The 54,293-nt window shown below is 71.4% G+C and carries 57 protein-coding genes; 23 read left to right on the forward strand and 34 right to left on the reverse strand.

Annotated features, from left to right (window positions below; genetic code table 11):
* Positions 1-103: 103 nt before the first annotated feature.
* The 5 genes from ACIBLA_RS34365 to ACIBLA_RS34385 form a co-directional block, all read right to left on the reverse strand.
* On the reverse strand, positions 104-385 hold the full coding sequence (locus ACIBLA_RS34365; protein WP_399200873.1) for a siderophore-interacting protein: 282 nt from the start codon (positions 383-385) through the stop codon (positions 104-106).
* Positions 337-531, reverse strand: coding sequence for an SIP domain-containing protein (locus tag ACIBLA_RS34370; protein WP_363244488.1), 195 nt, complete (start codon positions 529-531; stop codon positions 337-339). The genes ACIBLA_RS34365 and ACIBLA_RS34370 overlap by 49 nt, the downstream gene beginning before the upstream one ends.
* Before the next feature lie 108 nt (positions 532-639).
* Positions 640-1,500 carry an ABC transporter substrate-binding protein gene (locus ACIBLA_RS34375; protein ID WP_399200874.1) on the reverse strand — a complete coding sequence of 287 codons (861 nt, stop codon included), beginning with the start codon at positions 1,498-1,500 and terminating at the stop codon, positions 640-642.
* Positions 1,501-1,586: 86 nt separating this feature from the next.
* Complete coding sequence (locus tag ACIBLA_RS34380; RefSeq protein ID WP_399200875.1) at positions 1,587-2,276, reverse strand: response regulator; 690 nt, start codon at positions 2,274-2,276, stop codon at positions 1,587-1,589.
* 5 nt (positions 2,277-2,281) lie between these two features.
* Positions 2,282-3,262, reverse strand: a complete 981-nt coding sequence (locus ACIBLA_RS34385; protein ID WP_399200876.1) for a HAMP domain-containing sensor histidine kinase — start codon at positions 3,260-3,262, stop codon at positions 2,282-2,284.
* Between the two features lie 184 nt (positions 3,263-3,446).
* Here ACIBLA_RS34385 and ACIBLA_RS34390 point away from each other — a divergent pair, with 184 nt between their 5' ends.
* The 3 genes from ACIBLA_RS34390 to ACIBLA_RS34400 all read left to right on the forward strand — a co-directional run bounded on the left by ACIBLA_RS34390 (position 3,447) and on the right by ACIBLA_RS34400 (position 5,853).
* Positions 3,447-3,737 carry a DUF3040 domain-containing protein gene (locus ACIBLA_RS34390; RefSeq protein WP_363244492.1) on the forward strand — a complete coding sequence of 97 codons (291 nt, stop codon included), beginning with the start codon at positions 3,447-3,449 and terminating at the stop codon, positions 3,735-3,737.
* A gap of 322 nt (positions 3,738-4,059) precedes the next feature.
* Positions 4,060-4,545 carry a cation:proton antiporter regulatory subunit gene (locus ACIBLA_RS34395; protein ID WP_399200877.1) on the forward strand — a complete coding sequence of 162 codons (486 nt, stop codon included), beginning with the start codon at positions 4,060-4,062 and terminating at the stop codon, positions 4,543-4,545.
* Between the two features lie 6 nt (positions 4,546-4,551).
* Positions 4,552-5,853 carry a cation:proton antiporter gene (locus ACIBLA_RS34400; RefSeq protein WP_363244493.1) on the forward strand — a complete coding sequence of 434 codons (1,302 nt, stop codon included), beginning with the start codon at positions 4,552-4,554 and terminating at the stop codon, positions 5,851-5,853.
* Between the two features lie 120 nt (positions 5,854-5,973).
* Here ACIBLA_RS34400 and ACIBLA_RS34405 read toward each other — a convergent pair whose 3' ends face one another.
* Complete coding sequence (locus ACIBLA_RS34405) at positions 5,974-6,549, reverse strand: TerD family protein (RefSeq protein ID WP_355182559.1); 576 nt, start codon at positions 6,547-6,549, stop codon at positions 5,974-5,976.
* Positions 6,550-6,698: 149 nt separating this feature from the next.
* Between ACIBLA_RS34405 and ACIBLA_RS34410 the strand changes: the two genes are divergently transcribed.
* Both ACIBLA_RS34410 and ACIBLA_RS34415 read left to right on the forward strand, forming a co-directional pair.
* Positions 6,699-7,109 carry a BlaI/MecI/CopY family transcriptional regulator gene (locus ACIBLA_RS34410; RefSeq protein ID WP_363244494.1) on the forward strand — a complete coding sequence of 137 codons (411 nt, stop codon included), beginning with the start codon at positions 6,699-6,701 and terminating at the stop codon, positions 7,107-7,109.
* A 4-nt stretch (positions 7,110-7,113) separates the two neighbouring features.
* On the forward strand, positions 7,114-8,055 hold the full coding sequence (locus tag ACIBLA_RS34415; protein WP_399200878.1) for a M56 family metallopeptidase: 942 nt from the start codon (positions 7,114-7,116) through the stop codon (positions 8,053-8,055).
* A gap of 126 nt (positions 8,056-8,181) precedes the next feature.
* Here the strand turns inward: ACIBLA_RS34415 and ACIBLA_RS34420 are convergent, their stop codons facing one another.
* The 8 genes from ACIBLA_RS34420 to ACIBLA_RS34455 form a co-directional block, all read right to left on the reverse strand.
* Complete coding sequence (locus tag ACIBLA_RS34420; protein ID WP_363244496.1) at positions 8,182-8,637, reverse strand: tellurite resistance TerB family protein; 456 nt, start codon at positions 8,635-8,637, stop codon at positions 8,182-8,184.
* Between the two features lie 100 nt (positions 8,638-8,737).
* Positions 8,738-10,222, reverse strand: a complete 1,485-nt coding sequence (locus ACIBLA_RS34425; protein ID WP_363244497.1) for an FAD-dependent oxidoreductase — start codon at positions 10,220-10,222, stop codon at positions 8,738-8,740.
* Positions 10,223-10,334: 112 nt separating this feature from the next.
* Positions 10,335-10,901, reverse strand: coding sequence for a PadR family transcriptional regulator (locus tag ACIBLA_RS34430; protein ID WP_399200879.1), 567 nt, complete (start codon positions 10,899-10,901; stop codon positions 10,335-10,337).
* Positions 10,902-10,948: 47 nt separating this feature from the next.
* A complete protein-coding gene (locus ACIBLA_RS34435; RefSeq protein ID WP_399200880.1) occupies positions 10,949-12,976 on the reverse strand; it encodes an FAD-dependent oxidoreductase in 2,028 nt (675 codons plus the stop codon).
* A gap of 103 nt (positions 12,977-13,079) precedes the next feature.
* Complete coding sequence (locus ACIBLA_RS34440; protein WP_363244500.1) at positions 13,080-13,490, reverse strand: PTS fructose transporter subunit IIA; 411 nt, start codon at positions 13,488-13,490, stop codon at positions 13,080-13,082.
* A complete protein-coding gene (gene dhaL / locus ACIBLA_RS34445; protein WP_363244529.1) occupies positions 13,487-14,101 on the reverse strand; it encodes a dihydroxyacetone kinase subunit DhaL in 615 nt (204 codons plus the stop codon). Before dhaL ends, ACIBLA_RS34440 begins: the two co-directional genes overlap by 4 nt.
* Before the next feature lie 96 nt (positions 14,102-14,197).
* Entirely contained in the window at positions 14,198-15,190 is a 993-nt protein-coding gene (dhaK, locus tag ACIBLA_RS34450; RefSeq protein ID WP_399200881.1) for a dihydroxyacetone kinase subunit DhaK, read from the reverse strand.
* A gap of 161 nt (positions 15,191-15,351) precedes the next feature.
* The gene (locus ACIBLA_RS34455; protein WP_363244502.1) at positions 15,352-16,170 is read right to left on the reverse strand and encodes an SAM-dependent methyltransferase; all 819 of its coding nucleotides are present in this window, start codon (positions 16,168-16,170) and stop codon (positions 15,352-15,354) included.
* Positions 16,171-16,531: 361 nt separating this feature from the next.
* Here ACIBLA_RS34455 and ACIBLA_RS34460 point away from each other — a divergent pair, with 361 nt between their 5' ends.
* Positions 16,532-17,122 carry a sigma factor-like helix-turn-helix DNA-binding protein gene (locus ACIBLA_RS34460; protein WP_363244503.1) on the forward strand — a complete coding sequence of 197 codons (591 nt, stop codon included), beginning with the start codon at positions 16,532-16,534 and terminating at the stop codon, positions 17,120-17,122.
* Between the two features lie 2 nt (positions 17,123-17,124).
* Positions 17,125-17,829, forward strand: coding sequence for a hypothetical protein (locus ACIBLA_RS34465; protein WP_363244504.1), 705 nt, complete (start codon positions 17,125-17,127; stop codon positions 17,827-17,829).
* Between the two features lie 7 nt (positions 17,830-17,836).
* Here the strand turns inward: ACIBLA_RS34465 and ACIBLA_RS34470 are convergent, their stop codons facing one another.
* From ACIBLA_RS34470 to ACIBLA_RS34485, 4 genes are read right to left on the reverse strand one after another with little or no spacing between them, the layout of a single operon-like run.
* Positions 17,837-18,955, reverse strand: coding sequence for an ABC transporter substrate-binding protein (locus tag ACIBLA_RS34470; protein WP_399200882.1), 1,119 nt, complete (start codon positions 18,953-18,955; stop codon positions 17,837-17,839).
* Positions 18,952-20,679 carry an iron ABC transporter permease gene (locus ACIBLA_RS34475; RefSeq protein WP_363244506.1) on the reverse strand — a complete coding sequence of 576 codons (1,728 nt, stop codon included), beginning with the start codon at positions 20,677-20,679 and terminating at the stop codon, positions 18,952-18,954. Before ACIBLA_RS34475 ends, ACIBLA_RS34470 begins: the two co-directional genes overlap by 4 nt.
* Positions 20,676-21,842 carry an ABC transporter ATP-binding protein gene (locus ACIBLA_RS34480; RefSeq protein ID WP_399200883.1) on the reverse strand — a complete coding sequence of 389 codons (1,167 nt, stop codon included), beginning with the start codon at positions 21,840-21,842 and terminating at the stop codon, positions 20,676-20,678. Before ACIBLA_RS34480 ends, ACIBLA_RS34475 begins: the two co-directional genes overlap by 4 nt.
* A 38-nt stretch (positions 21,843-21,880) precedes the next feature.
* On the reverse strand, positions 21,881-23,059 hold the full coding sequence (locus tag ACIBLA_RS34485) for a PrpF domain-containing protein (protein ID WP_399200884.1): 1,179 nt from the start codon (positions 23,057-23,059) through the stop codon (positions 21,881-21,883).
* Positions 23,060-23,185: 126 nt separating this feature from the next.
* On the opposite strand from ACIBLA_RS34485, the gene ACIBLA_RS34490 reads away from it, so the two are divergent.
* Positions 23,186-24,106, forward strand: coding sequence for a LysR substrate-binding domain-containing protein (locus ACIBLA_RS34490; protein WP_363244509.1), 921 nt, complete (start codon positions 23,186-23,188; stop codon positions 24,104-24,106).
* 22 nt (positions 24,107-24,128) lie between these two features.
* Here the strand turns inward: ACIBLA_RS34490 and ACIBLA_RS34495 are convergent, their stop codons facing one another.
* Positions 24,129-24,689 carry a DUF664 domain-containing protein gene (locus ACIBLA_RS34495; RefSeq protein ID WP_363244510.1) on the reverse strand — a complete coding sequence of 187 codons (561 nt, stop codon included), beginning with the start codon at positions 24,687-24,689 and terminating at the stop codon, positions 24,129-24,131.
* A 186-nt stretch (positions 24,690-24,875) separates the two neighbouring features.
* On the opposite strand from ACIBLA_RS34495, the gene ACIBLA_RS34500 reads away from it, so the two are divergent.
* The 4 genes from ACIBLA_RS34500 to ACIBLA_RS34515 all read left to right on the forward strand — a co-directional run bounded on the left by ACIBLA_RS34500 (position 24,876) and on the right by ACIBLA_RS34515 (position 26,973).
* Positions 24,876-25,244 carry a sortase-dependent protein gene (locus tag ACIBLA_RS34500; protein ID WP_363244511.1) on the forward strand — a complete coding sequence of 123 codons (369 nt, stop codon included), beginning with the start codon at positions 24,876-24,878 and terminating at the stop codon, positions 25,242-25,244.
* A complete protein-coding gene (locus ACIBLA_RS34505; RefSeq protein WP_363244512.1) occupies positions 25,241-25,849 on the forward strand; it encodes a class F sortase in 609 nt (202 codons plus the stop codon). Before ACIBLA_RS34500 ends, ACIBLA_RS34505 begins: the two co-directional genes overlap by 4 nt.
* Before the next feature lie 139 nt (positions 25,850-25,988).
* Positions 25,989-26,480: an RNA polymerase sigma factor gene (locus tag ACIBLA_RS34510; RefSeq protein ID WP_363244513.1), complete on the forward strand. Its 492-nt coding sequence runs from the start codon at positions 25,989-25,991 to the stop codon at positions 26,478-26,480.
* On the forward strand, positions 26,464-26,973 hold the full coding sequence (locus ACIBLA_RS34515; RefSeq protein WP_399200885.1) for a hypothetical protein: 510 nt from the start codon (positions 26,464-26,466) through the stop codon (positions 26,971-26,973). Before ACIBLA_RS34510 ends, ACIBLA_RS34515 begins: the two co-directional genes overlap by 17 nt.
* Positions 26,974-26,993: 20 nt before the next feature.
* On the opposite strand, the gene aztD is transcribed toward ACIBLA_RS34515, so the two are convergent.
* The 4 genes from aztD to aztB are packed head-to-tail and all read right to left on the reverse strand — an operon-like array spanning position 26,994 to position 31,277.
* Positions 26,994-28,190 carry a zinc metallochaperone AztD gene (aztD, locus tag ACIBLA_RS34520; RefSeq protein ID WP_399200886.1) on the reverse strand — a complete coding sequence of 399 codons (1,197 nt, stop codon included), beginning with the start codon at positions 28,188-28,190 and terminating at the stop codon, positions 26,994-26,996.
* Positions 28,191-28,228: 38 nt separating this feature from the next.
* Positions 28,229-29,170 (reverse strand): zinc ABC transporter substrate-binding protein AztC, encoded by a 942-nt coding sequence (gene aztC / locus ACIBLA_RS34525; protein ID WP_399200887.1) that lies wholly within the window; start codon positions 29,168-29,170, stop codon positions 28,229-28,231.
* Positions 29,167-30,390: a hypothetical protein gene (locus ACIBLA_RS34530; protein WP_399200888.1), complete on the reverse strand. Its 1,224-nt coding sequence runs from the start codon at positions 30,388-30,390 to the stop codon at positions 29,167-29,169. The genes aztC and ACIBLA_RS34530 overlap by 4 nt, the downstream gene beginning before the upstream one ends.
* Positions 30,387-31,277, reverse strand: a complete 891-nt coding sequence (gene aztB / locus ACIBLA_RS34535) for a zinc ABC transporter permease AztB (RefSeq protein ID WP_399200889.1) — start codon at positions 31,275-31,277, stop codon at positions 30,387-30,389. Before aztB ends, ACIBLA_RS34530 begins: the two co-directional genes overlap by 4 nt.
* A 63-nt stretch (positions 31,278-31,340) precedes the next feature.
* Between aztB and aztA the strand changes: the two genes are divergently transcribed.
* Complete coding sequence (gene aztA, locus ACIBLA_RS34540) at positions 31,341-32,042, forward strand: zinc ABC transporter ATP-binding protein AztA (protein ID WP_363244519.1); 702 nt, start codon at positions 31,341-31,343, stop codon at positions 32,040-32,042.
* Positions 32,043-32,073: 31 nt separating this feature from the next.
* Here the strand turns inward: aztA and ACIBLA_RS34545 are convergent, their stop codons facing one another.
* A complete protein-coding gene (locus ACIBLA_RS34545; RefSeq protein ID WP_399200890.1) occupies positions 32,074-33,213 on the reverse strand; it encodes an acetate/propionate family kinase in 1,140 nt (379 codons plus the stop codon).
* A gap of 53 nt (positions 33,214-33,266) precedes the next feature.
* A complete protein-coding gene (locus tag ACIBLA_RS34550; protein WP_363244521.1) occupies positions 33,267-33,695 on the reverse strand; it encodes a DUF2267 domain-containing protein in 429 nt (142 codons plus the stop codon).
* A 291-nt stretch (positions 33,696-33,986) separates the two neighbouring features.
* Between ACIBLA_RS34550 and ACIBLA_RS34555 the strand changes: the two genes are divergently transcribed.
* A complete protein-coding gene (locus ACIBLA_RS34555; protein WP_363244522.1) occupies positions 33,987-34,613 on the forward strand; it encodes an NAD(P)-binding domain-containing protein in 627 nt (208 codons plus the stop codon).
* On the opposite strand, the gene ACIBLA_RS34560 is transcribed toward ACIBLA_RS34555, so the two are convergent.
* Positions 34,559-35,809 (reverse strand): MFS transporter, encoded by a 1,251-nt coding sequence (locus tag ACIBLA_RS34560; RefSeq protein ID WP_363244523.1) that lies wholly within the window; start codon positions 35,807-35,809, stop codon positions 34,559-34,561. The two genes, ACIBLA_RS34555 and ACIBLA_RS34560, sit on opposite strands and share 55 nt — an antisense overlap.
* A gap of 56 nt (positions 35,810-35,865) precedes the next feature.
* Here ACIBLA_RS34560 and ACIBLA_RS34565 point away from each other — a divergent pair, with 56 nt between their 5' ends.
* Both ACIBLA_RS34565 and msrA read left to right on the forward strand, forming a co-directional pair.
* A complete protein-coding gene (locus ACIBLA_RS34565) occupies positions 35,866-36,843 on the forward strand; it encodes a helix-turn-helix domain-containing protein (RefSeq protein WP_399200891.1) in 978 nt (325 codons plus the stop codon).
* Positions 36,844-36,890: 47 nt separating this feature from the next.
* On the forward strand, positions 36,891-37,409 hold the full coding sequence (gene msrA, locus ACIBLA_RS34570) for a peptide-methionine (S)-S-oxide reductase MsrA (protein WP_363244525.1): 519 nt from the start codon (positions 36,891-36,893) through the stop codon (positions 37,407-37,409).
* 103 nt (positions 37,410-37,512) lie between these two features.
* On the opposite strand, the gene ACIBLA_RS34575 is transcribed toward msrA, so the two are convergent.
* The 3 genes from ACIBLA_RS34575 to ACIBLA_RS34585 form a co-directional block, all read right to left on the reverse strand.
* A complete protein-coding gene (locus ACIBLA_RS34575) occupies positions 37,513-37,977 on the reverse strand; it encodes a VOC family protein (protein ID WP_363246758.1) in 465 nt (154 codons plus the stop codon).
* Between the two features lie 72 nt (positions 37,978-38,049).
* Positions 38,050-39,057: a non-homologous end-joining DNA ligase gene (gene ligD / locus ACIBLA_RS34580; protein ID WP_399200892.1), complete on the reverse strand. Its 1,008-nt coding sequence runs from the start codon at positions 39,055-39,057 to the stop codon at positions 38,050-38,052.
* Between the two features lie 168 nt (positions 39,058-39,225).
* Positions 39,226-40,584 (reverse strand): BTAD domain-containing putative transcriptional regulator, encoded by a 1,359-nt coding sequence (locus tag ACIBLA_RS34585; protein WP_399200893.1) that lies wholly within the window; start codon positions 40,582-40,584, stop codon positions 39,226-39,228.
* Between the two features lie 118 nt (positions 40,585-40,702).
* Here ACIBLA_RS34585 and ACIBLA_RS34590 point away from each other — a divergent pair, with 118 nt between their 5' ends.
* A complete protein-coding gene (locus tag ACIBLA_RS34590; RefSeq protein ID WP_363246755.1) occupies positions 40,703-41,224 on the forward strand; it encodes a hypothetical protein in 522 nt (173 codons plus the stop codon).
* Between the two features lie 63 nt (positions 41,225-41,287).
* On the opposite strand, the gene ACIBLA_RS34595 is transcribed toward ACIBLA_RS34590, so the two are convergent.
* A complete protein-coding gene (locus ACIBLA_RS34595) occupies positions 41,288-42,142 on the reverse strand; it encodes a hypothetical protein (RefSeq protein WP_399200894.1) in 855 nt (284 codons plus the stop codon).
* A 146-nt stretch (positions 42,143-42,288) separates the two neighbouring features.
* On the opposite strand from ACIBLA_RS34595, the gene ACIBLA_RS34600 reads away from it, so the two are divergent.
* Together ACIBLA_RS34600 and ACIBLA_RS34605 are read left to right on the forward strand one after the other, a co-directional pair.
* The gene (locus tag ACIBLA_RS34600; protein WP_399200895.1) at positions 42,289-43,131 is read left to right on the forward strand and encodes a helix-turn-helix transcriptional regulator; all 843 of its coding nucleotides are present in this window, start codon (positions 42,289-42,291) and stop codon (positions 43,129-43,131) included.
* Positions 43,132-43,399: 268 nt separating this feature from the next.
* Entirely contained in the window at positions 43,400-44,296 is an 897-nt protein-coding gene (locus ACIBLA_RS34605; protein ID WP_399200896.1) for a hypothetical protein, read from the forward strand.
* 8 nt (positions 44,297-44,304) lie between these two features.
* Here the strand turns inward: ACIBLA_RS34605 and ACIBLA_RS34610 are convergent, their stop codons facing one another.
* The 3 genes from ACIBLA_RS34610 to ACIBLA_RS34620 all read right to left on the reverse strand — a co-directional run bounded on the left by ACIBLA_RS34610 (position 44,305) and on the right by ACIBLA_RS34620 (position 49,230).
* Positions 44,305-46,092, reverse strand: coding sequence for an ABC transporter ATP-binding protein (locus ACIBLA_RS34610; protein WP_363246751.1), 1,788 nt, complete (start codon positions 46,090-46,092; stop codon positions 44,305-44,307).
* Between the two features lie 106 nt (positions 46,093-46,198).
* A complete protein-coding gene (locus ACIBLA_RS34615; protein ID WP_363246750.1) occupies positions 46,199-47,047 on the reverse strand; it encodes an SMP-30/gluconolactonase/LRE family protein in 849 nt (282 codons plus the stop codon).
* The gene (locus ACIBLA_RS34620; RefSeq protein ID WP_363246749.1) at positions 47,044-49,230 is read right to left on the reverse strand and encodes a DUF6351 family protein; all 2,187 of its coding nucleotides are present in this window, start codon (positions 49,228-49,230) and stop codon (positions 47,044-47,046) included. Before ACIBLA_RS34620 ends, ACIBLA_RS34615 begins: the two co-directional genes overlap by 4 nt.
* Positions 49,231-49,420: 190 nt before the next feature.
* Between ACIBLA_RS34620 and ACIBLA_RS34625 the strand changes: the two genes are divergently transcribed.
* The 3 genes from ACIBLA_RS34625 (at position 49,421) to ACIBLA_RS34635 (ending at position 53,264) form a co-directional block, all read left to right on the forward strand.
* Positions 49,421-52,096 (forward strand): SpoIIE family protein phosphatase, encoded by a 2,676-nt coding sequence (locus ACIBLA_RS34625; protein ID WP_363246748.1) that lies wholly within the window; start codon positions 49,421-49,423, stop codon positions 52,094-52,096.
* Positions 52,097-52,278: 182 nt separating this feature from the next.
* Positions 52,279-52,596, forward strand: a complete 318-nt coding sequence (locus ACIBLA_RS34630; protein WP_363246747.1) for a hypothetical protein — start codon at positions 52,279-52,281, stop codon at positions 52,594-52,596.
* A complete protein-coding gene (locus tag ACIBLA_RS34635) occupies positions 52,593-53,264 on the forward strand; it encodes an endonuclease (protein WP_363246746.1) in 672 nt (223 codons plus the stop codon). Before ACIBLA_RS34630 ends, ACIBLA_RS34635 begins: the two co-directional genes overlap by 4 nt.
* A gap of 31 nt (positions 53,265-53,295) precedes the next feature.
* Here the strand turns inward: ACIBLA_RS34635 and ACIBLA_RS34640 are convergent, their stop codons facing one another.
* Positions 53,296-53,613: a hypothetical protein gene (locus tag ACIBLA_RS34640; protein WP_363246745.1), complete on the reverse strand. Its 318-nt coding sequence runs from the start codon at positions 53,611-53,613 to the stop codon at positions 53,296-53,298.
* Positions 53,614-53,848: 235 nt separating this feature from the next.
* Here ACIBLA_RS34640 and ACIBLA_RS34645 point away from each other — a divergent pair, with 235 nt between their 5' ends.
* Positions 53,849-54,157: an SCO5918 family protein gene (locus ACIBLA_RS34645; RefSeq protein ID WP_363246744.1), complete on the forward strand. Its 309-nt coding sequence runs from the start codon at positions 53,849-53,851 to the stop codon at positions 54,155-54,157.
* Positions 54,158-54,293: the final 136 nt, after the last annotated feature.

The raw sequence follows: 54,293 nt of genomic DNA on the forward strand, positions 1-54,293 counted from the left end.
CAGCCATCTGGCACAACCGCCGCACCAGAACACCGATCACCCGGTCACTGACCGCCTACGACCACTGACCAGCACATCGGACTTACTCATCTAGTTACCCCACTCAGAACGGCGAACCCCGGTCGGCCAACCGCTCCCGTGCCTCCGCCAGGTCCGACTCCGTCGGCGCGTCGTCCTGGGTCAGGGTGCGACGCCAGTAGCCGGTGAAGTGGACCGAGCGCCTGTCGAGGCCCCGTTCACCGACCAGATGCCGGCGCAGCGCCCGTACCGTACTCGCCTCGCCGCCGAGCCGGGCGAACACCGAGCCCGCCGGGAACGCCGCCCCGCGCACGGCCGTCACCAGCGGGCTGTCACCAGTCGACGCGGCACGGTGCAGCCAGTGCACACCGTCACCTCGCCCGCCGACTCGAAGCGCTGCTCCTCGGCGCCGTCCCACACCTCCACGTACGCCACCGCGTGTGCCCCCTCGGGCAGCGCCTCGGTGATCGTGCCGATCGCCGGCAGCGCCGACCCGTCCCCGGCCAGCAGCATCCAGTCTCCGCGAAGTACGCGGACGGGCCGAACATGCCCAGCACATCACCGATCCGTGCCGAACGCGCCCAGCGGGTCGCGGGGCCCTCGCCTTCGCCTGGAACGCCCCTACAGCGCCGCCGCCACCGCGTCCACGAAGCGCGCGTGCCCCCGATGGCTGCGCGGCGCCTCCGGATTCCATGCCACCGTGCGCGTCCGCTCCCGCAGCGCGCGCCAGTGGCCGTCGTTCCGCAGTACGTCGGGCGTCGCCGCGTTCGCCCGGATGTCGCCGAGCACGACGTCCGGATCGAACGCGAGCGCCTCTGCCCAGTCGGTCGTACGCCAGTTGGCACCCGCCCCCTGACCGGGATCCAGCAGATCGACACCGAGCGTCGACAGCGCCCGCAGGTCCGGCCATGTGCCGGGCCGTGCGAGATGTACGGTGCCGGGCCCGGCGGCCGACAGGGCGAGCACGCGCGCCGCCGCGGGCCGCGCGGTGAGCGTACGGAGCCGGTCCTCCGCCCACCGAAGGTCCTGCGCGTCCGGCTCGTGCGGCGCGCCGAGCGAGCGGGCGAGCGCCGTGAACCGGTCCCTGATCCCGTCCAGCGGCCGGTCCCTGCCCACGTCGACGACGACCACGGGCACCCGCTCCTCCAGATGCTTGGCGGTCTCCGGATCGATCCCGTAGATCTGCCCGCCGCCGTAGCTGACGGCGACCACCAGGTCCGGTCCGGCGGTGAGGACGGCGTCCGGATCGACCGAACTGCCCGCGCCGAAGAAGCGGGTGGAGCCGAGCGGCAGCCCGCCCGCCTTCGCGGGGTCGGGGCTCTCCCCGTCGTGGTGGGACCCGAAGATGCCCAGGGGGTGCAGGCCGTGGTCCCACAGGGTCGCGCCCGCCTGTATGTAGGCGACCACCCGCTCCGGGCGGTGGGGCGCGACGGTGAGTTGGCCGCGATCGTCGGTGAACTCCCAGCCGCTGCGCGGGGACATGGCGTCGCCTCGTTCCGCTCTCGTGGTGCGGTGCCTGAGTGTGACCCTGCCCGGCGGGTGACGCCGGAACTCCCACCGTACGCCGGTCAGGGCTCGATGAGACCGGCCCTGATGGCGTACCGGGTGAGCTCCACGCGGTCCTTGAGTCCCAACTTCTGCAGCAGATTGGCCCGATGGCGCTCGACCGTCTTGGCACTGATGACCAGCAGGTCGGCGATCTCCTTCGACGAGTGGCCCTCGGCGACGAGTTTGAGGATCTCCTCCTCACGTGCGGTCACGGCGTTCTCCGGGATGCCCTCGCCCCTGCGTACCCGCTCCAGGTAGTTACGGATGAGCGCGGTGACGGCGCCGGGGTAGAGGAACGGCTCGTCGCGCATCGCCGCCCGGCACGCCTCCAACAGGTCCCGGTCCGCGACCGACTTGAGCACGTAGCCGCTCGCGCCGGACTTCAACGCCTCGAAGAAGTACTGCTCGTTGTCGTACATCGTCAGGATCAGGATGCGCATCTCCGGCCGCAGCCTGGAGAGTTCGCGGGCCGCCTGGAGGCCGGTCAGTCTCGGCATCGCGATATCGAGGATGGCCAGATCGGGGCGGTGTTCGCGGGCCATCTCGATGGCCTCGGCGCCGTCGCCGGCCTCCGCGACGACGGTCAGGTCGGGCTCGCCGTCGAGGATGAGCCGCACCCCGCGCCGTACGAGGGCGTGGTCGTCGGCGAGCAGGATGCGGGTCCGCATGGGTGCGGCGGAGGGGCCGTCTCCGGAGTGCCGTTCGGTCATGGCGGTCAGTGGCTCCCGTTCGTGAGACGCGCGGCCGGTGCGATGTGCGTGGCGGGGACGTGCAGCTGTACCTCCGTACCGCCGCCCGGCGCGTCGCCCACCGACACGTCGGCGCCGATCAACAGCGCACGCTCGCGCATGCCCCGGATACCCGCGCCCTCCTGGGCCGTACCGATTCCGCCTCCGTCGTCCCTGACCAGCAGTTCGACTCCGAGCGCACTGTGGTGCAGTGCCACGCCGACCTGCTCGGCCCGTGCGTGCCGGACGATGTTGGTGAGCCCTTCCTGGGCGACCCGGTAGAGCACCAGCTCGACCTCCGGGTCCAGCGCGGGCAGATCGACGTCGAAGCTGCGCGTGACGTTGAGTCCGGTATGGGTCGTGGTCTCGTTCGTCAGGGCTTTCAGCGCGCTGATCAGCCCCAGCTCCTCCAGCACGCCGGGGCGCAGCCGGCGGGCGATCCCGCGGATCTCGTCCAGGCTGTCCCTGGTGGTCTCCCGCACCTGGAGCAGTTCGTCCCGCAGCGGCTCCGGCGCCCCGTCGGCGACTCGCCCCAGATCGAGCAGCACGGCCGTCAGGGTCTGGCCGATCTCGTCGTGCAACTCCTGGGCGATCCTGCGCCGTTCGGCCTCCTGCGCGGAGAGCGCCAGCGCGCTGCTCGCCGCGCGCTCCGCCTCCAGCCGGTCCAGCATCGTGTTGAACGTCCTGATCAGTTCGGCGATCTCGCCGTGTCCCGACACGGCCGGCCGGGGGCCGGGACGCAGCAGATCCGTGGTGGTCATGGCGCGGGTGAGCCGTTGCAGCGGTCCGAGTCCGATCCGCAGCAGCCCGGCGTTCGCGATCAGCATGGCGGCCAGACCGGCGGCCATGATCATCGCCTCGGTCAGCAGGACCGGCGCGGAGACCGTGACGGGGCCGAGCAGCAGCAGCGCGGTCGCCGCGAACAGCACGGCGGCGTTGAGCAGGAAGATGCGCCAGAACAGGGACACGGAGTACGGCCTCCTCGGGGTGGTCCTCCCACTATCGCCCGTACGCGTCACGAGTCCCGGCCACCACCCGGCGATCTGCATGTCCCACACCCCCGGATATGGGTGCCGGCACCGATGGTGGGGGTGGGGTGCGCCGGGTGATCGTGGACAGAGGCATCCGGTGGATACGGGGGGAGGAGGTTCCATGCACGCCCCCGACGAAGACCGGCTGCTCGACGACCTCGCAGACCGGCTGCGGCACGACGATCCCCGCTTCGCCGCCGCCTTCGCGCTGGGCCGCCCCTGCCGCCCCCGCGAGTACCGGCGCGGCGCCGCGTGGCTGACGCTCGCCGTCGGCCTCGGGCTGCTCGGGATGGGGGTCGCGCTGGGACACGGGCTCCTTCTGGCGGGCGGGCTCGTGGTGTCCGGTGCGGCCGGACACCTCTTCGACCCGGACCGGGAGCACATACGGCGCGGCACTCCGCCGCCCTCCTGACGGGCCGAGGCCCCCGGCACGCCCCGGCACACCAGTCAATACCCCCACTTATGCGGGCAATCGACCCATTTTGTTTTACGTTAAAATAGCCAATGAGTTGCCGCCGCTCGGTTGAGTGCTGGGCCGCTCATTGCCGATCAGTGGTCGAGGTGGAGGGGCGGCTCATGCGCGAGCGCACCCGTAACCCCTTAGCGCCCGTCCGCCCCCGGCCGGCCGCCGGCGACTGACGCGCCCCTGCCACGCCGGATGGTGGAGAATTCCCCCGGCCAGGGGCCCCGCGGCCCACACACCGCCAACGCATGCCCGCATGGAGCGCCTTCCTATGGAGCACACCGCTCACGTCAGCAAGACCGCCCTGCCCGGAGTCGGTACCCGCTACGACCTGAACACCGACTCGGGCCGCCATATCTCGGTCGTGGTGCACCAGGACGGGCGCCGCATCGTCGCCTTCCACGACCCCGAGGACGACGACAACTGCAAGGACTCCACCCCGCTGGCCCCGTACGAGGCGACGGCACTCTCCAAGCTGCTGATGCCCGACCCGGTCGGGCATCTCCACCAGCACCTGGAGATCGACCTCGTCACGGAGCACATCCCGATCACCAAACGCTCCCCCTTCGCAGGACGCACGCTCGGCTCCACCCAGGCCCGCACCCGCACCGGCGCGTCCATCGTCGCCGTCCTGCGCCGCACCGACGCCGTCCCCTCGCCCACGCCGGACTTCCGCTTCGCACTGGGGGACACGCTCGTCGTCGTGGGCACCAGGGAAGGCGTGGACGCCGTCGCCGAACTGATCACCGGAGGATAATCGCCCGTGCACGACACGACCGCGCTGCTCATCGAACTCGGGGCCGTCATCCTCGGCCTGGGCCTGCTCGGCCGGCTCGCCGGGAGGGTGGGTTTCTCACCCATCCCGCTCTACCTGCTGGCGGGGCTCGCCTTCGGCCACGGCGGCCTCATCCCCATGGCGGCCAGCGAGGAATTCATCGCCACGGGCGCCGAGATCGGTGTCATCCTGCTCCTGCTCCTCCTCGGGCTGGAGTACAGCGCCTCCGATCTCGTCACCAACCTCAAGACCCAGTACCCCTCCGGCATCGTCGACTTCGTACTGAACGCGACTCCCGGCGCCGTCGCCGCGCTCCTGCTCGGCTGGGGTCCGGTCGCCGCCGTCGCGCTCGCGGGCGTCACCTGGATCTCGTCGTCCGGCGTGATCGCCAAGGTGCTCGGCGACCTCGGCAGGCTCGGCAACCGCGAAACCCCCGTGATCCTCGGTGTCCTGGTCATCGAAGACCTCGCCATGGCCGTCTATCTGCCGCTGCTCACCGCGCTGTTGGCCGGACTGAGCCTCGCGGGCGGCAGCCTCACGCTGCTCATCTCCCTCGGCAGTGTGGGTGTCGTGCTGTACGTCGCGCTGCGCCACGGCCGGCTGATCAGCCGCGCGGTCTCCTCCGACAACCCGGAGATGCTGCTGCTGGTCGTCCTCGGACTCACGGTGCTCGTCGCGGGCGTCGCCCAGGAGCTTCAAGTCTCCGCCGCCGTCGGCGCGTTCCTCGTCGGTATCGCGCTCTCCGGGGAAGTGGCCGAAGGCGCCCACAACCTGCTCGCGCCGCTGCGGGACCTCTTCGCCGCCGTCTTCTTCGTGTTCTTCGGTCTGAACACCGATCCGGCCGCCATCCCGCCGGTGCTCGTGCCCGCCCTGATCCTGGCCGTCGTCACCGCGCTGACGAAGATCGCCACGGGCTGGTACGCGGCACGCAGAGCGGGAGTCAAGACGGCGGGCCGCTGGCGGACGGGCGGCACCCTCGTCGCGCGCGGGGAGTTCTCCATCGTCATCGCGGGGCTGGCCGTCGGGGTGGAGCCCCGGATCGGCCCGCTGGCCACCGCGTACGTGCTGATCCTGGTCATCCTCGGGCCGCTGGCGGCCCGTTGGACGGAACCGCTGGCGCGGCGCTTCACCCGGAAGCCGCCGCCGCAGGCGCCGCCGGTCGCGGAGAAGTCCCTCACCGAGAAGTCTCCCGCCGAGCAGGCCGTCAGGGACGCGTCCGTCACCGAGGCGCCTGTCACCGAGGCGCCCGCCGCCACGGGGCCGACCGACACGGCCCATTCGCACGGCTGAGGCCGGTCGGGGCCGGTGAGCCGTTACGAGGCCCGCCCGAGGTCCTGGCACGCCGAAGGGGCGTGGAGCGCGCGCCCCGCGCCCCACGCCCCTTCGGGTGTGCCGATGCCGTACGAGTCGTCAGACCCCGACACCGAAGTCGGCGGCGATACCGGAGAGGCCGGAGGCGTAACCCTGGCCCACCGCGCGGAACTTCCACTCCGCGCCGTTGCGGTACAGCTCGCCGAAGACCATCGCCGTCTCGGTCGCCGCGTCCTCGCTGAGGTCGTAGCGCGCCAGTTCGGCACCGCCGTCCTGGTTCACCACGCGGATGAACGCGTTGCGGACCTGGCCGAAGCTGTGGCCGCGGCTCTCGGCGTCGTGGATCGACACCGGGAAGACGATCTTGGTGATCTCGGCCGGTACCGCCGCCAGGTTCACCTTGACGACCTCGTCGTCACCCTCGCCCTCACCGGTCAGGTTGTCACCGGTGTGCTCCACCGAACCGTCGGGGCTCCTGAGGTTGTTGTAGAACACGAAGTTCTGGTCCGTGCCGACCTTTCCGGCCTCGTTGACCAGCAGGGCACTGGCGTCCAGGTCGTAGTCGGTACCGGTCGTCGTGCGGACGTCCCACCCGAGACCGACCAGGACGGCTGTCAGCCCCGGCGCCTCCTTGGTGAGCGAGACATTGCCGCCTTTGGACAGGGAAACTCCCACGCTGCTCCTCCTGAGTTGAGCTGGTGACCGTAACAAAAATCTACAACACTGTAGAAGTGTGTGCGGAGCGGCGGAGCTGCCACGCCGGAGCCACGCCGGACCTGCGCCGGATGGACCCAGGGCGCACGCCGGAAGCGGAGGGAGACGGTGTGAGGGAACAGGTCGGTGGAGACAGCGGCCCGGACGGGCGCCCGCGTCGGCGCGGCCAGGGCGAGCTGGAGGCCCAGGTGCTCACCGTACTGCGGCAGGCGCCGGGACCGGTGAACGCGGGCTGGGTGCTCGACCAACTCGGCGGGGACCTGGCGTACACCACGGTCATGACCATCCTGACCAGGCTGCACGCCAAACGGGCCGTCACCCGTGAGCGGGTGGGCCGGTTCTTCGAATGGTGCGCGACCTCCGACGAGGCGGGGCTCGCGGCCCTGCGGATGCGCCGTGTGCTGGACGGCGAGTCGGACCGCGAGGCGGTCCTGGCCCGGTTCGTCACCGCCCTCTCACCGGACGACGAACAGTTGCTGCGCGACCTGCTCGGTCTTCCCGAGGACGGGACGGAGGACTGACCGGATGGGAGTGTTCGTCCTGCTGCCGCTGCTGCTGCCCCTGACCGCGCTGCCCATCGCGCGTCTCGCCGAGCGGCATCTCCATCCGCGCGTCGCCACGCGGCTGTTGTCGGCGCTGGCCGCGGTCCTCGCCGTGTGCAGCACGGTGTGCCTGGAACTGCTGGTGTTCGTCGGTACGGTCCAACTGCCCGGTCATCCGCTGCCCGACGCCTGGGTCGACCGGGAGGAGGCCCCTACCACGGCGCCGTACGAGGAAGCCGTGGGCAAGGGCGCCGTCGTCGCGCTGCTCGCCGTGGCCGTGTCGTGGTCGACCGCCCTCCGCAGGCACCGGCGTGTCCGCCGTCAGGCGGAGCACGCGCTGGCGGGGGTGCCGGACGGCGAACTCGCCGTGCTGCCGGACGAGGCCGCCTACGCGTACGCGCTGCCGGGCGTACGGGGGCGGATCGTCGTCTCCACGGCCATGCTCGCGGGTCTGGACGCCGGCGAACGCGCGGCGCTCGTCGCCCATGAACGGGCACATCTCGCCGGGCACCACCACCGCTATCTGCTCGCGGTCCGCTTCGCCGCGCGGGCCAACCCGCTGCTGATGCCGCTGCGGTCGGCCGTCGCCTACACGACGGAGCGCTGGGCGGACGAGGAGGCGGCACGCGTGACGGGGGAGCGGCGGGTGGTGGCGCGGGCCATCGGCAAGGCGGCCCTCGTCTCGCGTGGCACACCGACCCCGACACTGGCGGGCTTCGCCGCGCCGGGACCGGTGCCGGGACCGGTGCCGCGCCGGGTCGCCGCGCTGCTTCAACCCGCGCCGTCGGCGGCCAGTTGGCCGCCGGTGCGTACCGCGGTGGGTCTGGCGGCCTGGGCGGCGGCGGCCGGGACGCTCGGATCGGCGCTCTCCTCGGCGAACGCGACGGTCACGCTGTTCCTCGTCCTGAAGGCGGGCCCGCTGTGACGTCGCCGGACAGGACCTGGCTCACAGAGGCGGACCGTCCGGCGACGAGGAACAGCGCGCGGCGAGGGCGTGTTTTGAAAGTCCCGCCTGGCCGACGGGCGGACGGCGCTACTTTCGCAACACGCCCTAGACGTCGAACTCCTGCGGCGGGAGGTCGAGCGCGAAGCACGCCTCGCGTACGACAGCACGCTCCTGGGCGTCGAAGTTGCCGTCGGCGCCGCCGATGACGATGCCGATCTGGATGACGGCACGCGCCTCGGCCGGCTTCTTCTTCGCCTTGGCGACTTCCTGGAGCACATTGACCTTGCCGAGCGCCATGTCGGCGAGGAGCTGGTTCAGATAGTCGTCGAAGCGCTTCTGCAGATCGGCCGGCGGGAAGTTCCGCAGCACATCGTTGCTCGTGATCAGCTGCGTGACGCGCTGACGCTCGGCCGGGTCGATGGAGCCGTCGGCCGCCGCGACCAGGGCGCACATCGCCATGCTGGCGTCGCGGAACGAGCCGCTCTTGAGGTCGTTCTTCTTCGCCTCCAGCTGGGTCTGCATCGTCTGGGCGGATTCCTTGATGCGATCCCACAGGGCCATGAGTGCTCCGTATGTCTCGGGGTGTGCCTCGGGCTGCCCGTGCCGGGGAAGGAGTGGCACGGGACAGGTCTGCTTCTACAGTTATGTAGAAGTCACCAGTCTACGAGGCGCCGTCCCGCTCCGAGGTACCCCCGCCGAACTCCCGCCACATCGGCGGTTCGCCGGGGGTGCGCGGCAACGGCCCGAACAGCACCGCGCGTGCGACACGCGGCGCGAACAGCGCGCCCAGCGGCGCGGTGAGGTGCAGTACGGAACGGAACGACGCGCCGACGACCGGATCGCCACCCGCCCGCTGCTGAACCCGCGCCAGATACCAGGCCGCGGGCCGGTCGGCCGCGCGGGCCCGCGCCGCGTCGCCGACGACGCCCGGCATCCCCCTGTCCGCGCCGGCCGAGATGTCCCAGGCCTGCCGCGAGGCGGCGAGGATCGCCCGCTGCACGCGCAGGGTGGTGGGCGTACGGCGCCGGTCCGTCAACGCCTCGCGCAGCGCGACGGCGTTGAGCGCGGCGACGGTCATGCCCTGCGCGTACACGGGATTGAAGGCGCACAGCGAGTCGCCGACGGCGAGGAAGCCGGCCGGGCGACGGCCCGGACGGTCGTACCTGCGGCGGATGTTCGCCGTGTTGCGGAACGCGCGCACGGGCGAGTCGGGCTCGGCCCGCTTCAGCCAGTCGTACAGGAACGGATGGGGGAGCCCCGCGGCGAAGTCGGCGAACTCCTCGCCGTTCGACGGGGGTTCGCTCCCACGCAGTCCGGAGAAGGTGACGAGGTAGCGGCCGTCCTCCATCGGCACCGCGACGCCGCCCCGCACATGGGTGGGGTCGGGGACGGCGTAGTAGCCGATCGTGTCGGTGATGCCGTCGACCTCGCCGGGACGGTAGACGCGGGTGGCGTACGCCAGTCCGCTGTCGAGTGTTTCCTCCGCGGCGGGCTCGGCGCCGACGGCCGCGAGCCAGTCGGGAGCCCGCGAACCCCGGCCGGCGGCGTCCACGACCAGGTCGGCGGTCAGCGCGCGGGTGACGACACCGCCGCGCGCCCGGACGGCGGTCTCCGCCTCCGTTCCCCCCGCCGCCTTGGCGCCGGCTCCGCGCTCCCGGAGCAGTACACCGGTCGTGCGGACCGCGTCACCGAGCAGGCCCACCACCTCCGTACCCTGCACCGTCCGGATCCGTGGATCCGCCAGGACCCTTCGGCGTACGAGCCATTCGAGGAGCGGGCGGGAGCCGGTGAGGAGATGGGCGGTGGAAGGGGTACGGCGGTACCACGTGCCCGCCTGCCACTGGATCAGGTCGGCCGGCATCCCGACGCGTGGCGCGCCGTGTTCCCGCAGCTCGGCGACGATGCCGGGGAGCAGGGTGTCCAGTGCCAACTGACCGCCGCCGAGCAGCACATGGATATGACCGCTCTGCGGGACACCCGACCGGGGCCGTGCCCCGTCGGGGAACCGGTCGCGCTCGACGATCGTCACCCGGTCGGCGTGCGCGGCGAGTACATGGGCCGCGAGGAGGCCGGCGATGCCGCCGCCGATCACCACCGCGTGGCGCGCCGGCCGGCCCGTGTCCCGGTGGGGAGGGGTTCGCTCCATGGCCATCTCTCCGGTTCCGTACGGAAGTTGATCGCGGGACCCCAGTATGTCGGAGCCGGGCGCACGCCGCCGGACGGTGCTCGGGAAGGACACCGGCCGGCCGTGCCCCGGTCTACGCGCCGTCAGGCCGGGCCGGTGCGGCGCTCGTCTCGTGAAGCGCCTCGGTGAGCCACTCGACCCATCTGCGCTCCAGATCGATACCGGCACGCAGCACCAGATGCCGCAGCCGGTCCGCCTCGCTCGCCTCCCTGGCTTTCCCCTCCGGCGCGAAGTCCCGCGTCTCGATGTCCGTGTACGCGGCCAACTGCCGTTCATGGAGGGCGAGATGGCGGCGCAGCTCGTCGGGGAGCCCGTCGGTGCCGACGACCGCCGCCGCCCGCATCCTGAGCAGCAGGGGGTCCCGTACGGGCTTGGGATCCTCGCGGCCCGACACCCAGCCGGCCAGCTCCTCGCGGCCGGCCGGCAGTACCTCGTACTCCTTCTTCCGCCCGCGGGCCGGCTGCTCCGACGCCAGCGCGCGGATGTAACCCGACCGCTCCAGCCTGCCCAGCTCCCGGTAGATCTGCTGATGTGTCGCCGACCAGAAGTAGCCGATGGAGCGGTCGAAGCGGCGGGTGAGTTCCAGGCCCGACGAGGGTCTTTCGAGGAGGGCGGTGAGAATGGCGTGGGGGAGGGACATGACCGCATCCTAAAAGTTCGGCCGGTTCGGACCGTTCGGACCGGCGCTCAGATCGTGGCCGCCAGCCGCGTCCCCTGGTCGATGGCGCGCTTCGCGTCGAGTTCCGCGGCGACGTCCGCGCCGCCGATGAGATGCGCGGAGGCGCCGGCCGCGCGGAGCGCGTCGTACAGCTCACGCCGTGGCTCCTGCCCCGCGCACAGGACGACGGTGTCCACCGGCAGGACGGTGGGCGTGCCGTCGACCGTCAGATGCAGCCCCTCGTCGTCGATACGGTCGTAGACGGCGCCCGCGATCGTGGTGACTCCCCGGTGCCGCAGTTCGGTGCGGTGGATCCACCCGGTCGTCCTGCCGAGCCCTGCGCCGACCTTCCCCGTCTTCCGCTGGATCAGATGAACGGTCCTCGGCGGCTTCGTCCGTACGGGTTCCCGCAGCCCGCCGGGGGAGCGGTAGCCGGTGTCGACTCCCCACTGCCGGAAGTAGACGTCCGCGTCCAGACTCGCCTCGTCGCCGCTGTCGGTGAGGAATTCCGCGACGTCGAAACCGATACCGCCCGCGCCGATGATCGCGACGCGCTCCCCGACAGCGGCGCCGCCGCGCAGTACGTCGAGATAGCTGACCACGCGGGTGTGGTCGATGCCGGGGATCGCGGGCGTACGTGGTGTGACGCCGGTCGCCACGACGATCTCGTCGAATCCGGCCTCACCGCCAGTCAACTCCTCCACCGTGGCGGGGGTGTTGAGTCGTACGTCGACCCCGAGCCGCGCGAGTCGCCCGCCGAAGTACCGCAGTGTCTCGTTGAACTCCTCCTTGCCGGGGATCCTTTTGGCCACGTTGAGCTGTCCGCCGATCTCGTCCGCCGCGTCGAACAGCGTGACCCGGTGCCCGCGTTCGGCGGCGGACACGGCGCACGCGAGACCGGCGGGGCCGGCCCCGACGACGGCGACCCGTTTGGCACGCCGGGTGGGGGTCAGGATCAGCTCCGTCTCGTGGCAGGCCCTTGGATTGACGAGACAGGAGGTGATCTTTCCGCTGAACGTGTGGTCCAGACAGGCCTGGTTGCAGCCGACGCAGGTGTTGATCGTGTCGGCATGCCCGTCGCGTGACTTCACGACGAAGTCGGCATCGGCCAGGAAGGGGCGGGCCATGGACACCATGTCGGCGCGCCCGTCGGCCAGCAACTGCTCGGCCACCTCAGGGGTGTTGACACGGTTGCTGGTGATCAGCGGTACGGAGACCGACCCCATCAGTGCCTTCGTCACCCAGGTGTACGCGCCGCGCGGCACGGACGCGGCGATCGTCGGGATCCGGGCCTCGTGCCAGCCGATCCCGGTGTTGATCAGCGTCGCGCCCGCCGCCTCGATCTCCTTGGCCAGCGTGACGACTTCGGCGAGCGAGGAGCCACCGGGCACCAGGTCGAGCATCGACAGCCGGTAGATGAGGATGAAGTCGGGGCCCACGCGCTCCCGGATACGGCGGACGATCTCCAGCGGGAAGCGGACGCGGTTCTCGTAGCCGCCGCCCCACCGGTCCTCGCGCCGATTGGTCCGCGCGGCGATGAACTCGTTGATGAGATAGCCCTCGGAGCCCATGACCTCGACGCCGTCGTACCCGGCCAGCCGCGCCAGCTCCGCCGCCCGTACGAAGTCCTCGACCGTCTCCTCCACCTCGTCGTCGGTGAGGGCGTGCGGCACGTGCGGGCTGATGGGGGCCTGGAGCGCGCTCGGCGCCACCAGGTCCGGATGGTAGGCGTACCGCCCGAAGTGCAGGATCTGCATCGCGATCCGGCCGCCCTCGGCGTGCACCGCCGAGGTCACCTGCCGGTGCGGCTCGGCCTCCGCCTCGGTCGTGAGCCGGGCGCCGCCCTCGTACGGCAGCCCCCGGTCGTTGGGCGCGATGCCGCCGGTCACGATCAGGCCGACGCCGCCGCGCGCACGGGCGGCGTAGAAGGCGGCCATGCGGGCGAAGCCGTTCTCGGCCTCTTCCAGGCCGACATGCATCGAGCCCATCAGCACCCGGTTGGGCAGGGTGACGAAGCCCAGATCGAGCGGGCTGAAGAGGCGGGGGTACGGGCTCATGGGGGGCTCCTCGCGCGATGGTTACGCACCAGTAGTAGCCCGCGGGCCACACCTTGTGCAACCAGTTGCACAGAGTGTGGCCCGTCTCTCGCCCTCGGCGGCGTCAGACCTTGCGGTAGCTGTACGCCTCCACGGCCGCCGCCTCCACAGCGTCCAGGTCCCCGCCCGCCGACGCCGTGACCACGGCCGCGACCGCGCCCTCCACGAAGGGCGCGTCCACCAGCCGTGCGCCGTCCGGCAGTTCGTCGCCCTCGGCCAGCAGCGACTTGACGGTCAGCACGGCACTGCCGAGATCCACCAGCAGCGCGACGCCCGCACCCCGGTCCACCTCGGCGGCGGCCCCGGCGATCAGCTCGGAACTCGTACCGAGCCCGCCGTCCGGAGTGCCGCCGGCGGCGGCCACCGGAGCGGTCGCGCCACCGCCCGCCAGCCCGGCGGCCAGTTCGGCGACGGACTCCGCGACGGCCCGGCTGTGCGACACGAGCACGATGCCCACCGGCTTCTCGTTACTCATCCGCCCGTCCCCCGCGCCCCCGGCGTCGCCGCGAGGGCCGCGATCAGCAGCGCCGAGGACGTGGCGCCCGGGTCCTGATGTCCCTTGCTGCGCTCACCGAGATAACTGGCCCGGCCCTTGCGGGCCTGGAGCGGCACGGTCGCCACCGCGCCCTCGTCGGCCGCGGTCGCCGCGGCGGCGAACGACGTGCCGAGCGCCGCCACTGCGGGCTCCAGCGCGTCGATCATCGTCTTGTCCCCGGCCTTCGCACCGCCCAGCTGCGCCACGGCGGCGACCCCGGCACCCAGGGCCTCGGCCAGCTGAGCGTGCGTCACCTCGGCGGAGTCGCCCAGCGCCTTTCCCGTACGCCGCAGCAGCGTCCCGTACAGCGGCCCCGAGGCGCCGCCCACCTTGGAGATCAACTGCCGCCCCGCGAGGACCAGTACGGCGCCGGGCGTGGCCGGCGGCTCCGCCTCCAGCGCCGCGATCACGGCCCGGAAGCCGCGCTGGAGGTTGGTGCCGTGGTCGGCGTCGCCGATCGCCGAGTCCAGCTCGGTGAGATGATCCGCCTCCCGTTCCACGGAGGCGGCGGCCGTCGTGAGCCAGCCGCGGAAGAAATCGACGTCGAGCACCGGTTCGGAATCCTGGTCGGACACAAGGTCTCCTCGAAGAGCGTCGGGGATGCGTGCGGGCGGCGGCGTACGTGTCGGGCGTACGCGCCGGCGGGATCAGCGGCCCCAGCGCAGCGCGGGCGTCTCGACGGGCGCGTCCCAGAGCCGCAGCAGATCCTCGTCGACCTGACAGAGCGTCACCGAGCACCCGGCCATGTCGAGCGAGGTCACATAGTTCCCGACGAGCGTACGGGCCACCGTGACGCCCCGCTCGGCCAGCACCCGCTGCACCTCGGCGTTGAAGCCGTACAACTCCAGCAGCGGTGTCGCCCCCATGCCGTTGACGAGCGCGATCACCGGGCCCGACGGGTGCAGATCCTCCAGCACCGCGTCGACGGCGAAGTCCGCGATCTCGCGCGAGGTCATCATCGCGCGCCGCTCCCGCCCCGGCTCGCCGTGGATCCCGATGCCCAGCTCCAGCTCGCCGTCCGGCAGGTCGAAGGTCGGGCTGCCCTTGGACGGGGTCGTCACGGCGCTGAGGGCGACACCGAAGCTGCGCGCGTTCTCGTTCACCTGCCGGCCGATCGCCTCGATCCGCTCCAGCGGCGCGCCCTCCTCGGCGGCGGCGCCGGCGATCTTCTCGACGAAGAGCGTGGCCCCCGTGCCGCGCCGGCCGGCGGTGAACAGGCTGTCGGTCACGGCCACGTCGTCGTTGACGAGCACCTTGCCGACACGGACACCCTCGTCCTCGGCGAGCTCGGCCGCCATGTCGAAGTTGAGGACGTCCCCCGTGTAGTTCTTGACGATGAACAGCACCCCCGCGCCACTGTCGACAGCGGCGGCGGCCCGCACCATCTGATCGGGTACGGGACTGGTGAACACCTCACCCGGACAGGCGGCGGACAGCATCCCCGGCCCCACGAACCCGCCGTGCAGCGGCTCGTGCCCGGAACCGCCGCCCGAGACCAGCCCGACCTTTCCCTCGACGGGTGCGTCGCGGCGTACCACGACACGGTTGTCCACATCCACGGACAGCTCGGGATGCGCGGCGGCCATCCCGCGCAGCGCGTCGGCGACCACGGTCTCCGGGACATTGATGAGCATTCTCAACGGGTCCTCCTCAGAAGGCTACGAGCCAGCCGGTCCGAGATTCCGCCGTGGCCGGCGCACTCAGTATCAAAGAAGCGGCCATGATCGTGAAGCCTGACGCGCGGTCGTCGGGCGCCCCCCGACGCGGGCCGGGCCGGCGACTCGCGGCGGTGGTCCTCCGGTCAGGGTTTGCGGGCGATTCCGGCGTAGCAGGCGGCTTCCGCGTCGGAGACGTTCTCCGACTGGTCCTCGGGGGCGGGGCGCCACCGCTGGGTGGGGACGACGCCGGGGGCCAGGAGGTCCCAGCCGTCGAACAAGGAGACGATGTCGGCGTACGGGCGTGCCTGGCCGGGGGTGCCGGCGGCCTGGTACGCGCCGGTGAGGCGGGCGATGCCCTCGGGGTCGAAGTCCGGGGTGACATGGGTGATGGTCAGCGTGCTTCCCGGGGGGAGCGCCGCTTTGAGGTGTTCCACGATGGCGTGGGCGCCGCCCTCGACACGGTCGTCGGTGACGAAGTGCAGCAGAGCGTTGAGGCTCAGTGCGATGGGCCGGCTGAAGTCCAGGGTCGCCGATATCTCTTGTGCCGCCAGGAGTCCGGCCGGGTTCGTGACATCGGCGTGCGCGTAGGCGGTGTGGCCGTCGGAGTGGCTGTGGAGCAGCGCGCGGGCGTGGGCGAGCACGATCGGGTCGTTGTCGGTGTAGACGACGCGGGCCGAGGGAGTGACCTCCTGCGCGACCTCGTGGAGGTTGGGGGAGGTGGGGATGCCGGTGCCGATGTCGAAGAACTGGGTCATGCCCTCTTCGGCGAGGAACCGCGTGGCGCGGCGCATGAAGCCCCGGTTGATGCGGGCGGTCGCCAGGAGGGAGGGGAAGGCGGCCAGGGCCTTGCCGGCGGCTTCCCGGTCGGCGGGGAAGTTGGTGGTACCACCGAGGTAGTAGTCGTACATACGGGCCGAATGTGCCTGATCCAGCTTCAGGTCCACCGTGCCGTCGTCCGCCATGCCATGCCCCCAGGGGTTCTTCGGTGTCCGAGCGGACAGGGTACGCGCAGGGCCCCGTGACGGTCCGTTCGGGCGAATGGAGAACATGCCGCCGAAGCCCCGACCCGAACGCCTGAGTAGTCATACTATTGCTGTCCGTGAAGACAATTTGGGGATGGGCCGCACAGGAGACCCGTTCCTCCGGTTGGCTGAGGGGTGAGACACGCCGTCTCCAACGGCGCCCTCCGCCGTGGAGCGGCGTGATGACCAGTCGACCAAGGACATGCGTGGAACTCGATCCGGAAGCTCCGGCGGTGTCGTCCGGCGCTCCCTTGAGTTGGAGACGGGACGGGCCCGCTCCCGTGTCCGAGAGGGGGACGTGATGACCGCTCCTTCTCCCCGGACCCATGGTGCGCACGCCACTCCGGACGCCCGGCAGGGACGGCTGGGTCTGACCTTCGACGCGTTCCACGCCTATCACCGCGAGCTGTGGATGCGCTACGCCCACACCCAGGTCGGCGGCCGGCCTGCGGCCGAGAGCGTCGTGGACACCGCCTGCGCGCGACTGAAGCGGGACTGGAGGCACGTACTGGCCCAGGAGTCCGTCCCCCAGTACGCCTGGGCGGTGCTGAAGGAAGAGGTCCACCGCTGGCTGGACGCCCGCGGGCTTCAGCCGCTCCTGGTGGGCACGGCCGCCTTCCACGCGGCCGTCGGAAAACTCCTCCTGCACGGGACACGCGACGAGTTCGCCGTCCTGGAGAACGAACTCGGCCTGTACGGGGCCATCGCGGGCCTGCCCGAGCGCCAGTACGACGTCATCGTCCTGCGGTTCGTCCTGGGCGGGGACGAGGAGCAGGTCGCGGAGTACCTGGGCATCGAACTCGCCACCGTGCGCTCCCACGTACGACACGCGCGCCGGCGACTGGCACGGGAGCTGAACCTGGACACCGGCCTGACGGAGACCGACGATTAGACGTGCGCACCAACGACCACGCCTCCATCAGTGACTTGCTCGACGCGGCAGAGGTCCTTGCCGACACCTACACGGACTACGACACCGAGGCCGCCCGACGACGGGTCGGCGCCCACGCGGACTCCTCGGACGCCGGTGCCGTCCCCGAGACCCCGCGTCCTGTCGCCGCCCACGAGCAGGCCGCCCGCGATCTCGACCTCGCGGTCGCGCTCATCGTCGACACTCCTCAGGCGGCAACGGCCCTGGCCCGTCTGGCCGATGACAACCGGCCGGACGCCGAGGGAGCGGTGGTTTTCGGCGCGCTGCTGCATCTGACGGGGGATCACGACGCCGCCCAGTTCTGGTGGCAGTTCGCCGCAGGCGGCGGCAACCGGACCGCCGCTTTCTGTCTCTTCCTCGCCCATGGAAGGCGTGCCGAGTTCAGCGACGCCAGGTACTGGCGCGCGGAGGCCCGGCGGCTCAGCCCCCCGGACGGAGCCGCACCGGACTTCGCCACATCCGCGCTGCTGCCGGAGAGCATCCGTCACCAACTGCTCACCCAGTGCCGCTCCGGCAGCCGTCCCACCCTGCCGGCGCGACTGGAAGCGGTCATCAACCGGCTTCCCGTCGCGCCGGACCGGGACTTCGGCACGATCCCCCGCCCGCTCCCCACCCTGACCCATGACCTTCCGCACAGCCACCAGGTCCCTCCCCGTGAGGTGGAGTGAGGGTCCCTCACAGATAGCCGAAGAGCGACAGCCAGCGCCGTTGATCCTCATCGGCCGCCGCCAGCAGCGCCTTCGGTTCGAAGCGGACGACGCGCCCGCTCGCCACCGTCGGCAGGTCGTGGCCCAGCACCTCCGGCGGCGTCACATCACTGCGCGCGGGGAACTCGCCGATCTGGCGGAAGACGTCCTGGCCCCGCTGGGACATGTTCCAGTCGAGGAAGAGTTCGGCCGCCGCCTCGTGCTTCGCCGACGTCGCCTTGCCCAGGTAGTAGTCGTACGCGGCCATGCCCTCGTCGGGCACCACGAAGTCGACCGGTGCGTTCTTGCTCGCCGCGATGTTGACGCTGCTGACGACCGCCGTCGCCACGGAGATCTCGCCGCGCGCCAGGCTCTCCAGCGCCGCGCTCGACGAGTCGAAGATCCGGGGCTGCTGGCCGGCGAGCGCGGGCAGATAGTCCGGGCCGAGCCGGTCCTCCTGGAACCTGGTCAGGGCGAGCGAACTGCCGCCCGCGCCGACCTGGGTGATGCCGAGGCTGCCTTTCCACTCCGCCTCGGTGAGGTCCTTCCAGGAGGTGGGCGCGTCCTTCCTGTCCACGAGAACGGTGTTGTACGCGAAGGTGTAGAGGGGGTCGAAGACGCGGTAGAACTCGCCGCCGTGGTAGCGCACGGTGTCGTCCAACTTGGCGTAACCCGGCACCTGGTGGGCCCGGAAGACCCCGGCGGCGCGCATTCGCGAGGCGATGTCGTAGTCGGAGGTACGGACCACGTCCGCGCCGAGCTTGCCCGCGCCCTGTTCGCTCAGTACGCGCTCCGCGAGGCGGTTAGGCACAAGACGCACGAGGTCGACCTTGATGCCGGTGTCGTGTTCGAAGGCCCGGATGACCTGTTTCTCGGAGTTCTCGATGTAGCCGCTGTAGAGGGAGAGCGAGCCCTCCTTCCTGGCGGCGGCCAACAGCTCGGCGTCGGCTATGTGTTCGCCGTCCACGACAAGTCCGCCTGAGGTGTCGACCTGGGTGGCCGACAGGTCGACGACCGCGGTGGTGGGCGGAGGCGCGCAGGCAGCGGCGGCGGTCAGCGCCCCAACTGCCGTCAGCGCGGCCAGAATACGCGAGGTCTTCGGGTTCATCGGGCACCGTCCACGGTCTTGGCGCCGAGCGACTTCGCGAGGAGCGCGATGACCAGGATCACGCCGCAGTAGAGCAGGCTCACCGTCGCCGCGCCCTGCATGGCGCCGTTGTCGAAGTTGTCGAAGATCATGATTGAGAGGAGCCGGGTGTCGGAGGTGAACAGGAAGAGCGCGGCGGACAGTTCACGCATGCAGAGCATCAGCAGAAGCAGCAGCGTGGACACCATCCCGACCCGCATCAGCGGCAGCGTCACATGCGAGATCGCACGGGCGCGCGGCGCCCCGAGCAGGACGGCGCTGTCCTCCAGATCCCGGTCCACCTGAAGGATGGAGGAGGCCACGCCCCGATAACCCTGGGGCAGGAAGACGGCCAGGAAGGCCACGACGAGGACCGCCATCGTCCCGTACACCGGAAGCGGCATCACCAGCCAGGTCCACAGCAGACCGAGGCCGAGCACGATGGCCGGCACGGCGAGCGGAGCCATCGCCACGAACTCCAGCGCGCGGCGGCCCGGTGCCTTCGTGCGGTAGACGGTGTAGGCGAGGGCGAAGCTGATGGCCGTGCCGAGCACACCGGCGAGTACGGCGGTGAGCACGCTGTTGCGGGCGACCTCGATGAATTCCGGAGACATGATCATCTCGCCCAGCGCGTAGAACGACAGCGCGTCGCTCTCGGTGAGTTGGCCGATGCTGGAGAGATACGGCGAACTCTGCAGCGAGGCGACCGTCAGCGCGCCGAGCGGCAGGACGACGGCGAGCGCGAAGTAGAGGAGCGCCGCGGCGAAGGCGGGCCCCCGCCAGCGGCCCAGCGGCACCGTACGGGCTCGGACGCCCTTGCCGGTGACGGTGGTGAACTTGCGCCGCAGCACGGCGCGTTGCTGCACCGCGGTGACGACGAGCAGGACCAGGGTGAGGACGATCGACACGGCCGCCGCCTCGTTGCCGCGTGACGGCGAGGCGTTCATGAGCCGGTAGATGAAGCTCGGGAGGGTGTCGATCTGGCCCGGATTGCCGATCACCTGCGCGACCGGAAAGTTCTCCATGGTCAGCGCGAAGATCAGGATCCCGGAGCCGAGGATCGCGGGCATGGCCAGCGGGAACGTCACACGCCGCAGGGTGCGGCGCAGGGTCGCGCCGTGCACGAACGACGCCTCTTCGAGGTCGGGGTTCATCAGCGACAGCGAGGCGTGGACGAGGAGGAAGGCGTACGGCGCGTAGTAGAGCGCCAGCACCATGATCAGCCCCGGCACGGTGTAGATGTCGAGGGTGACGTCGAGCCCGGCGCCGTGCAGCAGCAGGTTGAGGAAGCCGGTCGCCGGGCTGCCCAGCAGCGACCAGGCGATGGCGCCGACGAGGGAGGGCAGGAACAGCGGCGCGATGCCGACGAAGTAGAGGAAGCGTCTGCCCGGTGTGTCGGTGCGCGCGGCGAGGAACGCCAGCCCGCAGCCGATGCCGAGCGCGAGCACCGACGCGGCGCCGGCGACGAGGACGGAGTTGCCGAGCGCGCCCATGGCCTGCGACGTGCCGAGGATGGCGAAGTTGTCCAGCGAGAGCGTGTCGAGCCCGATCGCGCCGGGGCGTGGCACGTCGCCGCTGAAGGCGGCGAGCAGGATGAACAGCATCGGTACGACGACGAGGATGCCCAGCGCAACCAGCAGGACGCCGGTGGGCAGTCCCCGGCGCAGCCGAGTGCCGCGCCGCAGCCGCGGGATCACGGCGCTCATGCGGGCACCTCCGAGGGCAGCACCTGGACGGCGGCGGGGTCGGCCGCGGCCCAGACGGACGCGCCGGGCCGCAGCAGGTCACGGCCGCGCCGGGGGACGATCGCGTCCACTTCGGGGCCGCCCTTGAGGCTGACGCGGTAGCGGACGTAACTGCCCTGGAAGCTGACGACCTCGACGCGGCCGGGCCAGTTGTTCACGCCGTCGGCGGTGGGGGCGTCGGTGAGCCGGATGTCCTCGGGGCGGATGCAGACGCTGGGGTCGGTGGGCGGCGTGCTGCCGCACTCGGCGAGGACCTCGACCTCGTGGCCGGTCAGTCCGAGCAGCGCCCGTGCGTCCCGGCCCTCACTCTCCGTGAGTCCCGATCCGGCGCCCGATCCGGCGCCCGATCCGGCGCCCGATCCGGCCGGCGGCTCGATCGCCGTGCACGGGAAGATGTTGGAGACCCCGAGGAAGTCGGCGATCGACGCCGACGAGGGGGTGTCGTAGATGAGTTCCGGCCGGTCCGTCTGGACGATACGGCCGTTCTGCATCAGCGCGATACGGTCCGCGAGCGCCAGCGCCTCGGACTGGTCGTGCGTGACGTACACGCAGGTCAGACTGAGCCGCTGCTGGATCTCCCGCAGTTCCACCCTGAGCCGGTCGCGCAGCCTGGCGTCCAGGTTGGACAGCGGCTCGTCGAGCAGCAGCACGCTGGGCCGCATGACGAGGCTGCGGGCGAGCGCGACGCGCTGCATCTGGCCGCCGCTGAGAAGACTGGCGCCGCGGTCGGCGAATTCGCTGAGCCCGACCAGGTCGAGCACATCGGCGACGCGCTCGCGTATCTGGTCCTTGGGCAGCTTCTGCTGCTGGAGGGGGAAGGCGACGTTCTGGTGGATCGTACGGTGGGGCCAGACCGCGTACGACTGGAACACCATGCCCACGTTGCGCTTGTTCGGCGGCACGTTGATGCCGCGTTCGCTGTCGAAGACGACGGTGTCGCCGATCGTTATCCGGCCGCCGGTGGGTGTTTCGAGGCCGGCCACGCAGCGCATGGTCGAGGTCTTGCCGCAGCCCGACTTGCCGAGCAGGACGAGGGATTCGCCGTCCTCGATGTCGATGCTGAGATCGTCGACTGCGGTCGCGTCGCCGTAGGCGAGCGTGATGTTCTCCAACTGGACTTTCATGACAGCTCCTTTGCTGCCGGACAGGCGCGTCGAGTGCGTCAGACGCTTTCCTGTAGGAGGGCGGGGACAAGGAGTTCCGCGGTCGCGATGGCGCGCGCGGCCCGGTGCAGGGTCACTGTCCGGACCGCGCCGGTGTCGTCGCGCGACACGTCGGCCGTGATGATGCCGGCGGGTGTGCCCAGCCGGAGCAGAGTGGCGACCGGTCGATTCTCGGCCAGTTCGGCCGGGATCGTACCTGGTACGAGTGCGGCGGACGCAACCGCCACCGCGGAGGTGAGGCCGATGGCCGGGTGCGGAGCGTGCATGGACAGCATGCGGACGGCGATGTCGTAGTCGGTCGCCGCGATCCGCTCGCCGAGGGACGTCACGTAGTCGCCGGGACGTGCGACGACGCCCACCTTGGGGACGGAGTGGCTGACGGGATCGTGCGGGGCGGCCAGGCCCATCCGCAGCGCGGCGGCGCGGCGCAGGCGGGTCAGGACGGGGACCAGGGCGGCGAACGCGTCGACCGACTCCAGGGCGTCCGAGCCGAGGGCCGCCGCGTCCGCGAGTACGGCGGGGGCGCCCGCGTCGACGAGGGTGACGTCGATCCCGTACGCCGGGTCCGATCCGTACGCCGGGTCCGCGTGCGATCCGTCCGCCGCGCGCAGACGGTCGACGCCGTTGCCGGTCGGCAGCAGCGCGCCGGTGGTCGCGCCCGCCGGATCGCGGAAGCCGAGCGCCACGGGGACGCCCGGCGCGTGTGAGCCCGGTACGGTCGCGTCGCCCAGCTCCGGCACCACGCCGCCGGGGGTGGGCACGGTGGCCGACAGCCGTACGCCGGTGTTCTCGTTGCGCATCTCGACGGTGGTGGTGGGGTGGACGGCCTTCGCGAGACCGGTCCGCAGCGCGTACAGGCCCACGGCGGTGGCGCAGTTTCCGCAGTTGCTGGCCCATTCGACCCCCGCCGTACCGATGCCGACCTGTGCGAAGAGGTAGTCGACATCGACGCCGGGCTCGGCGGACGGCCGGACGACCACCGCCTTTGACGTGGTGGATGTCGCCCCGCCGACGCCGTCGATCTGGCGCGGGTCGGTCGCGCCGAAGGCCGAGGCGAGGACGGCGCCGAGCCGGCCGTCCGGCCCGTCGGTCACACCTGCCGCGCGCAGGTCGTCGGCGTCGAACACCCAGCACTTGCTGGTACCTCCGCGCATGAGTGTTGCCGGCAGCCGCAGCACGAAGCCCTCCCGTCGCTCTGAACGCCCGGTGACGATCTCCGGGCGACACCGAGCATGCGCGTGCGACGACTTCAGTACAATCTCGAAAAAATGGATGCCCCTTTAGAGGAACTTAAGGACTGTCTCATGCATCTCGACGTGCGCCGGATGCTGCTCCTCACCGAGGTCGCCGGGCGCGGCTCCCTCACGGCGGCGGCTCAGGCCCTTGCCTTCACACCGTCCGCGGTCTCGCAGCAAATCGCGAAGCTGGAGTCGGAGGCCGGTCAGCCGCTGCTCGAACGGCACGCGCGCGGCGTACAGCTCACCCCCGCCGGACAGGTCCTGGTCCGGCATGCCCAGCACATCGGCCGGCAACTTGACGCGGCGCGAGCCGAATTGGACGAGATCGCCGGACTTCGCTCGGGCGAACTGCGCATCGGCTCGTTCCCCACCGCTGGAGCTTCCCTGCTGCCTCGCCTCGTACAGCGCTTCGGGCAGGCCCACCCCAACGTCGAACTGATCGTCCGCAGCGCCGTCTTCGACGGGTTGCTCGCCATGCTGGAGAGCCGCGAGATCCAGCTCGCGCTCCTGTGGGACTACCACTGGCGGCGGGTCGACGACCCCTCTCTCGCCGTCACGCACCTGCTCGACGACCCCACCGTGCTGATCGTCGCCCGCGGCCACCGGCTCGCGGGCCGCGAATCCGTGGACATCACGGAACTCGCCGAGGAGAACTGGATCACCCGCGCCGACGAGCACCCCGTCGCCGACGTGCTCGCCAGAACGTGTCAGGCGGCGGGATTCCGCCCGACGGTCGCCTTCCACGCGCACGACTACCAGGAGGCCCAGGCCATGGTCTCCATCGGCCTCGGCATCGCCCTCGCGCCCCGCCTCGCGCTCACGAACCTGCTCTCCGGCATCGAGGTCGTCGCCCTCAGGCCGTCGGCCCCCACACGCCGCATCCTGCTGGCACGGCTGGCGGAACGCCGGCCGACCCCGGCGGAGAGCGCGGCGGAGGAGCTGTTCCGGGAGGTGTCGCGGGGCATCGGGACGGGTTACGAGGGGTAGGCCGGGGCCCTCGTCACCGTTGTCACTGGCCCACCCGTCCGTCGATGCACTCGCGCAGCAGATCGGCCTGGCCGCAGTGGCGCGCGTACTCCTCGATCCGGTGCACCATCAGCTCCCGGACCGCGATCCCGTCCTTCCCCAGCCGCTTGCCGAGATCCGTGTGCCGGGCCAGCGCCGCGTCGGTCGCGGCCTGTTCGCGCGCCAGCGTGGTGTACGCGGCGTCGACCTCGGCCTGATCGCCGACCGCTCCGTCGAAGTCCGCGTCGCGCTCGCCGTACAGCTTCGGCAAGGGATCGGCCTCGCTGATCCAGTTGAACCAGTCCCGCTCCACCTCGGCGAGATGGCGAAGAAGCCCGAGCAGCGACAGCGTCGACGGCGGAACCGAGCGACGCGCCAGTTGCTCCGCGTCCAGGCCCTCGCACTTCATCCGCAGGGTCAGGCGGTAGTTCGTCAGGAAGTCGAGCAGCGTGGCGAGTTCGCCGTCCGGACTGGCTCCGTCGTTGTCGCGGGGGTCGTCGGCGGGGTCGGCCCACATGTCGGGGTGGACGGTCGCCTGGGTCCAGCGTGCTGGTTGGTCACTCATGGGTGCCATGTTCGTCCGTGCGGGCCCGAGCCCGCCAGCTCTTTACGGTTGCGCGGCGTCACCACGGCGGCCTCGGTGACTTTGCCATTCCTTTACAACCCGCCTCGTGCCTGCCTCGTCTCTCCCGTCGATCTGTAGGCCCGCCCCCCATCACCGGGGCAGGCGGACGACGAAAGAGAGCGATTCATGCGTCGAACTGTCCTCAGTGCCATGGCACTCGCGAGCACCGCCGTGCTGGCGAGCGCGGTGCCCGCCTTCGCCGACGGGGCGACCCCGAGCCCTGCCACCGCCACGCCCTCCGCAGTCCCCTCCGACGCCCCCTCGCCCGCCCCCTCCCAGGCGGTGCCGTCGCAGGCTCCGGGCGGCGAGCCCACTCGGGCCGAGAAGCCCGGCCAGGTCGCCGTCGTACCGGAGGGGGCGCCCGACACCGGTGCCGGGCCGGTGTCGGCGGATGCCGGCGCCGACGGCGCGCTGATCGGTACCGGCGCCGCCGCCCTGTTCGCCGGCGGTGCGGCGGTCTTCGTCGTACGTCGTCGGCGAGCGACCGGCGCGTGACCCCGCTCTCCAGGCGCGCCTTCACCGCCGGGGCGCTGGCCTCGCTGCTCGTCGGCTGCGGCGGTGCCCCGAACGACGGCCGGGCCGACCGTACGCCGACGGCAGCGCCTCCTCCGGCCGCTGCCAAGAAGGCCAAGGCCCTCGGGCGTTCCGTCCCGGTCTCGCTCCGGATCCCCGCCATCGGGGTGGACACGCCCGTCATGCGGCTGGGGCTGGCGAAGGACGGCACCATGCAGGTGCCCCCCATCACGGCGCAGGACCGCGCGGGCTGGTACCGGCACTCGCCGACGCCGGGTCAGATCGGCCCGTCGGTGATCGTCGGCCATGTCACGGTCGGTACGTACGGTGACGGCGTCTTCCGGCGGCTCGCCGAGCTGGGCCGCGGTGACGAGATCACGGCGAGTCTGGAGAACGGCGCGACGGCGGAGTTCGCCGTCAGCGACGTGCGGAAGATCGCCAAGGCGGACTTCCCGGCGGACGACGTCTACGGGGACGTGGACCGTCCGGAGCTGCGGCTCATTACCTGCGGCGGCCGGCTCACCGGGGACGGCTATCTCGACAACGTGATCGTCTTCGCCACGCTGACGTCCACGAGCGGCCCCTGACCCGCCGTCCGGAACACAGGAGCCCGGACCGAGGGAACGTACGCCCCCGGTCCGGGCTCCTACTTCACGAGCTGTACGAGTTGTCCGAGCCGTACGAGCCGCAGCAACCCCACGCCTGCCCCCACGGCCATGGAGAGCGTTGAAACGGTCCCGCGACAAGGCAGCGTCCGAGCTGTTCGCCGCCCTCTACCCGCGCCTGGCCGGCTGGTGCCGCCGGCTGGTCGACGACGACGAGACGGCGCACGAGATCGCCTCGGAGGCGTTCACCCGGCTCTGGGCCCGGTGGACATCCGTGCAGGAGCCGCGCGGCTTCCTCTACGTCACCGCGGCCAATCTCGTCCGGGACCACTGGCGCAAACTGGAGCGCGAACGCAAAGCCATGCGCCGTATCACCTCGGAGGCCGCTGTCAGCCCGCACACCGAGCAGGCCGACCCGTCCGTCCGGCTGCTCGTACAGTCGCTGCCGGAACGCCTGCGCGTCCCGATCCTGCTGCACTACTACGCCGACATGCCGATCCGGGAGGTGTCCGTGCTGACCGGACGCAAGGAAGGAACCGTCAAGGCCGACCTCCACGCGGCCCGCGAACTGCTCCGCGCCCATCTGAGGAGAAGCCTTGACCACACGCGCTGACGACGGGCCCGAGTTCGACCCCGGCGACCCTCTCGCCGTCCTTCTGCGGCCGACCTCCGACTCTCTCGGTCCACCCCCGCGCCGGTACGAGGCGATCCGCCGCAACGCCGCCCGCCGCCGACTGCTCCGAGCCGCGGCCGGGGTCGGCCTGACGTGCGCCGCCGCGGCTCTGATCGCGCTGCCGTTCCACCTCGCGACGACGTCCGACGGACCCGCGCCCCCGACGGTCCCCCTCGCCCCACCCCCCGCGAGCAGTTCCCCGTCGGAGCGCACCTCACAGCCGTCGCCCGAACAAGTCACCCCCCGCCCCGCCGGAAGCGCCGAGCCCGACCGCTCTCCGTCCCCGCCCGGCCCCGACACCGAGACCGCCCCCGGCAGCCGCGCGCCGATGTCGACACCCAGCCGCGCCCCTGTCGAACCGTCCACGGTCCAGAGGGAGGTGGACCCGGCGGACCAGGCGGGCCCGACACCCGAGAGGCCCGTCGGCCCGTAGGGAACGCGGTCCCGGCCGGATCAGTGGCCCTTCACACCGCTCAGCTCGTTGGGAGCCTTCGGCAGCGGCGTCGAGGCCAGTCGTTCACCCGACTCGATGTCGATCGCCAGGAGCTTGCGGCTCGACGGGTCGGACACGTACGCGGTGTGGTCGCGCACGAACAGCGCCGGCCGTGGCTGCTGCCAGTCCAGCGGCTCCTGCCAGGAACCGAGCACGGAGATCCGCTTCGTGATCCTGCCCGTCTCCGGGTCGATGACATGGATCCTGCCGTCGATGCCGAGGACAAGTGCCTCACCGTGCGGGCCGCGGGCCAGTGAACGAAAGGTGTAGCTCGTGCCGATGTCGACGAGCCGCATCTCGCCCGATCCGGTGTCGATCAGCGACACCTGCTCCGGGCGCTCCAACTCGGCGTCCCTGTCCTTCTTGTAGTCGCCGAGGACGATCGGAGACTCGTCCGACCCGGCCTGGTTGCCGATCCGGCCGTACGCCGTGGGGCTCTTGACCTTGGTGATCGTGCCGCCCTTGTAGACGAGCACGCCGTCCTCGCAGCCGATGACGACCGCCTCGTCCCGCGCGGTGGCCTCGCCGTGGACGCCGGGGCACTCCTCGCTCCGGGCGATCTCCTCGCGGTCCTTGCCGAGTACGGTGATGCCGACCCGCTTCTCCTCCGTGCCGAGCGTGGTCACCAACTCGCCGTTCGCCAGCCGGATGGCGACCCCGTGGTGCGGGGCCGCGGAGTCGTACGTCGTGGTCTTCGGCCGGGTGTCGCCGAGTGCCGCGGGGTCGAAGACCGTGACCTCGCCGGTGCCGTCGGAGAACAGGACGGTCCGGCCGGCGTGGTGCACCACATGGCCCGGCTTGGAGCCCTTGAACTCGACGCCGGTGAGCCGCCGGCCGACCGCGTCCATGACCTGGAAGCCCGTCGCGGTCGAGACCATCACATGACGGTCGTCGCCTGCCGGGTTGACCCGGTTGAACCCCTTCAGGGGTATGTCCTCGGCGACCTTCAGCGTTTCGCCGTCCAGTACGTAGAGGCCACCGTCGTACGTCGCGACGATCGGGTCCTTGACCGGCTTCGCCGACGTGCCTGACGTATCGGACGACTTCTCCGCCGCGGTTTTGGACGTGTCGCCACCGCCGCACGCGGTGAGCGTGACGCAGGCGGCGAGAAGGACGGTGACGGCGATCGTCCCTCGGGTGCGTGATCCGTTCTTCATTACGTGGATTTCCTCTCGTGGGTCATTTCTCTGGTGGGTCATTCCGTGCCCAGGCCCATCGCTATGGCCCTGGTGTTGGCGCGCATCATTTCCAGATAGGTGGCGGCGCCCTTTCCCTTCTCGGTGAGGGATTCGGAGAACAACGGCACCACGTCGACGTCGATTTCGCTCTCGTGCCTCAGCACCTGGGCCAGCCGGTCCGGCTGGGAGGAATCCGCGAAAATGGCCTTCACGCCCGCCTTCTCGACGGCGGTGGCCAGGGATTCGAGGTCCGATGCGCTCGGCGACGCGAGGGTGGTCCCGCTCGGGACGACGGCGCCCACGATCCGGAATCCGAAACGCTCCGCCAGATATCCGAAGACATGGTGATTGGTCACCAACTGGCGGCGCTCCGCGGGTATTTCGTCGAACATCGCCCGCATCCAGGAGCTGAGTTCGGTGACTCTTTCCCCGTACACCGACGCGTTCTTCTCGACGGCTTCCCTGTCGGCGCCCTTCACCTGTTCGACGACCTGGTCCGCGATGACGTCGACGGCCTCGCGGACCCGCTCGGGGTCGGTCCAGAAATGCGGGTCCGGGTCGTTCGCGCTCTCGCCCGACGTGTAGGGGATCGGGTCGACGGCCTCCCCGACGGCCAGCGTGGCGACGCCGGCCTCCTGCGCGGCCTCGACATGCCGCAGTACGTTCTCCTCCAGCCCGAGCCCGTTGTAGACGACGAGATCGGCCTGTTCGACGGAGGCCGCCCGGGGAGCGGAGATACCGAACGAGTGCGGATCGGCGCCGGGCCGCATCAGCACCGTCACATCCGCCTCTTCGCCGACGATGTTGCGGGTGATGTCACCGAGGATGTTCGTGGTGACGACAACGGTGGGACGGTCCTGACCACCCGCCGTGCAGCCGGCGACACCGACACCGACACCGAGCGCCAACACGCAGAGCAGGGGCAGCAGGAGACGCGGAACGCGCGATCGGGTCGTCATCGTCCCGTCTCCACCATGTGCGTCGGGGCGAAGTCCAGCGGGAACGTCCGGGCGAGCCGGAGGCCGTCGTTGTAGTCAATCTCGTGGATCTTCCGTGCGGCGGCGTCATTGACGTACGCGCGAGAGGTGTCGATCTCGATGACGGCGGAATCGGCACCCTTCGCAAGGAGTTCCTTCCGCGCGGTGCGCTTCCTGGTCGCGATGTCGTACGCGGTGAGAGCACCGTCCTCGCCGAGTACGAGCAACGGGGCGCCTTCCCCGGCGGTGTTGGCGGCGACGACCGGACCGGTCCTGATCCGCGTCCACGCGCGGTCGGTGACATCGAGGACCCAGACCGCGTCGTCGCCGGACGTGGCCGCGAGCGTCGTACTGCCCGCCCGGTGACGGAAGCCGACGGCCCGCTCCCCGGCGCCGACCGGTTCGCCGTACGGGATCTTCTCGGCGCTGAACGTGCCGTTGTCCTCCCTCACCAGCAGCGCGCCGTCGGCGCATCCGAACACGACACCCCGGCGGGTGACCGCCTCGCCCCGTGCCCGCGCGCAGGGCTCCTTGAGGGAGGCGACGGGTGTTCCGCCACGGGTCCGGACGTCCACGGTGTCGCGCCCCGCCCCCGCCGCCACGACCAGCAGGTGCTCCTTGTACGGGACGACCGCTCCGGCGCCCGAGCCGGTCAGGGCCCGGCCGCGCGGGACGGTGCCGTTCTCCAGCTTCTTCCGGTCGAACAGTTCGGTGTCGCCCCCGTCGGAGGACACCGCGGTGACGGCCCGGTCGCTGTGTATGCGCGCGGCGTCCTGCCCGCCGATCCGGCCGACATGGCGGATCTCGGCCCGGTAGTAGTGCACGTGATCGCCGTGGTCCACCGTCCAGGTGCCGGAGTCGACGGCGTACGTCGCGTCGTCGGCGCGCAGATAGCCGAACCGGCCGTCGGTCCACAGCTCCCGGATGCCGTCGGTCCGCCGCAACGGCGTGATGCCCTCCGTGATCAGGTCGAGAACGCCGACCGCGCCGGTGCCTGCGTCGGCCAGTACGAGACGGGACTGCTGCTCGGAGGTCTCCTCGGCGCCCTCGACGTATCCATGTGGCGCTGCCGAGGTTTCCGACGTGGAGGAGGGCCGGGCGCCCCGGTCGTCCTGGCAGCCCGCGAGCAGCGCCGAGGTGGCAAGTGCCGCGCAGGACAGGGCGGTTGTGGTGCGGATCTTCCGGGTCTTCCTGCGTGTCATGACGGATGTCCGTATTCCATGTGCGGGCGGTCGGCCGTGGGTGTGGTGGCGGGCCGCGTGAACCGGCGGCGGAGGCCGGCGGCCACGGCGGCGAGCAGGGTGGAGAGCAGGAACTGGAGAACCGCCGTCGCGGCGATCGTCGCCCCGGCGGCGGTGCCGAGATGCCACGACAGCAACAGGCCGAGGAACGTCGCGCTCACCCCGAGACAGGCGGCCCCCGCGATGACCACCGGGATCCGCCGGGCCCAGGGCAGTACCGCCGCGGGCGGCGCGATCAGCAGACCGAAGACCAGCAGCGTTCCCACGATGTGGAACGACGCGACGATCGCGAGAGTGAGCAGGCCCAGCAGCGCCGCGTGCGCGGCGCGCGGCCTCAACCCCAGGGTGTGCGCCTTGCGTTCGTCGAAGGCCAGCGCGACGAACGGCCGGTGGCCGAGCACGGAGACCACCAGGGCCACGCCCAACGCGCCGACGAGGTAGGCGAGATCGGCCGGTCGGACCGCGAGCACGTCACCGAAGAGGAAGCCCGTCAGATCGACGGCGAACGACTCCGAACCGGAGACGATGATCACGCCCAGCGAGAGCATCCCCACGAACAGCAGCCCGATGCTGGTGTCTTGCGACAGCCGTGGCGACCTGCCGACGAGGCTGACGCCGACGGCCATGACCGCCGCGCTCACGGCCGCGCCGACGAGCAGATTGCCTCCCAGCAGGGAGGCCAGCGCGATGCCGGGGAGCATCCCGTGCGACATGGCGTCCCCGAAGAACGCCATGCCTCGGAGTACGACCCAGGTGCCCGCCAGGGCGCAGATCAGGGACACGAGGATGCCGCCCCACAGGGCGCGTTGCACAAAGGTCACCTCGAAGGGACCCACCAGCCATTCCATGGAGCAGGACACTACAATGAAAATGATTATCATTTCAAACTGCATGTAAGGAGTGCTCTGGAGATGCCGCGACACACAGGACTCGACGAGGTGTCGGCCGGCTACACGAACCGATCGGTGCTGCGCCGACTCACCGCGCGTGTACCGGCGTTCACCACGACCGCCGTCGTGGGGCCGAACGGATCGGGCAAGTCCACGCTGCTCGGGGTGATGGCCGGTGTGATCCCCGTGACGGCCGGAACGGTGGAGCACCGGACCGACAGGCGCGCGGCATTCGTGGTGCAGCGCAGCAGGGTGGCCGACGTGCTGCCGATGACCGTCCGGGACACGGTGGCCATGGGGAGGTGGGAGCGCCGAGGGCTGTGGAGGCGACTGTCACCGCAGGACCGGGAGGTCGTGGAGGCGAGCATGGACCGGCTCGGAATCGGCCCTCTCGCCGACCGGCAGTTGGGGGAGCTGTCCGGTGGTCAGCGTCAACGGGCGCTCGTGGCACAGGGGTTGGCCCAGGAGGCCGATCTGCTTCTGCTCGACGAGCCCACCACCGGACTCGACACGGCGGCGCAGCGGCTGATCGCCGACGTCCTGGCCGGGGCCACGGCGGCGGGGGTCACCGTCGTTCAGGCGACGCACGACCTGACGGCGGCACGGGCGGCGGGGCATGTGCTGGTGCTCCACGAAGGGCGCCTGTGGGGAGAGGGCGCTCCCGACGAGACGCTGACCGACGACGTCGTCGAACAGGTCTGGCGGCTGCCAGGACGTGTCTGACTCCCCGAGGCGCCGGAAGCGGGTCCGGGCGTTAGCGGGCGCGCAGGACCTTGCGGGTCTCGCGGTCGATCTGCCGCACTTCCCCCGTGGGTACGACGACCACCGGCACAGCAGCGTCGGGGGCGCTGACCAGCTGGGCGGCGGGTACGGCGTCCTCGGCGTCACCGGCGGCCTTCGGCACCCGCAGGTTGCCGCTGACGCCCAGGATGCCGAGCCCGGAACAGATCTCCTCGCGTACCTCCGGCTGGTCCTCGCCGATCCCGCCGGTGAAGACGAGCGCGTCGAGGCGGTCCAGGGACGCGGCCATCGCGGCGATGCCACGGCGGCAGTGGTGGGTGAAGACGTCCAGCGCCAGAGCGGCCCGGTCGTCTCCGGCGGCGCGGTCGCGCACGAGGTCGCGGGTGTCGCCGGAGGAGCCGGACAGGGCCAGCAGACCCGAGTGGTGGTTGAGGGCGTCGTCGATCTCGGGTGCTGTCAGGTTGTGCCGGGTCTGCAGCCAGGTCAGGGCACTCGGATCGACGGCGCCGCTGCGGCGGCTCATCACCAGCCCGTCCAGTGGGGTGAAGCCCATCGTGGTGTCGACGCTCACGCCGTCGCGTACGGCGCACGCCGAGCAGCCGCCCCCCAGATAGGCCATGACGACCCGCAGTTTCTTCGGCCGCTGTCCGAGCAGTTCGGCCGTGCGGGCCAGTGCCCACGCGTACGACAGGCCGTGGAAGCCGTAGCGCCGTACGCCGAACTCGCCGCGCCATGTCTCCGGCACGGCGAATTCCCGTGCCGCGGCGGGCAGTCCGGTGTGGAAGACGGTGTCGAAGCACGCGACGTGCGGCACATTGGGCAGCAGCTCACGGGCCGCGTCGAGGACGCGGAGGGCCGGCGGGACATGCGAGGGGGCCAGGTCGGCCGTGCGCTGAAGGGCGTCCCGGACGTCGTCGTCGACCAGGGTGTGCCGCCGCAGTTCCGGGCCGCCGTGCACGATCCGGTGCCCGACCGCCGTGGGTGCGGGCGCGTATCTGAGCAGGTCCCGGAGCTGGCCCGCCATGTTGTCGCCCGGTGCCGACATGTCGTCGTACGAGGCGAGGACCGTGCCGTCGTTCGCGAAGACGGTCAGATGCACGCTGGACGACCCGGCGTCCGCCACCAGCACGGGTTCACGCTCACGATCGGCCACGACGTGCCCTTCCTCTCGGCTCTTGCCCTTCGGCTCTCTTCCCGGACCGCGCGTCAGCCCGCGTCGCCGGTGGCGCGGGCGGCCGGCAGCAGGGCGCCGATGTCGACCGGCAGCGCGGCGGCGATCTTGTTCATCAGCTCGGGCGCCAGAGCGGCGTCCAGCACCTCCAGCACGGCGGCCGTCTCACGGAGCGCCGCGTCCTCGGTCGTGCCCGCGCGGTCCGCGACCCGGCCCGTGAAGACGATCAGGTCGAACCGTTCGCCGGATCCCGTGTCCCGCCCTTCCGCGGTGGCGAACTCAGCCGGCCGCCGCAGACAGGCAGCCAGCTCCGGCGGCAGCTGCGCGGCGACATGGCCGGCGAGCCCGGCCGGCAGCCGTTCGCCCAGCGTCCGCAGCACGGCCAGAGTCGCCCGCTCGGTGGATCCGCGGTCCGGCAGTCGGGCGAGTGCCTGAATCTTGCCGATCATCTCGTCGTGGTGCATGGCGTGATCCTCTCCGGGCGTCGCGGACCCCGGCGCCTGCCCCCGGTTCGGCGCACCGGCGCGCGAACGGGGGCCCTGACCAGGCCCTGCGCGGCAGCCACACACGGGCGGGCTTTCGTGGGCATCGGGCATGGCCCGCAGCCTCAGGGTGAGTCCGGGCCCGCGTTCCGGCAAGTTTGGGCCGTCGCCATTCGGCTACCCATGGAGGCGACCCGAGACGACCCGGTCGAGCCGAGGCGCCCCGTACCGGCGGGACAACGGGCCCACGACCGTGCAGGCAGGAGAGGCACCATGCGTATCGGAATCATCGGAGCGGGCCGGATCGGCTCGACACTCGCCCGGCACTTCGCCGGAATCGGCCACGAGGTCGCCCTCGCGAACTCGCGCGGACCCGAGACGCTGGCGGAGCTGGTCGCGGGCATCGACGGCCCCGTGCAGGCGGTCAGTACCGTGGAGGCCGCCCGGTTCGGCCAAGTGGTAGTCGTGTCGGTCCCCTACGGGCACATCGGCGATCTGCCGACCGGTGAGATGCGCGACAAGGTCGTCATCGACACCTGCAACTACTATCCGGAACGCGACGGCCACGACCCCGACCTGGACGACGACTCCACCACCTCCAGCGAGAAGCTGCGGAACGCGACGGACTCGAACCTGGTCAAGGCGTTCAACGCCATGTACTGGGAGACCCTGCGCGACCGCGGTCGCCCCAAGGGCGACCCGGCACGCCTGGCCGTCCCGATCTCCGGCGACGACGAGGAGGCCGTGGCCGTGGTCGCGGGTCTGATCCGCGACATCGGCTTCGACCCGGTGAAGGCCGGCCACCTCGGCGGGGGAGGACGCAAGCACCAGCCCGGCACCGACGTCTACGCCGTGGATCTGTCCGCCAAGGAACTGGACGCGCGACTGCACCCGGCCTGAGACACGGTCCCGGAGGTCTCCGGCCGCCGGTGCCCGCGGCCGTACAGCGCCATCAGGTGCCGTATCAGCGCGACGCCCGCGAGCACCGCCACCAGTGCGCACACCCCTCGCCATCCGGCCCGGCCGTAGGTCTGCACCCCGAGCCACGAGCCCGCGCTGCCGCCGAGGTAGGAGCACGTCATGTACGCGGTGTTGAGGCGGCTGCGGGCGTCCGGGCGCAGGGCCAGGACGCGGGCCTGGTTGGCCACCATGCCCGACTGCATCGCGACATCGAGCAGGAGCGTGCCGACGACCAGGGCGGCCAGCCCCGGCGTACCGCCCAGGTCGCCGGGGACCAGGACCGCGGCCGAGAGCAGGACCCCCAGCAGACAGACCAGGTTCACCGGGTCCGGCCCCCGGCGGTCCACCAGGCGGCCCGCGAGCGGGGTGCAGACCATCGTCGCCGCGCCGACCACGGCGAGGGTCCCGACCGCCTGCGCCCCCATGCCGTACGCCGGGCCGCTGAGGAGCAGCGCCGCGCACGTCCAGACGGCCGAGAACCCGGCGAAGACCGTCGCCTGGTAGAGACAGGAGCGGCGCAGCTCGGGTTCCGTACGCAGCAGCCGTACCGACGCGGCGAGGAGCACCGGATACGGCTCGCGCGAGGCCGGCTTCGTGACCGGCAGAGCACGGGCCAGGACCACGGCGAGCAGCAGCACCAGCACGGCCGCCACCAGATACGGAGCCCGCCACCCCAGCCACTCGCCGAGCGACCCGCCGAAGGTGCGGGCCAGCAGCATGCCGCCGATCGAACCGCTGAGCAGCGTGCCCATCACCGCCCCGCGACGCTCGGGCGCCACCAGCCCCGCCGCCAGCGGCGCGACGATCTGCGCGGCCACCGACGTGACACCGACGAGCGCGGCGGCGGCCACCAGCGGCGGAAGCGCGGGCGCGCAGCCCGCGAGGAGCAGTCCCACGCCGGTGAGCGCGAGCAGGGTGACGAGGAACGGACGGTGCGGAAGCCGGTCGCCCAGCGGCACCAGCAGGAAGATGCCGGTCGTGTAGCCGATCTGAGTGGCGGTCACCACGAGCGCGGCGGACTCGGGGGAGGTGTCGAGGCCGGCGGCGATCAGCGGGCCCACCGCCTGTGGGAAGTAGATGTTGCCCACGGCCATGCCGCAGGTCACGGCGAGGATCAGGACGGTACGACGATTCATGCGGGGCAGTCCACGGCATTCCCACCCGGCGGCCAACAGATGTAGCGTATGGCTTAATGATCAGCTACGAGCTGGGCGTCGAGGACCTGGCAGACACCCGGTTCGCCCTCTCGCCCCTGAACGAGACGGTGTTCAGCCTGCGGGTGCTGCGCGATCCGGGACTGTCGGCGCTGCATCTGCCGTGGCGCAGGTCGGTTCTTGAGGGGCTGGGCGGGGAGGCACTGGACACCGGTCTGCTGATGGCCCTGGTCGGCGACCGGCTGACCCTGCCCGATTTCCTGACGCCGCGCCCCACGAGCTTCGCCCCGTCCTTCGACGAGGAACTGGCCGCGGTCCGCCGGACCCCTGCCGCACTGGTCCGCCGCGACCTGGTCGCCGCCCACGCGCCGGGCCCGCTCCCCGACGCGCTGCGGGACGCCACCGCCGACGACGCGACCGTCGCCGCACTCCGCGACGCGCTCTGCGCACTCCTGCGGCAGTACTGGCACCTCGCCGTCGAACCCGCGTGGCCGCGGATGCGACTGCTGCTGGAAGCCGATATGACCTACCGCGCAAGGCAGTTGGCCGTCGGCGGCGCGCGCCTGCTGTTCGCCGACATGCATCCGAATCTGCGCTGGCACCACGGCGTCCTGCACATCGACAAGATGATCAGCCGGTACCACGTCGCGGCGTCCGGCCGGGGACTGCTGCTCGTACCGTCCGCGTTCGCCCACAAGCCCGCGCCGCCGGTCAGCGGCGAGGAACCGCCCCTGCTGGTCTATCCCAGCCGCGGCGTCGCCACGCTCTGGGCCCCGGCGCCCACCGCCGACGCACCGGCCCTCGTCTCGCTCCTCGGCGCGCCCCGCGCGCGACTCCTCCACCTCCTCGGCGAACCGCTCCCCACGGTCGAGATCGCCCGCCGATTCCGGGTGACTCCGAGCGCCGTCTCCCAGCACCTGCGGGTGCTGCACGCGACCGGACTGGTGACCAGGGCGCGCGACGGACGTCGGGTCCTGTACCGCCGCAGTCCGCTCGGTGACCAGCTGATCGGCTGAGCGGGGCTGTCGCGCAGTACCGTGTGTAACAGAGGAGGGAGTCATACATGAGTGCAGATACGGCTACGGAGAAGGCGGTCCTCGCGGGCGGCTGCTTCTGGGGTATGCAGGATCTGATTCGGGGTCTGCCGGGGGTGGTCTCCACCAGGGTCGGTTACACCGGTGGTGATGTCGCGAACGCGACGTACCGCAATCACGGAACGCACGCCGAGGGGATCGAGATCGTCTTCGATCCCGAGCAGACCAGCTACCGCCAGATCCTTGAGTACTTCTTCCAGATCCACGACCCCACGACGCTCAACCGTCAGGGCAACGACATCGGTCTCAGCTACCGGTCCGCCATCTACTACATCGGCGACGAGCAGAAGCGGATCGCCGAGGACACCATCGCCGACGTCGACGCATCCGGCCTGTGGCCGGGGAAGGTCGTCACCGAGGTGGCCGGGGCGGGCGACTTCTGGGAGGCGGAGCCCGAGCACCAGGACTATCTGATCCGCTATCCCGACGGGTACACCTGCCACTTCATCCGGCCGGGCTGGAAGCTGCCCGCCCGCAGCGAGCGGTAGGCACCCGGCGCTGTGCCGGTCGTTCGCGATCGGGGGGGGGGGGGGGGGGGGGGGGGGGGCCCCCCCCCCCCCCCCCCCCCCCCCCCCGATCCGGCAGCGCACGTCAGCTCGCGAAGACCTGCGCGTCGTCCGCGAACGCCTTGAACTCCATCGCGTTGCCCGCCGGATCCAGCAGGAACATCGTCCACTGCTCGCCGGGCAGCCCCTCGAAACGGACGTACGGCTCGATGACGAACGCCGTCCCGGCCGCACGGAGCCGGTCCGCCAGCTCGTGGAACTCCGGCGGGGTCAGCAGCAGGCCGAAGTGCGGTACCGGCACGTCGTGCCCGTCGACCGCGTTGCGTACGCCCCCGTCGCTCCGGCGCGGCGCCAGATGCGTCACGAACTGGTGCCCGTGCAGATTCCAGTCGACCCAGGTGTCCGAGCTGCGGCCCTCCGGCAGGCCGAGCACACCGCCGTAGAAGCGGCGCGCGGCGGCGAGGTCGTCGACGGGCACCGCCAGATGGAAGCGCGGTATACGGGAGGAGCCCGGAGAGCCGGGAGCGCCGGGGGAGTCGGGGGTGGTCATCGGGGTGTCGCCGCCCTTCGTCGCGGTCGCGTACATGAGCACGGTCTCGTGTCTCATACACGTTCTGCCCCGTCAGACGGGTCTCTCCCGCACCACATCCGTCGGCTCCTTGTCCTCCCGCAGCCCCAGGAACCGCGGGTGGCGCAGCATCCCGTCCCGGGTCCACTCGGTGAACGCGATCTGCGCCACGAGCCGGGGCTCCGACCAGTGCGGAGCACGCTCCTTGATCACATCGGCGAACGGCGACCGGGAGACCGCCGCCTCGTCCAGACGGCGGCGGATCTCCGCCAGTGTCGCCTGGTCGTACCCCGTTCCGACCTTGCCCGCGTACCGCAGCCGTCCCTCCTCGTAATGACCGAGGAGCAGCGCGCCGAAGCCGACGCGTGAACCCGCCGGCTCCGTGTACCCGCCGATGACGAACTCCTGCCCCTGCTCGCACTTGAGCTTCAGCCAGCCCGTGGAACGCCGGGGCTCGTACCGTCCCGCGGCCCGTTTCGCGATCAGCCCCTCCCAGCCACTGGCGCACGCCCGGTCCAGCAGTTCCGGACCGCCCGCGTTGCGGTGCGCCGTGAAGCGCAGCGGTGCCCGGAAGGTCAGCGCCCTGCGCAGCAGCGACTTGCGCGAACGCAGCGAGATCGCGGTGAGATCGGCGCCGTCGAGCCGCAGCAGATCGAACAGGTAGTACGTGACGGCCACCCCGGTGGCCCGCGCCCGCCGGGGGTCGCTGATCCCCATCCGCCGCTGGAGCCGGGCGAAGTCGGTACGGCCGTGGGCGTATGCGACGACCTCGCCGTCCACCGTGAAGTCGGTGCGCTCCTGCGCGGCCAGGGCGTCCACGATCTCCGGGTAGGTGTCGTTCAGCCGCCGGCCGCTGCGCGACAGCAGCCGTACGCCCGACGCGTCCCGTACGGCGAGCACCCGGACGCCGTCCAGCTTGCGCTCGAAGATCCAGCCGTCGCCGAAGAGCCGTCGATCGCTCAGGGTGGCGAGTATCGGCGCGGACGCCAGAGCCGCGCCCGACCGTGTGTGGCCCAGTCTGCGCCGCTCGTCGGCGGGCAGCGTGTCCAGGAGGCTGCTCATCGCGCCTCGCCTCTCTCCGTCGGGTCCGACGAACCGACCGGGACAAGGCCTTGATCAGGTCGTCAGCTTTCGGAGAAGGCTCCCCGCGAGTGAGCGACGAGTGCGCATGTGACCAGGGCTGATCACCCGTTAGGGGCCACCGCGCGCGGTCGGCGGGGCGGTGCGAGGTCAGCCGGCCGCGCAACCGTCCCGCAGTTGCCGCGAGGCGCCGCACGTCGCGAGGCTGCACCATCTGCGCCGGCCCCCGCCGTCGAGGAACAGCCAGCCGCACTCCTCGTTGGGACAGCCGCGCACCACGAAGCGGCGCGGATCCGTCAGCAGATCGGCGGCGCTGCGGGCCGTCGCGTAGAGGGGGAGCCGCAGACCGGCGGAGGGGGAGATGCGCCAGCGGCCCAGACCGTCCCCGCCGCGTGTGAACACCGACGCCTTGGCCGCCGCTTCCGCCACATCCGCCACCGCCTTGAAGGCACCTGTGTCGGCCGGGTCCGTCAGGCAGGCGTACAGCCGCGCACGGAAGTCACGGGCCTCCGCCAGTACGGCCGCCGCTTCGCCGGGGGCGTGCCGCGCCCGTGTGATCAGACGGGTGACGACGTGGTCCTCCGCCAGGTCGAGATGGCCGGCCCACACCGCCAGGGCCGCGTAGTCGCGCAGCCATTCCGAACCGGGGAGTCGCGGGCCGCCCCAGCCCGCGTACGTGTTGCAGAACTCCAGCGCCGGATGGCCGCTGGTGTTCCACGGCAGCCAGTGGTCGCGGACCCGTACCGCGTACAGGGGCGCGGGTGGCCGGTCGAGGGCCGGATCGCGCCGCAGGACCCGCTGGTGAAGGGCCGTCAGATCCGGTCCCGGCTCGACGCCGAGCCGCTCCGAGAGCGCGTGACGTGTGACGCGGTAGAGCCGGACGGCCTCGGCCGCGCGGTCACCACGGTAGAGGGCCGTCATCTGGGCGGCGACGATGCGCTCCCTTTCCGGGTGCTCGTCGGCGAGGACCGTCAGGTCCGCCACGACCTGGTCGTGCAGGCCCATCGAGAGCTGTGTCTCGGCACGCAGTTCGACGGTGGACAGCCGCAGTGCGTCCAGGCGTCCGCCGAGCCGCTCGCGGAGCCGGGCGCCGGCCACATCGGCCAGCAAGGGCCCCCGCCACAGCGCGAGGGCCCGGTCGCAGAGGCGGATCCGCTCGGCGGGGTCCGTGGCGTCGGCCGCGGCACGGGCGAGCGGGACGAAGTCCTGGGCGTCGACCTCGTACCCGCCCGCCTCCAGGAGATAGCCGTCGTGGCGGGTCTCGATCCGCGGTCCGAGCCCTGTCCGCAGGGCGGCCCGCAGCCTGCCGATGTACGTGTGGACGGTGCCGCGCGCCGACGCGTTCGCCTCGCGGTCCCACAGCAGATCGATGAGCCGGTCGGTCGTCACGGCGTGCCCCGCGTCGAGCAGCAGGATCGACAGCAGACAACGCTCCTGGCGGCGGCAGTCCGTCAGGAGCCGCCGGCCCTCGTGGTGGGCCTCGAACGGCCCGAGCAGTTTGAACTTCACGGCGGCCAAGGGTAGTTGGACGCGCGAGGGCAGCAACTGGCCGTGGTGAGAATGTGGTCAGGCCCGGCGGGACGCTGCTGCCCAGGTCGTGGACCACCACTTCACCGGGGAGAACTCTGTGCGAGACACCGTCGTTGCGCTACTGGCCCTCACCACACCGCTGTTCGGGGTCGGGGCGCAGCCCGCTCAGGCCGCCTCGGACACCGCGGGGAGCGGCTGGGAACCGGCACCCTCCGCACCGTGGGACGCCGCCGCCGGTGTGCGGTGCGACGTCCCCATCCACGCCGAGCCCGTCGTGGACGAGGTGGTGCGGCGGGTGCTGACGACCCATCCGGACGGCTCCCCGAAACGCGTCCTCTACCGAGGGGACCTGGTGGTCCGGATCACGAATACCGACACCGGCGCCTTCTACGACGCGGACGCGAGTGGCACGGCTGCCGTGGACCACCGCGCCGACGGCTCGCAGTTCTGGTCCGTGCTGGGCCCGGTGCTGGTCGGTTTCGCCGAGAACGGCGGCAGTCTGGCGCGCGGTGTGTACCTGATCGACGGGGCGTACACCATGGACATCAGCTCCACCGGCTACAAGGACGTGACCATGGCCCACGGCTCGTACGACGACATCTGTGCGCGCGTCGACTGACGACGCACCACAGCGCGATGCCACGGTGCCCGGCCGCTGACTGTGCCTCTCTGACCGTGGGCCTCAGTGCGTCGGCGCCGGGGGCACCGCCGTTGCCCGCGGGAGTGCGATCTGGCCGGTGACGAACCAGCTCCACAGGCCGAACCGCAGCTTCTCGTCCCGTTCGCCCGCCAGTTTGGCGAAGCTCACGTCCCGGCCGTCGCCGGCCCGTCGTGTGGCGCCCCACTCCAGCTGGAACCGCAACGTGCCCGCCCGGTCCTGCGGAGGGACGGCGGTCACCGGCAGAATCTCGTCCAGCGCCCACCCGTATCCGCGCTGGCGGTATTCCGCGGTGACCCGCTCCCAGGTCAGCTCCAGGATCGTGCCCGACGCGGGGATGACGACGAGTGCGCCGCGCAGCCCGTTCGCGTGGCGGGTGTTGAAGGCGACGACGTCGGCCGTGCCCTCCGGATAGACATGACTGGTGCCCCGGCCGACCTGTGACTCGTCCGGGCACCCGTCGACGCCCGCCGTCTCGATCACCTCGCGCGCGCAGACGGGGAACGCGTCCGGACGGAAGTCCAGCGACTCGTCGAAGAGGAAGACGAAACGCCGTGCGCCCGCCGGTGCCCCGCCCGCGTCCGACCGGCTCGTGCGGTCGAAGCCCACCCGTACGCCACGCTTGGTGCCACCGTCGGGCGTGACCGCGACGGACAGCGTGTCGATGTTGCGCGGGCCGGGGACGTCGGGCTCGTACGGTCGCTGCGGGCCGCCCGGAGCGGGGTCGGACGGCGCGGCCGTCGCCGCGCCCGTCGCCGCGCCCGTCGCCGCGCCCCTAGCGGTGGCGGGTCCCGGTCCCGCCAGCAGCAGCGCCCCCGCCGTCAGCGCCGTCGTCACCGCCACCGAGACCCTGCGATCGGTACGCATACCTGTGCCCATGACTGCCGCCTCTCCTCTTCACGTTCCACGTGGTCACGAACTGAGGCTTCATGCTCACCCGGCGGACCGGCCGTTCCCTGTGCCCTGCCGAACCTGGGTTCCGCCGTACCCATGGTCCGCCGAGCCCACCGTGGACAATGAACAGCATGGGGACACAAGGGGAGTTGGGCGATTTCCTGCGCTCGCGTCGCGCCAGGATCCAGCCCGGGGACGTCGGTTACGCCTCCGGCTCCGGACAGCGCAGGGTGCCGGGGCTGCGCCGGGAGGAGCTGGCACACCTCGCGGGGGTGAGCGTCGACTACTACGTACGGCTGGAGCAGGGCCGTAACCGCAGCGTGTCCGACGCGGTGCTCGGCGCCGTCGCCGACGCCCTGCGGCTAGACGGGGACGAGCGCGACCATCTGTTCCGGCTGGCTCGCCCGCGGAAGCCGGGGGCGGGCCGGGCGGCGCTCGCGGTCCCCGAGGCGGCCGGCGCGGGCGTACGACCGGAGGTGCGGCGGCTGCTCGACTGGATCACCGCCCCCGCCGTCGCCCTCGGACGCCGGATGGACGTCCTCGCCTGGAACCGCCCCGCGTGCGGGCTGATCACCGACTTCGCGGCGCTCCCGCCGCGCGAGCGCAACATGTGCCGGCTGCACCTCCTCGACGAGGACATCGGCGCCCGGTACCCCGACCGCGACATGATCGCGCGCGAGGCCGTGGGCAATCTGCGGATCGCGGCGGGGATTCACCCCGACGACCCGGAGCTGCGCGAGCTGGTGGACGAACTCAAGGAGCACAGCGCGGAGTTCCGCCACCACTGGGCGCGGCACACCGTCCGTACGAAGGCGCACGGCATCAAGCTCATCGACCATCCGCACCTCGGATTCCTGAGACTCGGCTACGAGATCACCCACTTCCCGCAGGACACGGAGCTGAGCCTGCTCGTCTACACGGCGGCGCCGGGGACACCGGAGGAGAAGGCCTTACGGGAACTGGCCGAGACCTGACGGGCGGCATTCGAGGGCCGGCGCCGGGTGGGTGCGCCCGTACCCAGGTCGGCCGCGCCGGAGGGCGTCGCAGCCCGGGGGCGGGTGGAGCGGCGGGACCGGGTGGGCGGGCGGCCGACGATGAGATCGACGGTTCGAACGATCTCCGCACCCGAAAGGCACCCTCATGCGTCTGCTCGTCACCGGTCTGACCACCCTGGCGCTGGGAATCTTCACACTGACGCCCGTTTCCGAGTCAACTCCCTTCCCCGCTCCCTTACCTGCTCCCGTGTCCGCACCCGACCGATACGTGATTCCCGGCGACCGCGCCTTCCCGACCGGCATGGCCCTCGACCCGCGAACGGGGCACTACTACGTCGGCAGCGCCGAGGACGGCACCCTCTACCGAGGCCACACCAGCCGCCCGCGGGCCACGGTCTGGTCGCCCGACGGGACGGACGGCAGATCCTTCACCTCCGGCATGATGCTGGACGGCGAAGGCCGCCTGTTCGCGGGCGGCGGTGACACCGGCACCCTGCGGATCTACGACACGAGGACCGGCTGGCTGCTCGCCAAGCTCAACGGCACCCCCGGCGGCTTTGTCAACGAGGCGACCCTGGCCGACGACGGCGCGGCCTACGTCACCGACTCCTTCCGGCCCGTCATCTACCGCGTGGCGCGGGAGAACGGACGCTGGACGATGAAGCCCTGGCTCGACGTCGACACCTCCGCGATCGACTGGGTCCACGGTCAGCACAATCTCAACGGCATCCTCGCCCTCGGCCCCCACCTGCTCACCGTCCAGAGCAACACCGGCCAGTTGTGGCGCATCGACCGGGCCACCCGTGAGGTCACCGAGGTGGATCTCGGCGGCCACCGACTCCTCAGCGGTGACGGCCTGGCCTGGCGCGACGGACGGCTCTACGTCACGCAGGGCAACCTGTACGACAACCCCGGCGCCCAGGCACAGGTCGCCGTGGTGGAGCTGAACGACCAGCTGACGCGGGGACGTTACGTCTCCGGGCTGGTCCCGCCGGAGGGGTTCCAGCACCCGAGCGCCCTCGCGATCGACGGCTCCGCGAGCCGACTCCTCGTCGTCAACAGCCAGTTCAACCGCTGGCAGGCCGGACTGCCGCCGCTGACACTGCCGTTCACGATCGCCACCGTCCCGCTGCCGGAGAAGTAGGAGGTGCCTCAGGAGGCGCGGTGCGCCGGCTGGAGGCCGGCGTACACGCCGCCGCGTGACATCAACTCCTCATGAGTGCCCACCTCGGCGATCCGGCCCTGTTCCATCACCACGATGCGGTCCGCGCCCCGGATCGTGGACAGACGGTGCGCGACGACGAAGACGGTACGGCCGTGGACCAGCCGGGCCAGCGCCTCCTGCACCAGTGCCTCCGAGCGCGTGTCGAGCGCGGACGTGGCCTCGTCCAGGACGAGCACCCGAGGGTCGCGTATCAGCGCGCGGGCTATCGCGAGCCGTTGCTTCTGGCCGCCGGAGAGGCGCGCGCCGCGCTCCCCGACGACCGTGGCGAGGCCGTCCGGCAGGCGGTCGACGAATTCGAGGGCGTTCGCGTCCCGGAGTGCGCGCCGTACGGTCGTCTCGTCCGTGTCGTCGAGACCGTAGGTGACGTTCTCGCGGATCGTGCCCTCGAAGAGGATCGACTCCTGCGGTACGACGGACAGGAACCGCCGGTAGCTGCGCAGGTCGAGCGTGGCCATGTCCGTGCCGTCCAGGAGGATGCGGCCGGACGTGGGGCGGATGAAGCCGATGAGGAGGTTGAGCACCGTCGACTTGCCCGCGCCGGACGCGCCGACCAGGGCGATGGTCTGGCCGGGGCGCGCCGAGAGGGTGAAGTCCTCCACAGCGGGGTCCGGCGAGCCGTCGTACCGGAAACCGGCGTCCTGGAAATCGATACGCCCGGCGACCGAATCGACCTGCTCCTTGCCCGCGTTGCTCTCCAGGTCGGGGGCCTGTAGGACCTCACCCGCCGACCGTACGGACTCAAGTCCCTTGCTGATGACGGGCGCGAGGCCGAGCAGCGTCACCATCGAACTGGTCAGGGTGGTGAAGAACGCGCTCAGCATGACGACATCGCCCGCCGTGATGGGCAGCAGCCCGTGGTACGCCACGAGCGCCGAGCCCGCGAGACACACCACGCCCAGCGAGTTGAGGAGGATCCACGCGAGCGCGCCGAAGCGTCCGTTGAGCAGATCCAGCCGTACCCCGGCCGCCAGCACCTGGCGCAGCGAGCCGTCGATACGGACCATCGCCGCGCCCTCCAGACCGTGCGCGCGGGTGATCGGGATCAGCGACGTCATCTCACTGACCCGTGAGGACATGCGCTCGACCTCGTGCCGGAACGCCGCGTTGTGGCTCCGCAGACGCCCGCGCAGCCGCACGATCAGGAAACCGGCGGCCGGGACGACGAGCAGGAAGACGGGGAGGAACGACGGTACGCGCACCCCGATCACCACCAGACCGCCGACGAGCGTGATGACGGCGGCCAGCCCCATGTCCGAGGACTGCTGCGCCATTTGCTCCACGGTCTCCACGTCCCTGACCACCTTGGCCTGGAGCACGCCGGCGCTCATCCGCGAGTGGTAGCCGATCGAGAGCTGCTGCATCCGGCGGCACAGCGCGTCGCGCAGCGCCATGCCCACCCGCCGTACGCTCCCCGCCAGACAGCGCACATAGAGCAGATGCAGTGGAAGGTTGAGCAGCAGCACCACGAGCAGCACGCCCGCGTTGATCCAGATGCCGGAGACCGGACCGTGCTGCACGACGGTGTCGATGATGTTGGCGGTGACCAGGGGAAGCAGCCAGATCGGGCTGTGCTTCCCGATGAAGGCGAGGACGGCGAGGGCGAGTCGGGGGCGGTCGGGACGGAAGAGATAGCCGAGGGTCCGTAGGGGATGCTCACCCCGGTAGCGGTGGTCGAGCGCCGCCGATGAGGGGGTGGGGGAGACCGGTCGCTGCATGCGCCAAGCAAAGGCCGAGCCTCACCGGCCCCGCAACCCCATTCCCTCCGGAGCCCGTCCCCGCGCCGGGCGGGCCCCGGCCCGCCCGAGCCGCGCACCCCCGGCGTCAGCCGGCGAACGGGGTGTCCGGTACGCCCTGTCCGGCGTCCGGCAGGACCAGGAGCGAGCCGGTGAGGGGGTGCGGGGCGACGACGCCGACGCGGGCCGTGGTGATGTACAGGTCGCGCAGCTCCGGCCCGCCGAAAGCGCAGGAGGTGGGGCGGAGTACGGGCAGTTCGACCGTACGGTCCAACTCGCCGTCCGGCGTGTAGCGGCGGATCGCCGCACCGTCCCACAGTGCCACCCAGACGCAGCCGTCCGCGTCGACGGTCAGTCCGTCCGGGTGGCCGGCGCCGGGCTCGATCGTCGCCAACGGGCCCTGGTCGACGAGCGGTTCGCCGGGGGAGTGGGTGTCGGCGCGGAACCGGTCGATACGGCCGGTGGGCGTGTCGACGTAGTACATCGTCCGCCCGTCCGGGCTCCAGCCGGTGCCGTTGCCGATGGTGACCGCGCGGCTGTCGGTGACCGGGCCGCCCGGTGCCACCCGGATCAGCGCCCCGCCGCCCGGCGCCTCGTCGTAGCGCATGCTGCCCGCCCACAGCGCGCCGTCGGGCGCCACGGCCGCGTCGTTGCCCCGGCGGCCGGGCACCGGATCGTGCACCAGCCACGAGAAGTCGCCGCCGGGGCCGTAAAGTCCGATGCCGTCACGGAGGTTGACCACCAGTCCGCCCCCGGCCCGGGGGAGCGCGGCGCCGACGTGCTGCTCGGTGGCCAGGACCGTACGGCGGCCGTCGGCCGGATCGAAGGTGTGGATCCGCGAGTTGAGGATGTCCACCCACAGCAGCCGGCCGGTCGCCGGATCCCAGACGGGGCCCTCGCCCAGCTTCGCCTCCGCCCGTACGGCGACCTCGATCATCGCGCCCCGCCCGGGTCCCCGGCCGACTGCCAGGTGCCGGCCGGCGGACGCTGCCCCAGACCGCTCCTGCTCCAGTCGCAGACCCCGTCGGGGAACGCCGCGCGCAGCTGCCGGAGTTCACCGCCGGTGAACGTCACCGCGTAGTCGGCCGGATCCACCGCCTTGCGGCGGCACGCGATCACATCGTCCGCGAGCGGGGCGCCGGCGACCAGCCTCGGCGTCGGGTACGCCGGGTAGAGCGCGCCGCACTCGCCCGCGTTGTCGTAACCGAGCCGCTGCTCGACCTTCCGGGGCTCCGCGTCCTTGGTCCAGCACGCGTCCGTCAGCTCTGCGGGCTTGTGCGCGAGCACGTCCCGCGCTGTCCACTCCGCCCGCGAGCCGTCCGCCGTCAGCGACGTCAGCCAGCTGTCCATCTCGGTGAGCGCGTACCGCAGCGCGGGGCTCCGCAGACTGAAGCCGTGGCGGTTGTCCTCCGCGAGCATCACCTGGTTGTCCGCGTTGCCGTTCGCCGCGATCAGCCGGGCGCGGGTGGAGAACCCGTGCACCGACATGTGGATGTCACCGCCGGGCAGATCGTCGGTGTAGGAGCGGTGGTCGATGACCGGTGTGGTGGCGAGACCCGCGCCGCCCCACAGGATGCGGCCCGTGCCGTACGCCGCCTCGGTCGCCGTACGGTCGGCCGCCGTGCGCCCCGTGGTGAACTCGGCGTCGCGGTCGATGCCGCCGACACGGGAGTTGAGGTCGATGAACTGCTTCTTGTCGATCGCGCCCGCGTTCAGCGCGTCGAGCCCGTACTGCACACCGACGTTGTCCAGCGGGCGCAGCGCGGCGCCGGTGCGCCGGTCGGTCCCGTACACGTTCACGGTGTGGTCGAAGACCGTCCCCCGCGCCCCGTCGGGGTTGGTGAGCGCGTTGTACCGCTGGTCCTCGGGCAGGGCGGCGGGAAACTCCGCGTCCGGGTCGAGGCGCTTCGCGCCGTCGCTGAGATTCGGGATACCGGCCCGCTCGCGGAACCCGGCGATCGCCCTCTGCTGCTCGGCGCTGAACTCGTCCGGCGCCGTCGCGGTGAAGTAGTGGTTGAGCAGCCGGGAGTCCAGCAACGTGAGGTTGGTCGCCGACGTCACGTCGGGGAAGCTGCATCCGACGATGATCCCGTCGAGCAGACCGGGGTAGTTGTCGGCGATCTGATAGCTCTGGTACGAGCCGCCGGAGCACCCCCAGCCGATGGTGAAGCGCGGGACGCCGTACCGCTCCACGAAGTGCTCCTTGACCATCATCATGGTCTCGGACGCGAGCAGGTCGTTGCAGTTGTTGCCGAAGACGTTGAGGGACGACGAGGCCACGGCGTACCCCCGCCCCAGCATCTCGGTGTCCAGTACGCCGCCGGTGTCCGAGCCCTGGGTGTACCAGCCGCCCCGGCAGCCGCCACCGAAGGTGTACATGAGCCGCCCGTTCCACCCCTCGGCGGGCCGCGCACGCGTCGGCTCCGGCGCGGCGGGGTCTGCCAGCATGGAGATCTGGTAGACGCCCCGGTTGCGCGTGCCGGTCTCTATTCGGATGAGGAAGGGCACCCGCGCACCGGTGGTCGTGGTGGTCGTCGCGAGGTCGGCGGGGCGGCTCGCCGGATCGGCCAGGGGTTTCACGGTCCCGTCGGTGGAGCGGTACGCGTGGTCGACCCGTGTCGCGATCGAGCAGTCCTCGTCCAGCGGTGGCCCCAGGGTGGAGCCGTCGACCAGCTTGAACGTCCGTGTGCCGCAGACGAAGGGCCGCTCGTGCGGACCGCTGATGACCGGGCCGGTGGACGGATGGTCGCTCACCTGGAGCGTGGCCCGCGCGCCGGGCCGGCCGGGGACGGTCGCGACGAGCTGGTTGCCGCCCTCGCGCAGGGACGTCACCAGACCGGTCAGGGTGCCGGGGGCGGCGCCCGTGGCCGTGAACGCCGACGTCACGTCCGTGCCGTCACGGGTGACGCGTACGTCATCGGGGTCGAGGCCCCGCGGGACCCCCACGCTCACCAGCACGTCACCGCCGGTGACCACGTCGGGCCGGGTCGACAGCGTGTCGATGGTCAGCCGCTCGGAGTCGGCCGCGCGGCCCGGTGACTGGGCGGCGGCACTGGGCAGACAGGTCAGCAGCAGCGCACCGGCGGCGAGCGCGATGGCGAGAACGGGCCGACGGGACACCGATGAACCCCCATGATCTGTGGACACGATCGGTTCGCCGGCCGCATCGGCCGTACACCCACGTGTCGCTCGACTTCACTGACATCACTCCCGGACCCGCTGAATGGTTCATCCGACGACGCGTCGGGTCAAGACCACGGACCGTGAACTCGCGCTCGCCCCCCTTCTGGGAGGGGTGTAGAAAGGGGGCATGGCCGGACGCGACGGCCGCCGGCGCTCCGTTCTGAAGATGAGAACAGTCGCGGGCCAGGTCTTTCTCCTTCAGGTGGCGATCGTCGTACTGCTCGTCGCCGCCGCCTCCGCCGCGCTCGTGCTCCAGGGCCGCGCGGACAGCGACCGCGAGGCACGCAACCGCTCCGTCGCCGTGGCCGAGACCTTCGCGAACTCACCGGGCATCGAGGCGGCCCTCAAGAACCCCAACCCCGCCGAGGTCCTGCGCAGACCCGCCGAGCTGGCCAGGGAACGGTCGGGCGTGGACTTCATCGTCGTCCTCAACACCAAGGGAATCCGCTACACCCACCCGATTCCCAACCGTGTCGGCAAGAAGTTCGTCGGCAACATCAAGCCCGCCCTCGAAGGCCATGTCATCGTCGAGAAGATCACCGGCACCATCGGCCCCCTCATTCAGGCGGTCGTCCCCGTCACCGACGCGAGCGGCAAAGTGGTCGGGCTGGTCTCCGCGGGCATCACCATCAAACGCGTCAGCTCCGTCGTGGAGCAGGAGTTCCCGCTCCTGTTCGGCTCCGCCGGTGGCGTTCTCCTGCTGACCATGGGCGGTACGGCCCTGGTGAGCAGACGCCTGCGCCGCCAGACGCGCGGGCTCGGACCCGCAGAGATGACCCGGATGTACGAGCACCACGACGCGGTTCTGCACGCCGTACGCGAAGGGGTGCTCATCGTCGGCGGCGACGGCAGACTGCTGCTGGCCAACGACGAGGCCCGCAGACTGCTCGCCCTGCCGGCGGACGTCGAGGGCCGCTCCATCACCGACCTGGGCCTGGACCCCGGCACCGGGAAACTGCTGGCCTCCGGCCGGACCGCGACCGACGAGGTCCATCCCGTCGGCGAACGCCTTCTCGCCATCAGCCAGCGCCCCACGGACCAGGACGGCGGCCCGCCCGGAAGCGTGACCACCCTGCGCGACACCACCGAACTCCAGACGCTCACCGGAAAGGCCGATGTGGCCCGCAGACGCCTGCGGCTGCTGTACGACGCCGGTACGGAGATCGGTACGACCCTGGACGTCGTCCGCACCTGCGAGGAACTGGCCGAGTTCGCCGCCGCCCACTTCGCCGACTTCGCGACCGTCGACCTGGTCGAGCCCGTCCTGCGCGGCGAGGAACCCTCCACCGTGGTCACGGACGTGCGCCGGACCGCCTTCAGCGGCCCGGAGGAGGACACCGCGCTCTACCCGCTCGGCGAGTCGATCCACTTCCTCCCGGCCACGCCGACGACCGACGCCGTCATGAACGGTGAGTCGACGCTGGTCCCGGATCTCGCCGCGTCCTCCGGCTGGCACAAACAGCATTCCCCACGCGCCAGGAAGCTCGTCGAGGAAGACGGCTTCCACTCGATGATCACCGTCCCGATGCGGGCGCGCGGCGTCATCCTCGGTATCGCCACCTTCTGGCGGTCCACGCGGCCCATGGCGTTCGAGAGCGAGGACCTGTCCGTCGCCGAGGAACTGGTCGCCAGGGCGGCGGTCAGCGTCGACAACGCCCGCCGCTACACCCGTGAACACACCATGGCCGTCACGCTCCAGCGCAGCCTGCTGCCGCGCGGCCTGCCCGACCAGAACGCCATCGACGTCGCCTACCGCTATCTGCCCGCCCAGGCCGGTCTCGGCGGTCTCGGCGGCGTCGGCGGCGACTGGTTCGACATCATCCCGCTGCCCGGCGCCCGCGTGGCGCTGGTGGTCGGCGACGTCGTCGGCCACGGCCTGCACGCCGCCGCCACCATGGGCCGGCTGCGTACCGCCGTCCACAACTTCTCCACCCTCGATCTGCCGCCCGACGAACTCCTCTGGCACCTGGACGAGTTGGTGGCCCGTATCGACCAGGACGAGGCGGTCGACGGAGCGGAGGCCGGCGTCACCGGCGTCACCTGCCTGTACGTGATCTACGACCCGGTCTCCGGAAACTGCACCATGGCTCGCGCGGGCCACCTCCAGCCCGTCCTCATCCAACCGGACGGCACGGCCGCCTTCGCCGACGTACCCGGCGGCCCGCCACTGGGACTCGGTGGGCTGCCCTTCGAGACCCTGGAGGTCCACCTGCCGGAGAACAGCCGGCTGGTGATGTACACCGACGGCCTCGTCGAGGACCGGCACCGGGACATCGACGAGGGCCTGACGCTGCTGCGCAGTACGCTCGCCGCGCAGGCCGACCGGACGCCCGAGCAGGCGTGCGACGCGGTCCTCCAGGCGCTGCTGCCCGAGCACCCGCGCGACGACATCGCCCTGCTGGTCGCCAGCACGCGGGTGCTGGACGGCGCGCACGTCGCCGACTGGGAGATTCCCGCCGACCCGGCCGCCGTGGGCAGGCTGCGGGCCGACGTCACGCGCAAGCTGACGGACTGGGGCCTGGTCGAGGAGGCGTTCACCACCGAGCTGATCCTCAGCGAGCTGGTCACCAACGCGATCCGCTACGCGTCGGGGCCGATCCGGGTACGGCTGATCCGCGACCGCAGCCTGATCTGCGAGGTCTCCGACCACAGCAGCACCTCACCGCATCTGCGGCAGGCGGCCGGCACCGACGAAGGCGGCCGTGGGCTCTTTCTCGTCGCCCAGTTCGCGGAGCGCTGGGGGACCCGCTACGGCGCTCAGGGCAAGGTCATCTGGACCGAACAGCTGCTCGGCAGCGCCTGACGCACCACCGCACGCGCTGTCTGTCAACTTGGATTCGGCCGTACGGGAGCCGACGAGCGAGGTCCGTGCGGACGCCATACGCTCGTCGAGAGCGCGAAATCAGGTACGTCAGCGTGAACTCCAACAGATGAACTCCAACAGACGTGGTACCCGCCCGCACACATGAGCGAAGGGACTGGGTTATGGGGCTGTTGTCGGCCGTACTGATATCCCTGGTGTTTCCGGCTCTGATGCTGCTCATCACGGTGGGGCTCGGACGTATGGAGGAGTTCCTGTTGCCCCATCTGCGGGCGCCGCGGCCGGCCGACGGTGACTCGGAGGCCCCGTCGGAGAACTCGGCGCCGGAGGACGGCCGCGCCAAGGACGTCCGGGCCGATGCCCGCGTGGAAGCCGTACGCCGTTCCGCCCGCCGCCGTGCCTACGGCACCCCGCGCCCCGTCGGCCGCACCAACACCGGCCCGCCGCGCGGCGCGCGGACGACCCCCCTGAGGTTCCGATGAGACAGCGCGACGTCGTCGACGCACTGCTCCGCACCCACGGCGGCACCTACGCCAAGGACGCGGGCATCCGGCTGCGTGACACCCCGCAGCCCCTCTACCAACTGATCGTCCTGGCCCTCCTGTTGAGCGCCCCCATCCGGGCCGGCGTCGCCGTCGCCACGGCGCGCGCCCTCAGCGAGGAGGGACTGCGCAACCCCCGCCGGATGACCCGGGCGACCTGGCAGCAGCGCGTCGACGCGCTGGGCCGGGGCGGCTACCGCCGTTACGACGAGAGCACCGCCACCCGACTCGGCGACGGCGCCGACCTGTTGATCCGGCGGTGGCACGCCGACCCGCGCCGGATGCGCGCCGAGGCCGACGGCGACGTGCCCGTCCTGCGCCATCTGCTCCAGGACCTGCCGGGGATCGGCCCCACCGGGGCGGACATCTTCCTGCGCGAGGTACAGACCGTGTGGCCCGAGGTGGCGCCGTACTTCGACACCAAGGCGCTGCGCGGCGCGGAACGTCTCGGGCTCGGCACCGACGCGGCGACGCTCGCCCGGCTGTCCGGGGACGCGGGCCCCGCCGTCCTGGCCGCCGCGCTCGTACGCGCCGCGCTGGACGACGACATCGTCGAGGACTGCCTGCGCGAGGCACGACGGGAGACACGGGCCGGAGCCGCGACCTGAGAAGGGGACGGCGGCGGGCAGTCAGTCAGTTCTAGTACTCGCTGTCGATGCCCGTCACGAACGCCTGTCCCGTCGGCGCGTCGTCCGCCGAGAAACCCGCCTCGCCGAGCGCGGCGCCCGCCACCCGCTTCGCCTCCTTCTCGGCGGCCCGCCTGTTCTCCGCCTCGATCTCCAGCCGGATGCTGAACGTGCCGCCCTCGTTGACCGTCAGGCTGTCCAGGTCCTCGGCCTCACCCAGCGCCGTGTGCTGCGGGTCCGCGGGCCTCAGGGCCCGCAGCAGCGCCGCGCGAGAGTCGGCGTCGAGCGTGCGCAGGAAGGTGCCGGGGACGGTGATGACGTACGCGGTCATGCGAACTCCTGGCGTTGACGGCCCCCGTCGTACGGGGTGGGCTTCGCGCCCCACCCTGTGACCTGCCCGGTTTTTCCCTTCGATCACCTCCCCGTTCCGGATCACCGCCCGGATTCCCGCACCTGTGCCCCACGGACATCGTCCGGGCGGGCGGGGGGAGGTCTCGCTTCCGGGCGGCCGTTTCGTGTGGGATGCTGACCACTTCCGGATCTCCCCTTCTCTCAGCCGAGGCACTATGCGCTGCGTCATCGCCCGCTTCCCCTTCGATCTGGTCAAGAGCGAGGTGCAGGCGGCGATGAAGGGCATCAAGCCCGAACCGGTCACGGGCGAGTCCGTCGTCATCAGCCGCCGTACCTATCCGGTGAAGCAGGTGGGCGAAGTGATCACGCGCCAGGACCGCCGTGACTTCTCCGCCGCCGAGGTGACACGCGCGCTGACTCGTCTCGGCTTCACGTGCCGCAGCGCCCCCCTCCCCGCGCCCGTGGTGGAACCGAGCCCGCTGGAGACGGCGTCGGCGCTGCTCGGCACCCCCACGCGGAACTGACCGACCGCGCGGACCCGACTTGGGGGGGGGGGCGCCCCCCCCCCCCCCGGGGGGGGGGGCGCGCGGGGAGATGCGCCGCGCAGGGGCGCCGCCCCAAAACGACACCCGTGGGGCAGGACCCCCCCGAGCGCCCCCC

It is taken from the genome of Streptomyces sp. NPDC050433 (assembly GCF_044458565.1).
Taxonomy (GTDB): domain Bacteria; phylum Actinomycetota; class Actinomycetes; order Streptomycetales; family Streptomycetaceae; genus Streptomyces.

Bases quoted from the DNA above. Each gene is read 5' to 3' on its own strand.
- ACIBLA_RS34380 (WP_399200875.1), bottom strand. From the start codon at position 2,276: ATGACCGAACGGCACTCCGGAGACGGCCCCTCCGCCGCACCCATGCGG.
- ACIBLA_RS34440 (WP_363244500.1), bottom strand. From the start codon at position 13,490: ATGAGTAACGAGAAGCCGGTGGGCATCGTGCTCGTGTCGCACAGCCGG.
- ACIBLA_RS34500 (WP_363244511.1), top strand. From the start codon at position 24,876: ATGCGTCGAACTGTCCTCAGTGCCATGGCACTCGCGAGCACCGCCGTG.
- ACIBLA_RS34370 (WP_363244488.1), bottom strand. From the start codon at position 531: ATGCTGCTGGCCGGGGACGGGTCGGCGCTGCCGGCGATCGGCACGATC.
- ACIBLA_RS34435 (WP_399200880.1), bottom strand. From the start codon at position 12,976: ATGAGCCCGTACCCCCGCCTCTTCAGCCCGCTCGATCTGGGCTTCGTC.
- ACIBLA_RS34460 (WP_363244503.1), top strand. From the start codon at position 16,532: ATGACCGCTCCTTCTCCCCGGACCCATGGTGCGCACGCCACTCCGGAC.
- ACIBLA_RS34555 (WP_363244522.1), top strand. From the start codon at position 33,987: ATGCGTATCGGAATCATCGGAGCGGGCCGGATCGGCTCGACACTCGCC.
- ACIBLA_RS34455 (WP_363244502.1), bottom strand. From the start codon at position 16,170: ATGGCGGACGACGGCACGGTGGACCTGAAGCTGGATCAGGCACATTCG.
- ACIBLA_RS34470 (WP_399200882.1), bottom strand. From the start codon at position 18,955: ATGAACCCGAAGACCTCGCGTATTCTGGCCGCGCTGACGGCAGTTGGG.
- ACIBLA_RS34600 (WP_399200895.1), top strand. From the start codon at position 42,289: ATGGGGACACAAGGGGAGTTGGGCGATTTCCTGCGCTCGCGTCGCGCC.
- ACIBLA_RS34375 (WP_399200874.1), bottom strand. From the start codon at position 1,500: ATGTCCCCGCGCAGCGGCTGGGAGTTCACCGACGATCGCGGCCAACTC.
- ACIBLA_RS34475 (WP_363244506.1), bottom strand. From the start codon at position 20,679: ATGAGCGCCGTGATCCCGCGGCTGCGGCGCGGCACTCGGCTGCGCCGG.
- ACIBLA_RS34630 (WP_363246747.1), top strand. From the start codon at position 52,279: ATGGGGCTGTTGTCGGCCGTACTGATATCCCTGGTGTTTCCGGCTCTG.
- ACIBLA_RS34495 (WP_363244510.1), bottom strand. From the start codon at position 24,689: ATGAGTGACCAACCAGCACGCTGGACCCAGGCGACCGTCCACCCCGAC.
- ACIBLA_RS34595 (WP_399200894.1), bottom strand. From the start codon at position 42,142: ATGGGCACAGGTATGCGTACCGATCGCAGGGTCTCGGTGGCGGTGACG.
- ligD (WP_399200892.1), bottom strand. From the start codon at position 39,057: ATGAGCAGCCTCCTGGACACGCTGCCCGCCGACGAGCGGCGCAGACTG.
- ACIBLA_RS34625 (WP_363246748.1), top strand. From the start codon at position 49,421: ATGGCCGGACGCGACGGCCGCCGGCGCTCCGTTCTGAAGATGAGAACA.
- ACIBLA_RS34480 (WP_399200883.1), bottom strand. From the start codon at position 21,842: ATGAAAGTCCAGTTGGAGAACATCACGCTCGCCTACGGCGACGCGACC.
- aztB (WP_399200889.1), bottom strand. From the start codon at position 31,277: ATGGAATGGCTGGTGGGTCCCTTCGAGGTGACCTTTGTGCAACGCGCC.
- ACIBLA_RS34560 (WP_363244523.1), bottom strand. From the start codon at position 35,809: ATGAATCGTCGTACCGTCCTGATCCTCGCCGTGACCTGCGGCATGGCC.
- ACIBLA_RS34530 (WP_399200888.1), bottom strand. From the start codon at position 30,390: ATGACACGCAGGAAGACCCGGAAGATCCGCACCACAACCGCCCTGTCC.
- ACIBLA_RS34425 (WP_363244497.1), bottom strand. From the start codon at position 10,222: ATGGAGCGAACCCCTCCCCACCGGGACACGGGCCGGCCGGCGCGCCAC.
- ACIBLA_RS34635 (WP_363246746.1), top strand. From the start codon at position 52,593: ATGAGACAGCGCGACGTCGTCGACGCACTGCTCCGCACCCACGGCGGC.
- ACIBLA_RS34640 (WP_363246745.1), bottom strand. From the start codon at position 53,613: ATGACCGCGTACGTCATCACCGTCCCCGGCACCTTCCTGCGCACGCTC.
- ACIBLA_RS34575 (WP_363246758.1), bottom strand. From the start codon at position 37,977: ATGACCACCCCCGACTCCCCCGGCGCTCCCGGCTCTCCGGGCTCCTCC.
- aztD (WP_399200886.1), bottom strand. From the start codon at position 28,190: ATGAAGAACGGATCACGCACCCGAGGGACGATCGCCGTCACCGTCCTT.
- ACIBLA_RS34565 (WP_399200891.1), top strand. From the start codon at position 35,866: ATGATCAGCTACGAGCTGGGCGTCGAGGACCTGGCAGACACCCGGTTC.
- ACIBLA_RS34645 (WP_363246744.1), top strand. From the start codon at position 53,849: ATGCGCTGCGTCATCGCCCGCTTCCCCTTCGATCTGGTCAAGAGCGAG.
- ACIBLA_RS34395 (WP_399200877.1), top strand. From the start codon at position 4,060: ATGGAGCACACCGCTCACGTCAGCAAGACCGCCCTGCCCGGAGTCGGT.
- ACIBLA_RS34615 (WP_363246750.1), bottom strand. From the start codon at position 47,047: ATGATCGAGGTCGCCGTACGGGCGGAGGCGAAGCTGGGCGAGGGCCCC.
- aztA (WP_363244519.1), top strand. From the start codon at position 31,341: ATGCCGCGACACACAGGACTCGACGAGGTGTCGGCCGGCTACACGAAC.
- ACIBLA_RS34390 (WP_363244492.1), top strand. From the start codon at position 3,447: ATGCACGCCCCCGACGAAGACCGGCTGCTCGACGACCTCGCAGACCGG.
- aztC (WP_399200887.1), bottom strand. From the start codon at position 29,170: ATGACGACCCGATCGCGCGTTCCGCGTCTCCTGCTGCCCCTGCTCTGC.
- ACIBLA_RS34420 (WP_363244496.1), bottom strand. From the start codon at position 8,637: ATGGCCCTGTGGGATCGCATCAAGGAATCCGCCCAGACGATGCAGACC.
- ACIBLA_RS34610 (WP_363246751.1), bottom strand. From the start codon at position 46,092: ATGCAGCGACCGGTCTCCCCCACCCCCTCATCGGCGGCGCTCGACCAC.
- msrA (WP_363244525.1), top strand. From the start codon at position 36,891: ATGAGTGCAGATACGGCTACGGAGAAGGCGGTCCTCGCGGGCGGCTGC.
- ACIBLA_RS34430 (WP_399200879.1), bottom strand. From the start codon at position 10,901: ATGTCCCTCCCCCACGCCATTCTCACCGCCCTCCTCGAAAGACCCTCG.
- ACIBLA_RS34415 (WP_399200878.1), top strand. From the start codon at position 7,114: ATGGGAGTGTTCGTCCTGCTGCCGCTGCTGCTGCCCCTGACCGCGCTG.
- ACIBLA_RS34550 (WP_363244521.1), bottom strand. From the start codon at position 33,695: ATGCACCACGACGAGATGATCGGCAAGATTCAGGCACTCGCCCGACTG.
- ACIBLA_RS34490 (WP_363244509.1), top strand. From the start codon at position 23,186: ATGCATCTCGACGTGCGCCGGATGCTGCTCCTCACCGAGGTCGCCGGG.